54 protein-coding genes and 1 tRNA gene (1 of these 55 cut by a window edge) are annotated in these 57,505 nt (G+C 65.9%); 45 read left to right on the top strand and 10 right to left on the bottom strand.

Features of this window, described 5'->3' with window-relative positions:
- Positions 1–1,530, bottom strand: the 5' portion of a protein-coding gene (locus tag Q9R31_RS11410; RefSeq protein ID WP_311263028.1) for a PucR family transcriptional regulator. It extends 78 nt beyond the left edge of the window; the window shows 1,530 of its 1,608 coding nt (coding positions 1–1,530); it begins with the start codon at positions 1,528–1,530; the stop codon falls past the left edge of the window.
- 236 nt (positions 1,531–1,766) lie between these two features.
- Here Q9R31_RS11410 and Q9R31_RS11405 point away from each other — a divergent pair, with 236 nt between their 5' ends.
- Together Q9R31_RS11405 and Q9R31_RS11400 are read left to right on the top strand one after the other, a co-directional pair.
- Positions 1,767–3,197: an amino acid permease gene (locus Q9R31_RS11405; protein WP_311263027.1), complete on the top strand. Its 1,431-nt coding sequence runs from the start codon at positions 1,767–1,769 to the stop codon at positions 3,195–3,197.
- Positions 3,194–4,930, top strand: coding sequence for an NAD(P)/FAD-dependent oxidoreductase (locus tag Q9R31_RS11400; protein WP_311262842.1), 1,737 nt, complete (start codon positions 3,194–3,196; stop codon positions 4,928–4,930). The genes Q9R31_RS11405 and Q9R31_RS11400 overlap by 4 nt, the downstream gene beginning before the upstream one ends.
- A 43-nt stretch (positions 4,931–4,973) precedes the next feature.
- Here Q9R31_RS11400 and Q9R31_RS11395 read toward each other — a convergent pair whose 3' ends face one another.
- Entirely contained in the window at positions 4,974–5,501 is a 528-nt protein-coding gene (locus Q9R31_RS11395) for a gamma carbonic anhydrase family protein (protein WP_311262841.1), read from the bottom strand.
- 100 nt (positions 5,502–5,601) lie between these two features.
- On the opposite strand from Q9R31_RS11395, the gene Q9R31_RS11390 reads away from it, so the two are divergent.
- Entirely contained in the window at positions 5,602–6,180 is a 579-nt protein-coding gene (locus Q9R31_RS11390) for a DUF2231 domain-containing protein (RefSeq protein ID WP_311262840.1), read from the top strand.
- A gap of 96 nt (positions 6,181–6,276) precedes the next feature.
- Here Q9R31_RS11390 and purU read toward each other — a convergent pair whose 3' ends face one another.
- Positions 6,277–7,137, bottom strand: a complete 861-nt coding sequence (purU, locus tag Q9R31_RS11385; protein WP_311262839.1) for a formyltetrahydrofolate deformylase — start codon at positions 7,135–7,137, stop codon at positions 6,277–6,279.
- Between the two features lie 276 nt (positions 7,138–7,413).
- On the opposite strand from purU, the gene glyA reads away from it, so the two are divergent.
- From glyA to Q9R31_RS11335, 10 genes are all read left to right on the top strand, one after another.
- Positions 7,414–8,712 carry a serine hydroxymethyltransferase gene (glyA, locus tag Q9R31_RS11380; protein ID WP_311262838.1) on the top strand — a complete coding sequence of 433 codons (1,299 nt, stop codon included), beginning with the start codon at positions 7,414–7,416 and terminating at the stop codon, positions 8,710–8,712.
- Positions 8,713–8,715: 3 nt separating this feature from the next.
- Entirely contained in the window at positions 8,716–9,618 is a 903-nt protein-coding gene (locus Q9R31_RS11375) for a bifunctional methylenetetrahydrofolate dehydrogenase/methenyltetrahydrofolate cyclohydrolase (RefSeq protein WP_311262837.1), read from the top strand.
- Positions 9,619–9,747: 129 nt separating this feature from the next.
- The gene (locus tag Q9R31_RS11370) at positions 9,748–10,725 is read left to right on the top strand and encodes an ABC transporter ATP-binding protein (protein WP_311262836.1); all 978 of its coding nucleotides are present in this window, start codon (positions 9,748–9,750) and stop codon (positions 10,723–10,725) included.
- Positions 10,726–10,765: 40 nt separating this feature from the next.
- Positions 10,766–11,611, top strand: a complete 846-nt coding sequence (locus Q9R31_RS11365; RefSeq protein WP_311263026.1) for an ABC transporter permease — start codon at positions 10,766–10,768, stop codon at positions 11,609–11,611.
- A complete protein-coding gene (locus Q9R31_RS11360) occupies positions 11,608–12,477 on the top strand; it encodes an ABC transporter permease (protein ID WP_311262835.1) in 870 nt (289 codons plus the stop codon). Before Q9R31_RS11365 ends, Q9R31_RS11360 begins: the two co-directional genes overlap by 4 nt.
- Positions 12,478–12,538: 61 nt before the next feature.
- Positions 12,539–13,102: a hypothetical protein gene (locus Q9R31_RS11355; protein ID WP_311262834.1), complete on the top strand. Its 564-nt coding sequence runs from the start codon at positions 12,539–12,541 to the stop codon at positions 13,100–13,102.
- Positions 13,103–13,112: 10 nt separating this feature from the next.
- The gene (locus Q9R31_RS11350) at positions 13,113–13,946 is read left to right on the top strand and encodes an exodeoxyribonuclease III (protein WP_311262833.1); all 834 of its coding nucleotides are present in this window, start codon (positions 13,113–13,115) and stop codon (positions 13,944–13,946) included.
- 16 nt (positions 13,947–13,962) lie between these two features.
- Entirely contained in the window at positions 13,963–15,006 is a 1,044-nt protein-coding gene (gene trpS / locus Q9R31_RS11345; protein WP_311262832.1) for a tryptophan--tRNA ligase, read from the top strand.
- A 4-nt stretch (positions 15,007–15,010) separates the two neighbouring features.
- A complete protein-coding gene (locus Q9R31_RS11340; RefSeq protein WP_311262831.1) occupies positions 15,011–15,700 on the top strand; it encodes a 2'-5' RNA ligase family protein in 690 nt (229 codons plus the stop codon).
- Positions 15,701–15,809: 109 nt separating this feature from the next.
- Positions 15,810–16,733: a YihY/virulence factor BrkB family protein gene (locus Q9R31_RS11335; protein WP_311262830.1), complete on the top strand. Its 924-nt coding sequence runs from the start codon at positions 15,810–15,812 to the stop codon at positions 16,731–16,733.
- Positions 16,734–16,784: 51 nt separating this feature from the next.
- Here the strand turns inward: Q9R31_RS11335 and Q9R31_RS11330 are convergent, their stop codons facing one another.
- The 5 genes from Q9R31_RS11330 to sdhC form a co-directional block, all read right to left on the bottom strand.
- Entirely contained in the window at positions 16,785–17,558 is a 774-nt protein-coding gene (locus Q9R31_RS11330; RefSeq protein ID WP_311262829.1) for an alpha/beta hydrolase, read from the bottom strand.
- 90 nt (positions 17,559–17,648) lie between these two features.
- Positions 17,649–18,431, bottom strand: coding sequence for a succinate dehydrogenase iron-sulfur subunit (locus Q9R31_RS11325; protein ID WP_134164564.1), 783 nt, complete (start codon positions 18,429–18,431; stop codon positions 17,649–17,651).
- 1 nt (position 18,432) lies between these two features.
- On the bottom strand, positions 18,433–20,232 hold the full coding sequence (gene sdhA / locus Q9R31_RS11320; protein WP_311262828.1) for a succinate dehydrogenase flavoprotein subunit: 1,800 nt from the start codon (positions 20,230–20,232) through the stop codon (positions 18,433–18,435).
- Positions 20,233–20,340: 108 nt separating this feature from the next.
- Positions 20,341–20,802, bottom strand: coding sequence for a succinate dehydrogenase hydrophobic membrane anchor subunit (locus Q9R31_RS11315; protein WP_142030605.1), 462 nt, complete (start codon positions 20,800–20,802; stop codon positions 20,341–20,343).
- Between the two features lie 3 nt (positions 20,803–20,805).
- Complete coding sequence (sdhC, locus tag Q9R31_RS11310; protein ID WP_081620212.1) at positions 20,806–21,186, bottom strand: succinate dehydrogenase, cytochrome b556 subunit; 381 nt, start codon at positions 21,184–21,186, stop codon at positions 20,806–20,808.
- A gap of 279 nt (positions 21,187–21,465) precedes the next feature.
- On the opposite strand from sdhC, the gene Q9R31_RS11305 reads away from it, so the two are divergent.
- The 28 genes from Q9R31_RS11305 to Q9R31_RS11170 all read left to right on the top strand — a co-directional run bounded on the left by Q9R31_RS11305 (position 21,466) and on the right by Q9R31_RS11170 (position 50,712).
- Positions 21,466–22,599 (top strand): mannose-1-phosphate guanylyltransferase, encoded by a 1,134-nt coding sequence (locus Q9R31_RS11305; RefSeq protein ID WP_311262827.1) that lies wholly within the window; start codon positions 21,466–21,468, stop codon positions 22,597–22,599.
- Positions 22,600–22,697: 98 nt separating this feature from the next.
- On the top strand, positions 22,698–23,915 hold the full coding sequence (locus Q9R31_RS11300; protein ID WP_311262826.1) for an amidohydrolase: 1,218 nt from the start codon (positions 22,698–22,700) through the stop codon (positions 23,913–23,915).
- 145 nt (positions 23,916–24,060) lie between these two features.
- Entirely contained in the window at positions 24,061–24,495 is a 435-nt protein-coding gene (locus Q9R31_RS11295; RefSeq protein WP_311262825.1) for a MarR family transcriptional regulator, read from the top strand.
- 43 nt (positions 24,496–24,538) lie between these two features.
- Positions 24,539–24,970 carry an organic hydroperoxide resistance protein gene (locus Q9R31_RS11290; RefSeq protein WP_311262824.1) on the top strand — a complete coding sequence of 144 codons (432 nt, stop codon included), beginning with the start codon at positions 24,539–24,541 and terminating at the stop codon, positions 24,968–24,970.
- Complete coding sequence (locus Q9R31_RS11285) at positions 24,967–25,983, top strand: NADP-dependent oxidoreductase (protein WP_311262823.1); 1,017 nt, start codon at positions 24,967–24,969, stop codon at positions 25,981–25,983. The genes Q9R31_RS11290 and Q9R31_RS11285 overlap by 4 nt, the downstream gene beginning before the upstream one ends.
- A gap of 255 nt (positions 25,984–26,238) precedes the next feature.
- Positions 26,239–27,351 carry a BMP family ABC transporter substrate-binding protein gene (locus Q9R31_RS11280; protein WP_311262822.1) on the top strand — a complete coding sequence of 371 codons (1,113 nt, stop codon included), beginning with the start codon at positions 26,239–26,241 and terminating at the stop codon, positions 27,349–27,351.
- A gap of 224 nt (positions 27,352–27,575) precedes the next feature.
- Positions 27,576–29,171, top strand: coding sequence for an ABC transporter ATP-binding protein (locus Q9R31_RS11275; RefSeq protein WP_311262821.1), 1,596 nt, complete (start codon positions 27,576–27,578; stop codon positions 29,169–29,171).
- Positions 29,164–30,561, top strand: a complete 1,398-nt coding sequence (locus Q9R31_RS11270) for an ABC transporter permease (protein WP_311262820.1) — start codon at positions 29,164–29,166, stop codon at positions 30,559–30,561. The genes Q9R31_RS11275 and Q9R31_RS11270 overlap by 8 nt, the downstream gene beginning before the upstream one ends.
- Positions 30,558–32,078 (top strand): ABC transporter permease, encoded by a 1,521-nt coding sequence (locus tag Q9R31_RS11265; RefSeq protein WP_311262819.1) that lies wholly within the window; start codon positions 30,558–30,560, stop codon positions 32,076–32,078. Before Q9R31_RS11270 ends, Q9R31_RS11265 begins: the two co-directional genes overlap by 4 nt.
- A 5-nt stretch (positions 32,079–32,083) precedes the next feature.
- Entirely contained in the window at positions 32,084–32,509 is a 426-nt protein-coding gene (locus tag Q9R31_RS11260; RefSeq protein ID WP_311262818.1) for a cytidine deaminase, read from the top strand.
- On the top strand, positions 32,506–33,822 hold the full coding sequence (locus Q9R31_RS11255) for a thymidine phosphorylase (RefSeq protein ID WP_311262817.1): 1,317 nt from the start codon (positions 32,506–32,508) through the stop codon (positions 33,820–33,822). The genes Q9R31_RS11260 and Q9R31_RS11255 overlap by 4 nt, the downstream gene beginning before the upstream one ends.
- 6 nt (positions 33,823–33,828) lie before the next feature.
- Positions 33,829–34,458, top strand: a complete 630-nt coding sequence (locus Q9R31_RS11250; RefSeq protein ID WP_311262816.1) for a VTT domain-containing protein — start codon at positions 33,829–33,831, stop codon at positions 34,456–34,458.
- Positions 34,459–34,592: 134 nt separating this feature from the next.
- Complete coding sequence (locus tag Q9R31_RS11245; RefSeq protein WP_311262815.1) at positions 34,593–35,321, top strand: DedA family protein; 729 nt, start codon at positions 34,593–34,595, stop codon at positions 35,319–35,321.
- A gap of 53 nt (positions 35,322–35,374) precedes the next feature.
- Complete coding sequence (locus Q9R31_RS11240) at positions 35,375–36,511, top strand: adenosine deaminase (protein ID WP_311262814.1); 1,137 nt, start codon at positions 35,375–35,377, stop codon at positions 36,509–36,511.
- A 76-nt stretch (positions 36,512–36,587) separates the two neighbouring features.
- On the top strand, positions 36,588–37,178 hold the full coding sequence (locus Q9R31_RS11235; RefSeq protein ID WP_311263025.1) for a MazG nucleotide pyrophosphohydrolase domain-containing protein: 591 nt from the start codon (positions 36,588–36,590) through the stop codon (positions 37,176–37,178).
- 117 nt (positions 37,179–37,295) lie between these two features.
- Positions 37,296–38,576, top strand: a complete 1,281-nt coding sequence (gene eno, locus Q9R31_RS11230) for a phosphopyruvate hydratase (protein ID WP_311262813.1) — start codon at positions 37,296–37,298, stop codon at positions 38,574–38,576.
- A gap of 149 nt (positions 38,577–38,725) precedes the next feature.
- Positions 38,726–39,409, top strand: coding sequence for a septum formation initiator family protein (locus tag Q9R31_RS11225; RefSeq protein WP_311262812.1), 684 nt, complete (start codon positions 38,726–38,728; stop codon positions 39,407–39,409).
- Positions 39,410–39,435: 26 nt separating this feature from the next.
- A complete protein-coding gene (locus Q9R31_RS11220) occupies positions 39,436–40,107 on the top strand; it encodes a DUF501 domain-containing protein (RefSeq protein ID WP_311262811.1) in 672 nt (223 codons plus the stop codon).
- Positions 40,104–41,051: a Ppx/GppA phosphatase family protein gene (locus Q9R31_RS11215; protein WP_311262810.1), complete on the top strand. Its 948-nt coding sequence runs from the start codon at positions 40,104–40,106 to the stop codon at positions 41,049–41,051. Before Q9R31_RS11220 ends, Q9R31_RS11215 begins: the two co-directional genes overlap by 4 nt.
- A 3-nt stretch (positions 41,052–41,054) precedes the next feature.
- A complete protein-coding gene (locus tag Q9R31_RS11210; RefSeq protein ID WP_311262809.1) occupies positions 41,055–42,464 on the top strand; it encodes a S8 family serine peptidase in 1,410 nt (469 codons plus the stop codon).
- A 34-nt stretch (positions 42,465–42,498) separates the two neighbouring features.
- The gene (locus tag Q9R31_RS11205; protein ID WP_311262808.1) at positions 42,499–43,965 is read left to right on the top strand and encodes an FAD-dependent oxidoreductase; all 1,467 of its coding nucleotides are present in this window, start codon (positions 42,499–42,501) and stop codon (positions 43,963–43,965) included.
- Positions 43,966–44,077: 112 nt separating this feature from the next.
- Positions 44,078–44,151: transfer RNA gene (locus tag Q9R31_RS11200), tRNA-Leu, on the top strand.
- A gap of 240 nt (positions 44,152–44,391) precedes the next feature.
- Positions 44,392–45,624: a branched-chain amino acid ABC transporter substrate-binding protein gene (locus Q9R31_RS11195; protein ID WP_311262807.1), complete on the top strand. Its 1,233-nt coding sequence runs from the start codon at positions 44,392–44,394 to the stop codon at positions 45,622–45,624.
- 156 nt (positions 45,625–45,780) lie between these two features.
- Positions 45,781–46,788 carry a branched-chain amino acid ABC transporter permease gene (locus Q9R31_RS11190; RefSeq protein ID WP_311262806.1) on the top strand — a complete coding sequence of 336 codons (1,008 nt, stop codon included), beginning with the start codon at positions 45,781–45,783 and terminating at the stop codon, positions 46,786–46,788.
- Positions 46,785–48,032: a branched-chain amino acid ABC transporter permease gene (locus tag Q9R31_RS11185; protein ID WP_311262805.1), complete on the top strand. Its 1,248-nt coding sequence runs from the start codon at positions 46,785–46,787 to the stop codon at positions 48,030–48,032. Before Q9R31_RS11190 ends, Q9R31_RS11185 begins: the two co-directional genes overlap by 4 nt.
- Entirely contained in the window at positions 48,029–48,976 is a 948-nt protein-coding gene (locus Q9R31_RS11180; RefSeq protein WP_311262804.1) for an ABC transporter ATP-binding protein, read from the top strand. Before Q9R31_RS11185 ends, Q9R31_RS11180 begins: the two co-directional genes overlap by 4 nt.
- The gene (locus Q9R31_RS11175) at positions 48,969–49,676 is read left to right on the top strand and encodes an ABC transporter ATP-binding protein (protein WP_397428239.1); all 708 of its coding nucleotides are present in this window, start codon (positions 48,969–48,971) and stop codon (positions 49,674–49,676) included. The genes Q9R31_RS11180 and Q9R31_RS11175 overlap by 8 nt, the downstream gene beginning before the upstream one ends.
- 151 nt (positions 49,677–49,827) lie before the next feature.
- Positions 49,828–50,712, top strand: a complete 885-nt coding sequence (locus Q9R31_RS11170; RefSeq protein ID WP_311262802.1) for a Bax inhibitor-1/YccA family protein — start codon at positions 49,828–49,830, stop codon at positions 50,710–50,712.
- A gap of 108 nt (positions 50,713–50,820) precedes the next feature.
- Here the strand turns inward: Q9R31_RS11170 and galK are convergent, their stop codons facing one another.
- Positions 50,821–51,999, bottom strand: coding sequence for a galactokinase (gene galK, locus Q9R31_RS11165; protein WP_311262801.1), 1,179 nt, complete (start codon positions 51,997–51,999; stop codon positions 50,821–50,823).
- Positions 51,996–53,153: a galactose-1-phosphate uridylyltransferase gene (gene galT / locus Q9R31_RS11160; protein WP_311262800.1), complete on the bottom strand. Its 1,158-nt coding sequence runs from the start codon at positions 53,151–53,153 to the stop codon at positions 51,996–51,998. Before galT ends, galK begins: the two co-directional genes overlap by 4 nt.
- Positions 53,154–53,252: 99 nt before the next feature.
- Here galT and Q9R31_RS11155 point away from each other — a divergent pair, with 99 nt between their 5' ends.
- From Q9R31_RS11155 to Q9R31_RS11140, 4 genes are read left to right on the top strand one after another with little or no spacing between them, the layout of a single operon-like run.
- A complete protein-coding gene (locus Q9R31_RS11155) occupies positions 53,253–54,215 on the top strand; it encodes an aldose 1-epimerase family protein (RefSeq protein WP_311262799.1) in 963 nt (320 codons plus the stop codon).
- A gap of 36 nt (positions 54,216–54,251) precedes the next feature.
- Positions 54,252–55,583: an AI-2E family transporter gene (locus Q9R31_RS11150; protein WP_311262798.1), complete on the top strand. Its 1,332-nt coding sequence runs from the start codon at positions 54,252–54,254 to the stop codon at positions 55,581–55,583.
- A gap of 3 nt (positions 55,584–55,586) precedes the next feature.
- A complete protein-coding gene (gene ilvA / locus Q9R31_RS11145; protein ID WP_311262797.1) occupies positions 55,587–56,825 on the top strand; it encodes a threonine ammonia-lyase in 1,239 nt (412 codons plus the stop codon).
- Between the two features lie 8 nt (positions 56,826–56,833).
- Positions 56,834–57,451, top strand: a complete 618-nt coding sequence (locus Q9R31_RS11140; RefSeq protein WP_311262796.1) for a rhomboid family intramembrane serine protease — start codon at positions 56,834–56,836, stop codon at positions 57,449–57,451.
- Positions 57,452–57,505 lie beyond the last annotated feature (54 nt).

Genomic DNA, 57,505 nt, shown 5'->3' with positions numbered 1-57,505 from the left:
GTCCATCTGGAGCAGTTCACTGAGGACCCCGATTTGGCGCCGCACGCTGTTGCGGTGCAGCCCCAGCTGCTTGGCGGAACCGTCCCAGCTGCCGTTTTCGCCAAGCCAGCCGCGGAGGACGGCCAGCAGCGGATCGCGCCGGTCCGGTTCAAGCGACAGGACCGGATGCAGGAGCCGTTCGGCCAGCAGGGTCCCGGCCTCACGGCCAAGCAGGCCCGTGACCGACCAGGACACTTCGTCGGCCCGGATGCTTGAACCGCTTCTTTGGACCTGGCTCCGCAGGGAGCTGGCGCGCTGGTAGGCGGCGGGAAGGCTGGCCAGCTCGGTGGGTTCGCCAACCACCAGGCGCCACCCGAGCTTCTCGACCTCGGCAAGCAGCGCATCGTCCACCTTGAGCCGGGTCACCGCAGCGAACCCGTAGTCGGTGATCTCCACCAGCTTCGTATCGAACATCCGCCGCCACTGCAGCAGTTCCCTGACCGGGCTGTCTCCGGCCGGCCACTCCGGCGCTTCCACCTTGACGCCCTGAATTACGCGGACAGGTGCGGACCGGGTGGAGGACAGGCTTTGCGCCAGCAGGTCCTTGAGTCCGGTGAGGTGCTTGGTGCCGCCGGTGGTGAGGCTTTCGGGATGCAGCAGGACGGCGGTGGCCAGCTGGCTGGGGGCCAAGGACCCGCTGGTCCGCTGCCGGACCAGCAGCTCCAGCAGTCCCACGGCGGACTGGACCACGTTGTTCTGTGCGGGGGTCAGCGGGACGTCGGAGCCCAGGATCAGGGCGCCGAGGTTGGCGTCCCTGGCGCTCCGCAGCGGGTGGCCCACCACCAGTGCCGATCCGGGCTGGTCAAAGCCGTCCATTTCCACCCGGGGCCCACGGCCGGACAGCAGCCGTTCCAGCATGGGCTCCAACAGGGAATGTTCGACGGCGGGGCTGCCGCCGGCACTGGTGCCGCGGGCGCGGACCCGGCCGTCCGCTCCCACCATTACGGCCCACACGGGCACGCGCTGGACCAGGGCGGCCAGCAGTTCGTGCTCCGGCCTGGGGGAGAGGACGGCGCGCATGAGCTGCCGGTTGGTCTCTGCCAACTGCCGGAAGACCCGGGCGTTGTCGGTCTCCAGGAGTTGTGAAAACTGCAGGCCGATCGCCGCGAAGGGAAGCGACTCCGGCACCTCGAACAAGGTGAGGTTGTGCCGCCGGCACGCGTCGAGGAGCACGTCCGGGACGGCGTCGAAATAGGGCCTGATCCCGAAGCCCAGGGCCGCAACCTTGGCGTCCACCAGCCGCAGGACGTACGCGTCCACGCTGGCAGGTGATCCGCCGCCGCCAAGGAAGGGAAGGCCGGCCGTGAGCAGGAATTCGCCCTCCGGAAGGTAGGGCGTGGGGTCCTCCAGCTCGCTGGGCTCAACCCACCGCAGCAGCTGGCCGCCGTTGCCGCCGTCGTGAAGCATCTTCAGCAGCGGCGGCAGCTGGTCGAGGAACTGCTGGAGGGTGACGAAGCTCAGCCGTCCGGACGTGGCGGGCTCAGCCGGCATAGGTGTGCGCGACTGGCCGGTGATGTGCATTAAGACTCATGGTTTATCACTATAAGTCATTTTGCACCGGGCTGAGAGTTGGCTCACATGCCAACCTTGGGGAGGGGAAACCGACCAACTACTCTGAAGGGACGTCAACGGTGACTGTGCCTGTGACCACCGAAAAAACCTTTGCGCCAAGCGGCGGGCGGCCCGGCCTCGGGGCGCAGCTGCTGCGCCGTAAACCGATCGGCCAGATGGTCAGCGAGGCCGGAAGCAGCGAGGGCGGCACCGGGCTGGTGCGCAGCTTCGGCGTCCTCCAGCTGACCATGATCAGCGTCGGCGCCACCCTGGGGACCGGCATCCTGGTCATCCTTGGCGAGTCGGTTCCGCTGGCCGGCCCGGCGATCTGGATCTCCTTCGTCATCGCCGGCCTGGCCGCGCTGCTCTCCGCGGTGTCGTACGCCGAAATGGCAGGCCTTGTTCCCGTTGCGGGCTCAAGCTACTCCTACTCCTACGCCACCATGGGCGAAGGCATGGCATGGATCTGCGGGTGGTGCCTTGTCCTGGAGTACGCCGTCTCGGTCGCTGCCGTTGCCGTGGGCGCCGGCCAGTACGTCAACGAGGCGCTGGCAGCGTTCGGAGAGGTGCTGCCCGACGCCATGTCGCAGCCTCCGGGAGACGGCGGACTGGTAAACATTCCAGCGGTGGCCATCGTGGTCCTGGCCATGGTCCTGCTGGTCCGCGGCGCGCGTGAAAGCGCCTGGATCAACACCGCCATCGTCGTCATTAAGATAGGCATCCTGCTGTTTTTCTGCGTAGTTGCCTTTACCGCCTTCAACGCCGGCAACTTTGAACCGTTGATGCCCATGGGTGCCGCAGGCGTGTCCGCAGCAGCATCGCGGGTCTTCTTTTCCTACATCGGCTTCGACGCCGCATCCACTGCAGGTGAAGAGGCCAGGAACCCCAAGCGCGATCTTCCCCGCGCCATCCTGCTGTCCATGGTGATCGTCACCAGCATCTACGTCCTCGTGGCCGTCGCCGCCATCGGCGCCCGGCCCTGGGGCTGGTTCGACGGCACCGAGGCCGCCCTGGTCCAGATCCTGGAGGAGACCACCCACCAGCCATGGATCGCCCTGGTCTTTTCCGTCGGCGCTGTCCTTGCCATCGCGAGCATCGTGCTCACGGTCCTGTACGGCCAGACCCGCATCCTGCTCTCGATGTCCCGGGACGGCCTCGTGCCCAAGGTCTTCGGACGGGTCTCCGCCCGGACCGGCACCCCGGCCGCCGGAACCGTGATCGTTGGCACCGCCGTCGCCCTCACCGCAGGGCTGGTCCCGCTCGGCGCCCTCGCCGATGCCACCAGCATCGGAACGCTGTTCGCCTTCGCGCTGGTCAATGTCGCCGTCATCTACCTGCGGCGCAACCGCCCGGACCTGAAGCGAAGCTTCCGGGTACCGCTGTACCCCGCCAGCCCCGTGCTGGGCACACTGATGTGCGCCTACCTAATGGCGAACCTTGGTGCCGAGACCTGGGTCGTCTTTGGTGCCTGGATGCTCGTGGGGATTGCCATCTACTTCGGCTATGGACGCCGGAACTCGAAGGTAGCGGCTCTCAGCGAGCTCGACTACCGTGAACTGACCGCCAAGGCCCCAAGCCAGGAACCTGTGAAAGCAGAACTATCATGACCACCGCCACCGAACTGCCGGCCTTCGACCCCTCCAGCACCTCCGCGGCTCCCGTCGATGCCGCCGGACGGGTCCTCGACAGGCACGCAGCTCCCATCACCATGCTGAACCCCGACTTCCCGTTCAGCTACGACCAGTACCTGGCCCACCCTGACGGCCTGGGCTCCATCCCGCCGGAGCTCTACGGCACGGAGGTCGCCGTCATAGGCGCCGGCGTCTCCGGCCTGGTGACCGCCTATGAACTGATGAAACTGGGACTGCGGCCCGTGGTCTATGAAGCGGACCAAATCGGCGGGCGGCTCCGCACCGCCGCCTTCCCTGCAGCTCCCGGAGTAGTGGCGGACCTGGGCGGCATGCGCTTTCCAGTGTCGGGCAAGGCCTTCTACCACTACGTTGACCTGCTGGGGCTGGAGACCCAGGACTTCCCGAACCCCCTCGCCGAGGCCACCTCCAGTACCGTGATCGAGTTGGCCGGGAAGAAGCACTACGCGGAAAAGCCAAGCGACCTTCCGCCGTTCTTCCGCGAGGTGGCCGACGCCTGGAAGGCCGCGGTCAACGACGGCGCCAAGTTCGTGGAAATGCAGGACGCCATCCGTTCCCGGGACATGGCCCGCATCAAGGAACTGTGGAACGAACTGCTTCCGCTGATGGACGAGCAGACCTTCTACGGCTTCATCGCCGCCAGCGACTCCTTCAAAAAGGCAGGGTTCGCCCACCGGGAGGCCTTTGGCCAGGTGGGTTTCGGCACCGGCGGCTGGGACACCGACTTCCCCAACTCCATCCTTGAAATCCTGCGCGTGGTCTACACCGACGCGGACGACCAGCACCGCTTCATCCGGGGCGGAGCGCAGCGCCTGCCCGAGGCACTGTGGCAGCACGCGCCGTCGGACATGGTTCACTGGCCCGCCGGCACCTCCCTTGCCTCCCTGCACTCCGGCTCGCCCCGCGGAGCCGTGGGCAGGATCAGCCGCGACCCGGACGGAAACCTGCGGATCCGCGAACGCTGGGGCCGCGAGGCCACCTACCCGGCCGTGGTGACCACCTGCCAGTCCTGGCTGCTGTCCACCCGGATCCACACCGAGGAGGCACTGTTTCCCGCCGAACTGTGGACCGCCATGGAGAAATCGCACTACATGCAGTCCTCCAAGACGTTCGTCATGGTGGACCGGCCCTTCTGGAAGGACATCGACCCGGACACCGGCAACGAGGTCCTGTCCATGACGCTGACCGACCGGCTGAACCGGGCCACCTACCTGCTGGACAACGGCCCCGACCAGCCCGCCGTCATCCTGCTCTCCTACACCTGGAACGATGACGCCCTGAAGTGGCTGGCCCTGGACGCCGACGAACGCGTTGAACTGATGCTGCACTCGCTGGAGCAGATCTACCCCGGTGTGGACATCGCCGGCCACATCGTGGGGCAGCCCATCACCGTGTCCTGGGAAGCGGACCCCAACTTCATGGGCGCCTTCAAGGCCAACCTGCCCGGGCACTACCGCTACCAGCAGCGGCTGTTCACGCACTTCAAGCAGGACGAGCTGCCCGAGTCACAGCGCGGCATCTTCCTGGCCGGCGACGACGTCTCCTTCACCGCCGGGTGGGCGGAAGGGGCCGTTACCACGGGGCTGAACGCGGTGTGGGGCGTCGTGCAGCACCTGGGAGGGGCTTCCGCTCCGGGCAACCCCGGCCCGGGCGACCTGCTGGACGAGTTCGGCCCGATCAGCCTGGATTAGCGTGGGCCCTCGCCCGCCAGGTTCCCTGGCCGAGCTTGCGAGGTTAGGGGGTGGGTGGGGACAGCTCGCGGTGTTTCGCCGCGAGCTCCACGTAGCGTGCCGCGTTGGCGCGAACGCCGTCGAACTCTTCCTCTGTGAGTTCGCGGCGCACCTTGGCGGGCACGCCCGCCACCAGTGACCGGGGCGGAACCACCGTTCCTTCGAGGACTACGGCGCCGGCGGCCACCAGCGAGCCGGCGCCGATGACCGCGCCGTTGAGGACGGTGGCGCCCATCCCGATCAGGCAGTCGTCCTCCACCGTGCAGCCGTGCACGACGGCGGCGTGGCCCACGCTGACCCGTTCGCCCACCGTGCAGGGGAAGCCTGGATCGGCGTGCAGCACCACGTTGTCCTGCAGGTTGCTGCCGGCACCTACGGTGATGGCCGCGGTGTCGGCGCGGACGGAGACGCCGTAGAAGGCACTGGAGTCCGGGCCCAGGGTGGCGTTGCCAATGATCGAGGCCGACGGGGCGACGAATGCTGAGTCATGGACAGCCGGGGTGTTCCCGGCGAAAGGGTACAGAGGAGCCATGGGCCAAGCCTAGGGCACTGCGCGGGCCGGCCAAGTGACCCCGGCCCCGCAAGGGGCTTTCGGCCTGACAGCGGCTGGCACCCATCCCTACCCTGAGGCTATGGAGCTACGGCAATTGGAATTCCCGGTGCTGCAACTGCGGAGGGGCGACGGCGGCGCGACCAGCCCTTTCCGCCGGTTCATGGGAAGGCTTGAGCGGCTGGACGCCCTCGACACACCGGTGAATGCCGCCAGGCCCCTGGCCGGCCGCCTGGTCCAAAACGAGCGGCTCCGGAACGTCCTCCACGGAGAGGCAACCGGAATTCCCCTGCACGTCATCTTCACTGATGCGCCCTTCGGGGCGTGGTTCATGGCGATGTTCCTGGACCTGTACTCGGACACCGGAAGCCAGCGGGCCGCGACCCGGCTGGTAGGTTTTGGCGTTATCACCGCAGCTCCCACCGCCTTGACGGGATGGGCTGAGTGGGCCCTGGCAGGGCGGCAGACGCAGCGCATTGGCGTGGTGCACGCCGGATTGAACGCGACCGCTGTGCTGATCTTTGCCGGGTCCTGGGCTGCCCGGCTCCGCGGCCGGCGCAGGTTGGGTGTTCGGCTGGCCCGGTTCGGCGCGATCGTCCTGGTGGCCGGCGGATTTATGGGCGGATATCTGGCCAGGGCCCGCAGGGGAGGCAGCAGCTAGCCGTCCCGGCCCGGCACAGCCAGCCGCCGCCCGGCGTCCGGACCCGCGCCTCGAATCCCCTCCGTCGAAACCCGTGCAGCGAAATCCCGGGGCGCGTTAGTTGAAGACCACCGTCCGGTTGCCGTCCAGGAGCACCCGGTGCTCGGCGTGCCACTGCACGGCCTGGACCAGGGTCCGGCCCTCGACGTCGCGGCCCATCTGCACGAACTGCTCAGCGGTGCGGGCATGGTCCACCCGGATGACCTCCTGCTCGATGATGGGCCCCTCATCCAGTGCGGCCGTCACATAGTGGGCAGTGGCGCCGATCAGCTTCACGCCGCGGGAATGCGCCTGGTGGTACGGCTTGGCGCCCTTGAAGGAGGGCAGGAACGAGTGGTGGATGTTGATGGCCTTGCCGGTCAGCTCGGTGCAGAGTTCGTCGGAGAGGATCTGCATATAGCGGGCCAGGACGGTCAGCTCGACATCGTGCTCGGCGATGAGGGCGCGCAGCTTGTCCTCTGCCTGCACCTTGGTGTCCCTGGTCACCGGGATGTAGTGGAACGGGATGCCGTAAAACTCGGCCAGCCCAGCGAGGTCCTGGTGGTTGGACACAATCGCGGGGATCTCAATGGGAAGGGTGCCGGAGCGCTGCTGGAACAGCAGGTCATTGAGGCAGTGGGCCGAGGTGCTGGCCATCACCAGCGTGCGCACCTTGTCGCCGACAGTATTAAGGTTCCACTGCATGGAGAAGGCCTCCGCCACGGGCTCCAGCGCGGCACGCAGTTCGGACTTGGCCGCTGCCGTGGTCACCTCAACCCGCATGAAGAAGTTTCCCGTTGAAGGGCTGCCGTATTGCTGCGAATCCATGATGTTGCACCCTGCCACGAGCAGTGCTCCAGCCACCGCGTGGACGATTCCGGGACGGTCCGGGCAGGACAGGGTTACAACGTACGCTTGGTTCAGCTGCTCTTCATTCACGCGTAATAGCCTACCCGCGCTGCGGGCGCCGGTTTTGGTAGGCTGGGATGGTCGCAACTGGCGTTGGGTGGCTAACCACCAGGGAGCGGCAATCACGAAGACCACGGATCGTACGCCTGGGCCGAGGGTCATGTTTTGCCGGAAAATGGGGCTGCACCCGCGTCAGCGCAGCAGCGCCATGCCTGCGCTTTCAAGTCCTGTCATAAGGCGGGGTGGGAGTGCTCCAGCCGGTAGCCTGACCTAAGCAGTGCCCGTTTCCCTAGCCAGGAGTTCTTCGTGACTACTACAGCCACTTCAACCACAGCCGTGAGCAACCAGCCGCTGGCTGAGCTCGATCCTGAAATCGCCGCAGTCCTGGACCAGGAGCTCGGCCGCCAGCGCGGCACCCTGGAAATGATTGCCTCCGAAAACTTCGCGCCCCGTGCCGTCATGGAGGCCCAGGGCTCCGTCCTCACCAACAAGTACGCCGAGGGCTACCCGGGCCGCCGCTACTATGGCGGCTGCGAATACGTTGATGTTGCAGAGCAGCTGGCCATTGACAGGGTCAAGGCACTGTTCGGCGCCGAGTACGCCAACGTCCAGCCGCACTCCGGCGCGCAGGCCAACGCCGCCGCGCTCTCCGCCATGATCACCCCCGGGGACAAGATCCTGGGCCTGTCCCTGGCGCACGGCGGCCACCTGACCCACGGCATGAAGCTGAACTTCTCGGGCAAGCTCTACCAGGTTGCCGCGTACCAGGTCGAGGAAGACAACTTCCGCATCGACATGGACAAGCTCCGCGAGCAGGCCATCGCCGAAAAGCCGCAGGTCATCATTGCCGGCTGGTCCGCCTACCCCCGCCACCTGGACTTCGCCGCCTTCCGCTCCATTGCTGATGAAGTGGGCGCGCTGCTCTGGACTGACATGGCACACTTCGCCGGCCTGGTTGCCGCCGGACTGCACCCGAGCCCGGTGCCGCATTCCGACGTCGTCACCTCTACAGTGCACAAGACGCTGGCCGGTCCGCGCTCGGGTGTAATCCTGGCCAAGGAACAGTGGGCCAAGAAGCTGAACTCCAACGTGTTCCCGGGCCAGCAGGGCGGCCCGCTGATGCACGTCATCGCCGCCAAGGCCGTGGCCTTCAAGATCGCCGGTACGCAGGAATTCAAGGAGCGCCAGGAGCGCGTCCTGGAAGGCGCCAAGATTATCGCTGACCGCCTCAACCAGGCCGACGTCGCCGAAGCCGGCGTCTCCGTCCTCACCGGCGGCACGGACGTCCACCTGGTGCTCGTCGACCTGCGCAACTCGCAGCTGGACGGCCAGCAGGCGGAAGACCTGCTGCACTCCGTGGGCATCACCGTCAACCGCAACGCCGTTCCGTTCGACCCCCGCCCGCCGATGGTCACCTCCGGCCTGCGCATCGGCACTCCGGCCCTGGCCACCCGCGGCTTCGGTGCCGAGGAGTTCACTGAGGTCGCCGACATCATCGCCACCGCACTCAAGGCCGGCAACAGCGCCGACGTTGAATCCCTGCAGGCCCGCGTCGACAAGCTCGCCGCCGACTTCCCGCTGTACCCGCAGCACGAGCAGTGGTGACCCATGACTGAAGCAACCAAGACTGCCCGGATCCTTGACGGACGGGCAGCAGCGGCGGCCATCAAGGCCGAACTGACCGAGCGTGTGGCGGCCCTGAAGGCCCGCGGCATCACCCCCGGCATCGCGACGGTGCTGGTGGGCGCAGATCCCGCCTCCCAGCTGTATGTGTCCATGAAGCACAAGCAGTCGGTGGAGATCGGGATGAACTCCATCCAGCGCGAGCTTCCGGGCGACGCCACCCAGGAGCAGGTTGAGGCCCTCATTGACGAACTCAATGCTGACCCCTCCTGCCACGGCTACATCGTCCAGCTGCCGCTGCCCAAGCACCTGGACACCGACCGCATCCTTGAACGGATCGACCCCGACAAGGACGCCGACGGCCTGCACCCCACCAACCTCGGCCGGCTGGTGCTCAATGTCAACGGCAAGATCACCTCGCCGCTGCCGTGCACACCCCGCGGTGTCATCGAGTTGCTCCTGCGCAACGGCTACGACCTCAAGGGCAAGCACGTGGTGGTTGTTGGCCGCGGTGTGACCATCGGCCGGTCCATCGGGCTGTTGCTGACCCGGCGCGAAATCAACGCCACGGTAACGCTGACCCACACCGGCACCACCAACATGTCCGAGCTGCTGCGCCAGGCGGACGTGATCGTGGGGGCCGCCGGTGCCAAGCACATCGTCAAGGCCTCGGACGTGAAGCCCGGCGCCGCCGTGCTGGACGTTGGCGTCACCCGGGAAACCGACCCCGAGACGGGCAAGAGCAAGGTCCACGGCGACATCGAGCCTGCAGCTGCCGAGGTAGCCGGCTGGATTTCGCCGAACCCCGGCGGCGTTGGCCCCATGACTGTGGCGCTGCTGATGACCAACGTAGTCGAGGCCGCGGAGCGCAAGGCGGGCATCGCCTAAGCGTCTAAAGCAAGCAGCCCGACGGCGGCCCCCACCTTTTCGAAAAGGTGCGGGCCGCCGTCGTACTTAACCCACCTGTGTTAACGAGGACACTTCCACGCAGCTAAAAGGCCGACTAGTCTGCGGAGGGTGCACAACGAAGCCATCCTGCCCTCCGCTGCCCGGGCGGGCGGACGGAAAGCGCCCCCCACTGTCATCTCCGCCGAGAACCTGACCAAGACCTATGGCGACGTGGCCGCCGTGGACGGCATCTCCTTCACCGTGCCCGCGGGGGAGTCCTTCGGGCTGCTGGGGCCGAACGGGGCGGGCAAATCCACCACCATGAAGATGATCGGCGGCGTGACGCGCCGGTCCGCTGGCCGGCTCAGCATCATGGGCCTGGACCCGGACACGCACGGACCCGAGGTGCGCGCCCACCTGGGCGTGGTGCCGCAGCAGGACAACCTGGACCAGGAACTGCGCGTCCGCGACAACCTCCTGGTCTACGGCCGCTACTTCGGCCTGCCCATGAGCTACCTGAAGCCGAAGGCCGACGAACTGCTGGAGTTCGCCCAGCTGACGGACAAGGCCACGTCGAAGGTGGACGCGCTCTCCGGCGGCATGAAGCGCCGGCTTACCATCGCCCGTTCCCTGATCAACGAACCACGGATCCTGTTGCTGGACGAGCCCACCACGGGCCTGGATCCACAGGCCCGGCACATCCTGTGGGACCGCCTGTTCCGGCTCAAGGAGCAGGGCGTCACCCTGATCCTGACCACCCACTACATGGATGAGGCCGAGCAGCTCTGCGACCGGCTGATCGTGGTGGATAAGGGCCGGATCATGGCGGAGGGCTCACCTGCGCAGCTGATCCGCGAGCATTCGACCCGGGAGGTGGTGGAGCTGCGCTTCGGTTCCGAGCGGAACGCCACTATCGGGTCGCAGCTGGAAGGGATCGGGGAGCGCCTTGAGGTGCTGCCGGACCGGGTGCTGATGTATGCCCACGACGGCGAGTCAGCCCTTGAGCAGGTATCGGCCCGCGGCCTGAGGCCGCTGACATCGCTGGTCCGCAGGTCGTCGCTGGAGGACGTGTTCCTGCGGCTCACCGGCAGGAGCCTCGTTGACTGAGAACCCCAGTGCGCCTGAACAGCAGGCGACTGAACGGCAGCTGACTACACCGGCTGCGACGCCGTCCGGTGTCCGGGCGCACCCGGCGGCGGTTTCGGCGGCCAAGGCGCGGCGCTGGGGCGCCTTTTATTATGCCGAGCAGGTGCTCCGGGTGATGAAGGGCTACACCTGGTCCATCTTGATGTACAGCGTGGGCCAGCCTGTGGCCTACCTCTTCGCCATGGGGGTTGGCCTGGCCACCCTGGTGGATACCGGGAACGCCGTTTTCGGAGGCGTGTCCTACCTGGCCTTCATCGCCCCGGCGCTGCTGGTGTCCGCCGCCGTGATGACCGCGGCCAATGAGTTCACGTTTCCCATCATGGATGGCTTCAAGTGGCGCCGGATCTACTACGGGCCGCACGCGTCACCGCTGACGCCGCAGCAGATTGCCGCGGGGCAGATCGTGGCCGTGACGCTGCGCCTGGTGCTGCAGTCGGCCATCTACTTCGCCGCCGTGGTGCTTTTTGGTGCCTCGCCGTCGGGCTGGGGCTGGGCCGGAATCCTGGTGGCGACCCTGACAGGGTTGGCTTTCGGGCTGCCGCTGATGGCGTACTCCGCCTCGATCACGGAGGACAAGGGCCAGTTCGCGCTGGTGATGCGGTTCATCGTGATGCCGCTCTTCCTGTTTTCCGGGACGTTCTTCCCGCTGGACAACCTGCCGCTGGCCGTCCGCTGGGTGGGATGGATTTCGCCCATCTGGCACGGCACCGAACTGGGCCGGGTGCTCAGCTTCGGCTACCGGGAACCACCGCTGCTCACTGTCCTTCACGTAGCCGTCCTGGCGGCGCTTGCAGCTACTGGCTGGGTGCTGACACGGCGCCGTTTTGCCCTGAGGATGGGTGAATGAGCGCGCTGGCGGGCCCAGGCAGCGCCGGCGGCCGGGTTCCCGGCGGCGCCTCCCGGAGCGTGACGGAAGAGGCCCGCAACCGCGCTTTCGGGAAGTTGTATTCGGGTAATGCCAGGGCCGTCATTGCCCGCGGGCTGATGGCCACGCGCAGCACCAACTGGCTGGTGATGGTATCCGGGTTCTTCGAACCGGTGCTGTTCCTCCTTTCCATGGGCGTGGGACTGGGCGCCATCGTGGGCGACGTCCAGGGGCCCGATGGAACCACGATCAGCTATTCGGCCTACATCGCACCTGCACTGCTGGCTGTCTCGGCGATGAACGGCGCCGTCTACGACTCCACCTGGAACGTCTTCTTCAAGATGAACTTCGCCAAGCTCTACCAGGGCATGCTGTATACGTCGCTGGGTCCGCTGGATGTGGCGCTGGGCGAGATCTTCCTGGCCCTGTTGCGGGGGATGCTCTATGCCACCGGCTTCACGGCGGTCATGGGCGTCATGGGACTGATCACCACGCCCTGGGCGCTGCTGATGATCCCGGCCTCGGTGTTGATCGCCTTTGGATTTGCCAGCCTGGGCATGGGCATCACCAGTTTCCTCAAGACCTTTCAGCAGATGGACTGGATCAATTTCATCCTGCTGCCCATGTTCCTGTTCAGCGCCACGTTCTACCCGCTCAGCGTCTACCCGCAGCCCATCCAGTGGTTCATCCAGGCCATGCCGCTTTGGCACGGTGTGGAACTGCTGCGGCAGATCAGTGTCGGCAGCTTCACCGCTGCCACGCCGCTGCATGTGGGCTACTACCTGGTGATGACCGCTGTCGGCATGCTGCTGACCACCCTGCGGCTGCGGAGCCTGTTCCTCAAGTAGCCCTGTTCGCCGGGGGTGGAAGACGGCGGGAGCATCGTCCGCCGTTTGAGACAATAGCTGCATGCGAACTTTGGGCAGCTCCTCGTCATCCTCCAAACCCGCCCGGGGCGGGTTTTCGATGTTCCGGATCAGCGGGCCGGGCCTGATGGTCCTGGTGACGGCGTTCATCGTGGCCGTGATCTTCGCCGCCAACCAGAACGACGTCGTGGGCTGGGTTGTCGCCATCATCGCCGCCTTTTGGCTGGCGCTGGCTGCGTTCGTGGTCTTCAGCATCCAGCGGGCCGCCAGGAAAGCCGGCGCAAAGCTGTCCGAGGCGCAGAGTGCCTTTAACACAGCAACTGGCCGGGCACCGGCCCGCGCCTCTGCCGATCACGGCGGCACCCGCGTGATTTACGAGCGTTCCGAGGCTGACGAGGTGCGGGACCTGAAGCTGGACCACTCCTTCAAGATCGTCCAGGTGCAGATCCGTGTGGTGGAGGAGGAGCGGGCCAAGGGCGCCGCCGCCAACCAGGACACCATCAACCGCGCCCTTGAAACCATCGAGATCACAGCCACCAACGCCAGGGACATGATCAAGTCTTCCGGCGGCAGCGGGGAGCCGGTGACCGGAACCATCATCGACTAGAGTGGAGCGGGTGAGCTCGGCATTGAAGAAGGACCACCTTCGCATCGCATCCGTTAACGTAAACGGCCTCCGGGCTGCCTACAAGAACGGTATGGCGGCCTGGCTGGAGCCACGCGAAGTGGACATCCTCTGCCTGCAGGAAGTCCGTGCCCCCGACGCCGTCGTCCGGCAGCTGCTGGGGGAGGGCTGGCATATCCTGCACGCCGAGGCTGAAGCGAAGGGCCGCTCCGGCGTCGCGATTGCCTCCCGCGAGGAGCCGCTGGCCACCAGGAACGGCATCGGGGACGACTACTTCGCCACCGCCGGCCGCTGGGTCGAAGCCGATTTCCGGGTCCGCGACACCGCAGGGAACCCCGTGCAGCTCACGGTTGCCAGTGCCTACGTGCACTCCGGTGAAGTAGGCACTCCCAAGCAGGACGACAAGTTCCGGTTCCTGGACGTCATGAGCACCCGCCTGCCGGAGCTGACCAAGCACAGCGACCACGCCCTGGTAGTGGGGGACCTGAACGTGGCCCACACGCCCCGGGACATCCGGAACTCCAAGGGCAACCTCAAGAAGGCCGGGCACCTGCCCGAGGAACGTGCTTACTTCGACCGGTTCTTCGGTGAGGAGATCGGCTGGCATGACGTCCACCGGAACCTTGCCGGCGACATCGACGGGCCGTACACGTGGTGGTCCTGGCGCGGCAAGGCATTCGACAACGACACCGGCTGGCGCATCGACTACCACCTGGCCACCCCCGAACTGGCGGCCTCCGCCATTTCCGCCGTCGTGGACCGTGCAGCCACCTGGGACACCCGCTTCTCCGATCACGCCCCGCTGGTAGTGGACTACCAGCTCTAAGCCCGAAAGTTTTTCCATGACGAGCCAGACTTCCCCCACTGCCAAGAAGCGCATTCTTTCCGGCGCCAAGCCCACCGCCGACTCCCTGCACCTGGGCAACTACATCGGTGCCGTGCGCAACTGGGTGGACATGCAGGCGGAGTACGACGCCGTCTTCTTCATCCCGGACCTGCACGCCATCACGGTTGACTTCGACCCCGCAGAGCTGGCCAAGCGGACCCGCATTGTGGCGGCCCAGTACATCGCGGCCGGCATCGACCCGGACAAGAGCATCTTCTTCGTCCAGTCCCATGTCCCCGAGCACGCGCAGCTCGCCTGGGCGCTGAACTGCATCACCGGGTTTGGCGAGGCCTCCCGGATGACCCAGTTCAAGGACAAAACCCAGAAGTCCGGCGCGGACTCCGCCACCCTGGGGCTTTTCGCCTACCCCACCCTGATGGCCGCGGACATCCTCCTGTACCAAAGCGACCTCGTGCCCGTCGGCGAGGACCAGCGGCAACACCTGGAACTCACGCGGAACCTGGCGCAGCGTTTCAATACCCGGTTCGGCCACACGTTCACAGTTCCCGAGGCCACGATCGTGAAGGAAAGCGCCAAGATCTACGACCTCCAAAATCCCAGCGCCAAGATGTCCAAGACGGGGGAGTCCCCGAACGGTGCCATCCAGCTGCTGGAGGATCCCAAGATCGCTGCCAAGCGGATCAAGTCGGCGGTGACCGACGCCGGCACGGACATCCGCTTCGATCCTGAGGAAAAGCCGGGAGTGTCCAACCTGCTGACCATCTACTCCTCCCTCACGGGCAAGCCGGTGGCCGAGCTTGAGTCGGAGTACCAGGGCAAGATGTACGGCCACCTCAAGGTTGACCTCGCCGACGTGGTGGTGGATCTCATCACCCCGCTCCGCAACCGGACCAATGAGCTGATGGCCGATCCCGCCGAGCTTGACCGGCTGCTGGCCCTGGGCGCGGAACGGGCCCGCGAGATCGCCTCCGTAACGCTTGGCCAGGTGTACCAGCGGATGGGCTTCCTGCCGTCCCTCAGCCTCGCAGGGGTCCGCTAGCGCCATGCCATCCAGCAAAGTCACCGCAAGGGCAGGTTCCCGCTCCCGTCAGGCAGCGGCAACCCACGCTAACCCCCAAGGCGACCCAGCGGACGACACCGGGCAGGCCGGCCATGCGCCGTCACGTACGGAAGACATCAGCGTTGGTGTCATCCTGGGCTTCCCGCCCGAGGTGGCTGAGGAACTGCAGCGCTGGCGGGCTTCTTTTGGGGACCCGCTGGCGGATGTGGTGCCGGCACACATCACGCTGGTCACCACCACCCCCACCCAGGATTGGGAAGCAACCCGCCGCCATGTGCGCGAAGTTGCGCGCTGCCAGAGCCCGTTCATGGTGACTATCGCCGGGACCGGAACGTTCCGGCCCGTCTCACCGGTGGTCTTCATCAAGGTGGAGGACGGGTTCGATGACTGTGTGGGCCTGCACCGTAAGCTCCAGCACGGCCCGCTCCACCGCGAACTGCCCTTTGCCTACCATCCGCACGTTACGATCGCCCATGACGTCGCGCCGGAAAGCCTGGATGAGGCCGAAACGGCGCTGAAGAATTACAGGGCCACCTTCCCCGTGGTTAGCATGGGACTCTATGAGCATGATGCGGACGGCATCTGGCAGCTACGGGAAGAGCTGGACTTTGGGACCGAAACTGACAACGACGCCGGCACCCGCTTCACGGACACCTCAACCGACGCAGGTTAACGGCCAGCCCCTGCCCACCGATCATGCCGGGCTGAAGCTGGCGGTCATCCAGAAGCGGATGGAATGGGGCAAAGCCAGGAGATCCAGGACCGGACTGTTGCCGGGCCTGATGGCCACGATCCAATGGCTGCAGGCCAAGCTCAACACCCTGCGTCCGATGCGGGCGTTTCAGCACTACAACCTCCAGCACGGCCCCTTGCTGAGCGCGGGCATCGGGTTCCGGATGTTTTTCTCCATCACAGGCCTCCTGACTACCGGCTTCTCAGTTGCCGGGCTTGTCCTCAGGAGCCAGCCCGCCCTGCTTGACACCATTATTGCCACCGTGGCGCAAAGTGCCCCGGGCCTCCTTAAGGTCGGTAACGGGGAAGGTCTGGTGGACCCGAAGGACCTCCTGAACCCGGACGGCCTCGGCTGGACCGCTGTGATTGCCGCCGGGGTCACCGTCATCACGTCGCTGGGCTGGATCAACGGCATAAGGGACGGACTGCGCGGCGTCCTGCAGTTGCCTCCGCTGGTGGTCAATCCCGTCGTGATGAAGCTGCGCGACGCGGGCACCCTGCTGCTGCTGGGCGTCGCCCTGGTGATCAGCGCCGGTGCTTCGCTGGTGTTCGGAACGCTGGCCGGGTGGGTGGCGGATTTCCTGCATCTCAGCCCTGCCGTTGCCGGTCCGCTGACCACTTCCGTCAAGATCGTTGTTCCGCTTGTCCTGAACTGGGTCACGGCACTGATCATGTTCCGGCTGGCCGCGGGGCTGAAGCTGTCCCGCCGGGCACTGGTCGAAGGGACTGTCCTGGCTGCTGTGGGCACCACCATCCTGCAGATCTTCAGCACCGAGCTCCTTGGCGGTGCCAGCCGCAACCCCATCCTGGCGCCGTTTGCCATCATCATCGGCCTGCTCATCTGGTTCAACCTGGTCAGCCAGGTCTACCTTGTCGCGGCGGGCTGGGCGGCCGTCCGTGAGGCGGACCTGGACTCCGGCACCGCCCCGCGCAAGACGATCCTCGGGGCCCGGCGGACGACGCCACAAACCTGACGTGCAAGCAGGCCCGGCCGCGCCGCCCTGGCCCGGCGCGGGCTGCGGGTGTCAGGCAGGTGCCGCGTCGAGGTACTGGTCTGCCCACGCCGCGATGATCCGCGCCGCCCGGGCGGCCTGGCCCTTGCCGGTCAGGAGGTGGTCGCTTCCTTCAAGGGACACGAAGTTCCGGGGATGCCGGGCAGTCTGAAAGATGGTGCTGGCATTCTCGATCCCCACGGTGTTGTCCGTGGGGGAGTGCAGCACCATCAGGGGCTTGTGGAGCTGTTTGATGCAGTCCGTCAGGTCCGCGTTCTCCAGGTCCTCCACGAAGTGCCGGCGAATCTCCACCCGCTTGCCGCCCAGGTCCACCTCCGCGCTGCCCTCGCTCAGGATCCTGTCCAGGGCGGCATCGAACACATGGGCCACGTGCTTGGGGGAGAACGGCGCGCCCACGGTCGCAACGGCGTCGAGCTCCGGAATCTCCCGCGCTGCCGCCAGCACCGCGGCCCCGCCGAAGGAGTGGCCCACCAGCAGGGAGATCTCCTTCCCCTCGCTGCGCATGAACTCCGCGGCCTTCACCGTGTCCGCCACCTTGTGGCTGAATGAGCCGGCGGACCATTCCCCGGCCGATCCGCCCAGGCCCAGGTTATCGAAGCGCAGCATGCCGATGCCGCTGTCCGCCAGCGCCTTGCACATCCTGGCTGCGGAGGGACTGTCCTTGCCCAGCGTGAAACCGTGCGAGAAGACGCCCCAGCCCTTCACGGGGCCCTCCGGGACGTCAATGATGCCGGACAGCATCTCGCCGGTGGAACCGGCGAAGGACACTTTTTCGGAACGGGACAAGGAGGAACCCTTTCTGCCGAAACGACGACGGCGCCCCCACCACGTGTGGTGAGTGACGCCGTCGGCCGCTGTATCTGTTGGTGAATGCGCCTAGATCTTGCGGGCCAGGATGGCCTGCTTGACCTCCGCGATGGCCTGCGTGACCTGGATGCCGCGGGGGCATGCCTCGGAGCAGTTGAAGGTGGTGCGGCAGCGCCACACACCTTCCTTGTCGTTGAGGATCTCCAGGCGCATGTCACCGGCATCGTCACGGGAATCGAAGATGAAGCGGTGCGCGTTGACGATTGCGGCGGGGCCGAAGTACTGCCCGTCCGTCCAGAACACCGGGCAGGAGGACGTGCACGCGGCGCACAGGATGCACTTGGTGGTGTCGTCAAAGCGCTCACGGTCCTCGGCGGACTGGAGGCGCTCCCGGGTGGGCTCGTGGCCCTTGTTGATCAGGAAGGGCATGACCTCGCGGTACGACTGGAAGAAAGGCTCCATGTCCACGATCAGGTCCTTCTCCACCGGCAGGCCCTTAATGGGCTCCACCGTGATGGGCTTGGACGTGTCCAGGTCCTTCAGCAGCGTCTTGCAGGCAAGGCGGTTGCGGCCGTTAATGCGCATGGCATCCGAACCGCAGACGCCATGGGCGCAGGAGCGGCGGAAGGACAGGGTACCGTCCATCTCCCACTTGACCTTGTGCAGGGCGTCCAGGACACGGTCCGTGCCGTACATGGTCAGGTGGAAATCATCCCAGGTGGCTTCCTCGGAAACTTCCGGGTTGTACCGGCGGACCCGCATGTGGACGTCAAACGTGGGGATTTCCCCACCCCCGCCGACGCCGGCAGGAAGTTCAACCTTTGAGGCTGGCTCAGCGATTTCAGCGGTCATCTTAGTACTTCCTCACCATCGGCTCGTAGCGGGTAAAGACAACCGGCTTGGTGGCGAGGCGGATGCCGGCGATTGATTCCGCCGACCCGTCAGCCGGCGCATGGTCATCCTTGTACGCCATGGAGTGCTTCATGAATTTTTCGTCGTCACGCTCGGGGAAGTCCTCGCGGAAGTGTCCGCCGCGGGATTCCTCACGGTGCAGGGCGGCCACGGTCATGACCTTGGCCAGTTCCAGCAGGAAGCCGAGTTCAACGGCCTCGAGCAGGTCCAGGTTGAAGCGCTTGCCCTTGTCCTGGACGTTGATGCGCTTGTACCGCTCCTCGAAGGATGCGATGTCGCGGAGCACCTGGTTCAGGGTGTCCGCCGTGCGGAACACCTGCATGTTGGCGTCCATCGTGTCCTGCAGTTCCTTGCGGATCTGCGCCACCTTTTCGTCGCCGGTGCCGTTGCGGGCAATGTCCAGCAGCTCGGTGGTGTAGCCCAGCGGGTTTTCCGGCAGCTCCACGAACTGGGCAGTCTTGGCGTATTCCGCGGCGGCGATACCGGCGCGCTTGCCGAACACGTTGATGTCCAGCAGGGAGTTGGTGCCCAGGCGGTTGGAACCGTGAACAGACACGCAGGCGACTTCACCGGCGGCGTAGAGGCCGGGGACCACGGTGTCGTTGTCCTGCAGGACCTCGGTGGTGATGTTGGTGGGGATGCCGCCCATGGCGTAGTGCGCGGTGGGGAACACGGGAACGGGTTCCGTGTAGGGCTCCACACCCAGGTACGTGCGTGCGAATTCGGTGATGTCCGGAAGCTTCGCGTCGATGTGCGCCGGCTCCAGGTGCGTGAGGTCCAGGAGGACGTAGTCCTTGTTCGGGCCGCAGCCGCGGCCTTCACGGACCTCGTTGGCCATGGAACGGGCCACGATGTCACGCGGAGCCAGGTCCTTGATGGTGGGGGCGTAGCGCTCCATGAAGCGCTCACCTTCCGAGTTGCGGAGGATGGCGCCTTCACCGCGGGCGGCCTCGGAGAGGAGGATGCCCAGGCCGGCGAGGCCGGTGGGGTGGAACTGGAAGAACTCCATGTCCTCCAGCGGGATGCCGCGGCGGAAGGCGATGCCCATGCCGTCACCGGTCAGTGTGTGGGCGTTGGAGGTGGTCTTGAAGACCTTGCCGGCACCGCCGGAGGCGAACACCACGGACTTGGCCTGGAAGACGTGCAGCTCACCCGAGGCGAGGTCGTAGGAGACCACGCCGGCAACCCGCTTCTGCTTGTAGGGCGTGCCGTCTGCGCGGACAGCGTCCTCTTCGACCGTCAGCAGGTCCAGGACGTAGTACTCGTTGTAGAACTCAACGTTGTGCTTAACGCAGTTTTGGTACAGGGTCTGCAGGATCATGTGGCCGGTGCGGTCCGCGGCGTAGCATGCACGGCGGACCGGAGCCTTGCCGTGGTCGCGGGTGTGGCCGCCGAACCGGCGCTGGTCAATCCGGCCTTCGGGCGTGCGGTTGAACGGCAGGCCCATCTTTTCCAGGTCGAGCACGGCGTCGATGGCTTCCTTGGCCATGACCTCGGCGGCGTCCTGGTCAACCAGGTAGTCGCCGCCCTTGACGGTGTCGAACGTGTGCCATTCCCAGTTGTCTTCCTCGACATTGGCAAGGGCTGCGCACATGCCACCCTGTGCGGCACCTGTGTGCGAGCGGGTGGGGTAAAGCTTGGTCAGTACTGCTGTGCGCGCACGCTGACCGGATTCGATCGCGGCGCGCATGCCGGCGCCACCGGCACCGACGATGACGACGTCGTACTTATGGACCTGCATACCAGACGCTCTTTCTCTCAAAATTCGCTATAAAACAACGGGGCGGCTTTGCCTGCTCCGCAAAACAGGGCCCGCGGAAAAGCCCGCGGGCCCGGGGTTGTGCCAGTGCTAGGCAGGGCAGAATCCACCCGGAAGGGCAACGCCGTTCACCACGGGGCACGGGTTGAAGGTGAAGATGACCAGCGTGCCCAGGAGGATGATGACGACGGCGGCGGCGTAGAGGACCGTCTTCAGCCAACGGCGGGTGGACGTCTTCTCGGCGTAGTCGTTGATGATGGTGCGGACGCCGTTGGTGCCATGGAGCATGGCCAGCCAGAGCATGGCCAGGTCCCAGAACTGCCAGAACGGATCTGCCCACTTTCCGGCCACGAAACCGAAGTCAATGGCGTGGATGCCTTCGCCCACCATGAGGTTCACGAACAGGTGGCCGAAAATGAGGACCACCAGAACAACGCCGGAGAGGCGCATGAACAGCCAGGCGATCATTTCGAAGTTGCCCCGGGAGCCGCCGCTGCGGCGGTACTGGGGGGCGATCCGCCCGCTGCGGGGGCTCTCGATCGTTGCAGTCATGGCTTAGTGACCTCCGAGGGCGAGGGACAGGTGGCGGATGGAGAAGGCGACCATGGTAACGACCCACAGGGCCAGGACAGCCCACAGCATCTGCCGCTGGTACTTGGCGCCCTTCTTCCAGAAGTCGACCGCAATGATCCGCAGGCCGTTGAAGGCGTGGAACACGATGGCGGCAACAAGGCCGGTCTCGCCCAGCGCCATCAGGGGGTTCTTGTAGGCGCCGATGACAGCGGTGTAGGCCTCCGGTGACACACGCACCAAGGAGGTGTCCAGGACGTGGACCAACAAGAAGAAAAAGATCACTACACCGGTAATGCGGTGTCCTACCCAGGACCACATGCCTTCACGGCCGCGGTACAAGGTGCCAGCTGGTTTTGTCGGCACTGATAAACCTCCCTGCAACACAGCGGCGCTGGCATGAGATCCATGCGGGGGGAACGCCTGCTGCGAGAGCACTCGTAGCTCAGGCCTAAATCTAGGCTCCGCTAACAGCTTATTCAATTTAGGAGTTTCTTGGTGCCCTGTACTGGTGCGGATTTTCCGTAAATATGAGACGAACACCACACGCCCGGGCCGCTGGTGCGCTGCTGTGTGTCAAGGAGTGCGGTTGTCCCGGCGGAGACCGCGGGAGCTTTGGCAGCCCTTCCGCTAAAGTTGGCTCTGATGAGTACAGACAAAGTGACAAGCCCGGCATCACCCCTTGACCGCTTCATTGCGGTGATTCCGGCAGGCGGAGTGGGGACCCGCCTCTGGCCCCTGTCACGTGCAGCAGCTCCCAAGTTCCTTCACGACCTCACCGGCTCGGGCAGCACCCTGCTGCGCGCCACCTATGATCGCCTGCATCCGCTGGCCGACAGCCGGATGCTGGTAGTCACGGGCAAGGCGCACCGCGAGGCTGTGTGCCGGCAGCTGCCGGAGCTCCAGGATTCGGACCTGGTCCTTGAATCCGAGCCCAAGGATTCCGGTGCCGCCATCGGCCTGGCCGCCGCCATCCTGCACGAGCGCGATCCGGACACCATCATGGGTTCGTTCGCCGCGGACCAGGTGATCAGCCCTGACAGCCTCTTCCAGCAGGCCGTTCGTGAGGCCATCTACACTGCCGCTGCCGGCAAGATCGTGACCATCGGCATCAAGCCGACACACCCCTCCACCGGTTTCGGCTACATCCGCTCCGGACAGGTCCTGCACATCGAGGGCGCGCCCAGTGCCCAGGACGTGGTGGAGTTCGTCGAGAAGCCCGACGAGGAAGTGGCCCAGCAGTACGTCGACAGCGGGAACTATGTGTGGAACGCCGGCATGTTCGTGGCCCCGGTGTCCCTGATGCTCAAACACCTTGAGGCGAACCAACCCGAACTGTTCCAGGGCCTGCAGGAAATCGCCCGCGCCTGGGACACGCCCGACCGTGACGACGTCACAGCCCGCGTCTGGCCAACCCTGCCCAAAATCGCCATCGACTACGCGGTGGCCGAGCCCGCCGCTGAAGCCGGTGACGTCGCCGTCGTGCCCGGTACCTTCCGCTGGGATGACGTCGGGGACTTCGCATCGGTTGGCCGCCTCAACAGCGCCAAGGAAGTGGACGACGTCACTGTTCTCGGTGAAGGCGCCCGCGTGTTCACCGAGAACTCAAGCGGCGTTGTGGTGACCGACACCAAGCGCGTGATCGCCCTGATCGGCATCCAGGACGTTGTCATCGTGGACACGCCCGACGCTTTGCTGGTGACTACCATGGCCAATTCCCAGCGGGTCAAGGCTGCCGTCGACGCGCTGAAGGCAAGCGGCGATACGGACGTCCTCTGATCGGTATCCTGCCGGCACAGCCCGGGCAGGCAGGACCGGGATGTAACGAGGCGTCAGTGAATGGGCACTCAGGCCAACACCCTCGCTAGAGTGAAACAGTGCGCAATTACACTACTGAAGCCGAGCCCACCGCCCTGGTGGCTCCCTGGCTCGAACCGCTGTTGCCGGAACTGATCGAATTCCGGCGGGACCTGCATGCGCATCCGGAACTGTCCTTCAAGGAATTCCGCACCACGGACAAGCTTGCCGAGCGGCTTGAAGCCGCAGGCCTGAGCCCGCGCCGACTGGAAGGCACCGGGCTGACGGTGGACGTTGGCGAGGGCCCCATCGCCACCGCGCTTCGCGGCGACATCGATGCCCTGCCCATCATCGAGGAGACCGGCCTGCCGTTCGCCTCGAAGAACCATGGCGTCACCCACGCCTGCGGCCACGACGTGCACACCACCACCATGCTGGGCATCGCCCTGGTCCTGCACCGGATGCACCAGGAAGCACCCCTTGGCGCCACCGTCCGGATCATCTTCCAGCCCGCCGAGGAGACCATGCCCGGCGGCGCGCATTCCTGCATTGAGCAGGGTGCCCTGGATGGCGTCCCGCGGATCCTCGCGCTGCACTGCGATCCCCGGATCGAAGTGGGCAAGGTGGGGACCCGGATCGGTGCCATCACCTCCGCATCGGACACCATCCGGATCGAACTGTCAGGCCGCGGCGGCCATACGTCGCGCCCGCACCTCACCGAAGACCTGGTGTTCGCGCTGGCCCAGATCGCCGTCAACGTACCGGCCGTGCTGTCCCGCCGGGTGGACGTCCGCAGCGGCGTGTCCGTGGTCTGGGGTCAGATCACCGCAGGCTCGGCACCCAACGCCATTCCCGGCAGCGGCTACATGGCCGGGACCATGCGCTGCCTGGACCGGGACGCCTGGCACGCTGCGGGTGAACTCCTTGACGAAGTGGTCCACCAGGTGGCCGCACCCTACGGCGTGGACGTCCACCTGGAGCACACCAGGGGAGTGCCGCCGGTGGTGAACTCCGAACACGAAACAGCCATCATCGAGGCTGCCGCCCGGGCTGAAATCGGCGAAAGCGCCGTAGTGCTGACGCCGCAGTCCATGGGCGGCGAGGATTTCGCCTGGTTCCTCGCGGAACTCCCCGGCGCCATGATGCGGCTGGGCACCAAAACACCGGGCGGCGAAGACTACGACCTCCACCGCGGCGATTACATCCTGGACGAGCGCTCCCTTGGCCTGGGCATCCGGGTCCTTACTGCAGCGGCGCTGCGGACCATCCGGGACCTCGAGCAGGTTCCGCTTCCGTAACTCTGTCCGGCCCCTGGATGCAACCGCCGGGCCCAGGCCGGAAAAGGCGCTGGCCGCCGTCGTGATAGGACGACGGCGGCACGCAAGGGGGGTTTCCCGCCTGACTTAAGTTGTGCACAACTTAGTTGTGCGTTATTGTTTCTACATGACCGAAGCACCCCGCCTGGACCGGCAAGTCTGTTTTGCGCTGTACTCAGCTTCCCGTGCCGCTACCGCCGTCTACCGGCCGGTCCTGGACGAACTGGGACTCACCTACCCGCAGTACCTGGTGATGCTGGTCCTCTGGGAAAGCGAACCCCGGGGCGTGAAGGAACTTGGCGGGGAACTGGGGCTGGACTCCGGCACCCTGTCGCCGCTCCTGAAACGCCTGGAAGCCCTGGGGCTCGTGGAACGGCGGCGCTCCGGCGAGGATGAACGCCGCGTCGCCATCCACCTGACGGCTGCCGGCCGGAACCTCAGCGGCCCGGCCAGCGCCATTCCGCAACGGTTGGCGGACGCCGCAGGCCTCTCCCTGGACGAACTCGAACAACTGCGGTCCACCCTGGGCAAGCTCACGGCTGCCCTGCACGAATCGCTGTGACCGGCGAATACTGCACCATCCCACCTATAGGACGGATTTTTTCGTGAAGACTCTCTACACCGCCGAGGCCCTGGCCTCGGGCGAAGGGCGCGACGGCGCTGCACGCAGCAACGACGGCAGGCTGGCAGTGGACCTCGCCAGCCCGGTCGAGCTGGGCGGCAGCGGCCAGGGCACCAACCCGGAACAGCTTTTCGCCGCCGGCTATGCCGCCTGCTTCCACTCCGCACTGCGCCTGGTTGGCCGCAAGGCAGGCGCCGACCTGTCGGATTCAGCGGTGGCAGCGAAAATCCACCTGGGGCAGCTGGACGGCGGAGCCGGCTTCGGGCTGGCCGCCGAACTGGAAATCGCCCTGCCGGCACTGGACCTCGCCACGGCCGAAGAGCTCGTGGCCAAGGCGCACCAGGTCTGCCCTTACTCAAATGCCACCCGCGGCAACATCGACGTCGACATCAAGATTCTGGAGTACGCAGCATGAGCACAGCCCTTGCAACCACCACCCGTGAAATCCGGCTGGCCTCGCGTCCCGTCGGGCGCCCCTCCAGCGCGAACTTCGAACTTGCCGAGTCGCCGCTGCCTGCGCTCGAAGACGGCCAGATCCTGGTGCGCAACCTCTTCATGTCCGTGGACCCCTACATGCGCGGCAGGATGAACGACGTCAAGTCCTACTCCGCACCGTTCGCCCTGGGCAAGGCGCTCGACGGCGGCGCGGTGGGTGAGGTGATTGCGTCCCGTTCGTCGGCACACCAGGAGGGCGACGTCGTCGTGCATTCCCTTGGCTGGCGGGAGTATGCGGTGGTGGACGGCACCGCTGCCACCCCGGCCCGTACTGATCTGGCGCCGGCGTCGGCTTTCCTTGGGGCACTTGGCATGACCGGCCTGACGGCGTACGCCGGCCTGCTGAAGGTTGCGGAGTTCAAGCCGGGGGACGCCGTGTTCGTTTCGGGGGCGGCCGGTGCGGTGGGCTCCCTGGTCGGGCAGATCGCCAAAGCCATGGGCGCCTCAAAGGTCATCGGCTCCGCCGGCTCGCCGGCCAAGGTGGCCCGGCTGCTGGAGCTGGGCTTCGACGCCGCGTTCGACTACCACGACGGCCGCGTGGTGGAGCAGTTGGAGAAGACGGCCGGTCCGGCGGGCATCGACGTCTACTTCGACAACGTGGGCGGCGAGCACCTCGAGGCGGCCCTGGCAGTCCTGAATGTGGGCGGCCGGGTGGCCATGTGCGGTGCCATCGCCCAGTACAACTCAACCGAACCCACTCCCGCACCCCACAACCTGATGCAGGCAATCGGCAAGCAACTCACCCTCCGCGGCTTTCTGGTGGGCGGGCAGCGGCAGCACGCGGCAGAGTTCGCGGAGAAGATGGCCGGCTGGCTGGCGGACGGCACCGTCCGCTACGACGAAACCATCGTGGACGGACTGGAGAACGCGCCGCAGGCGTTCATGGACCTCCTGGACGGCGCAAACACCGGCAAAATGCTGGTCCGGCTGTAGCTGCCACAATGACGCACAAGCAGTAGGGGCACCGCATTCCGCGGTGCCCCTACTGCTTGGTAACAACTTGTAAACAATCTCCGGGATGGGCTGCTGCCGTGCTATGGGGACGTGGCGCAGGCCACTAAAGTAAGTGGCATCAGTGCGCTCCGGCGCAGTGCTGCGTGCCTTCAGTGAAAACAGAATTTCAGCGCCGAAACGGACACTCATTGAATTCCAGCCCGTAGCGCCACTCGCATCATCCCTGGAGGAAAATTGAAGAATTCACTGCGTGCCAGCTTCAAGCGCGGTTCAATGGCCGGCGTGGCCACCCTCGGTGCGTCCGCTCTGCTGCTCACCGGCTGCGGGGCCGCACCATCTTCGTCCGGTCCCTCAGGGTCAGCGGCCAAGTCGGACTACACCGCATGCATGGTGTCCGACTCCGGCGGATTCGACGACAAGTCGTTCAACCAGTCCGGCTACGAAGGTCTTCAGAACGCTGTCAAGAACCTGGGTATCCAGGAGAAGCACGTCCAGTCCAAGGCTGACACCGACTACGATCCCAACCTGCGCTCCATGGTACAGCAGAACTGCAAGCTCACCGTCACAGTCGGCTTCCTGCTTGACAACGCCACGAAGACCATCGCCATGGCCAACCCGAACAGCCACTTCGCGATCATCGACGTCAACGACCCCACCTTCCCCAAGAACGTCAAGCCGATCGTCTACGACACGGCCCAGGCCGCGTTCCTGGCGGGCTATCTTGCGGCCGGAATGTCGAAGACCGGGAAGGTCGCGACCTTCGGCGGTATCAACCTCCCCACCGTCACCATCTTCATGGACGGCTTCGCCGACGGCGTCAAGTACTACAACCAGAAGAAGGGCAAGAACGTCCAGCTCATCGGCTGGGACAAGGACAAGCAGGACGGCACCTTCGTCGGTGACTTCAAGCAGGTGGACAAGGGCAAGGTCCTGACCCAGGGCTTCCTGGACCAGGGCGCCGACATCGTCCTCCCCGTTGCCGGACCCGTTGGCGGCGGCGCGGGCAGCGCGATCCTTGACGCCAAGTCCAAGGGCAAGGACGCCAAGCTCATCTGGGTTGACTCGGATGGCTACCTGACTGCTCCGGATTACAAGTCCGTGATCCTCTCCTCCGTGCAGAAGACCATGTCCACCGCTGTGGAGACGGTTATCAAGGACGACAAGGACGGCAAGTTCGACGCATCGCCCTACATCGGAACCCTCGCAAACGGCGGCGTGGCCCTGGCTCCGTTCCACGACCTCGATTCCGCCGTACCGGCTGACCTGAAGGGCGAACTGGACCAGCTCAAGAAGGACATCGTCTCCGGCACCGTCAAGGTCGAGTCGAAGTCCAGCCCCACCAAGTAAGCACAGAACCGCGGGGCGCGCTGCCCTTCCGCCGTTACCCCGGCCGAAGGGCAGCGCGTTCTGTTGTGCTGGCAACGTCCCGCCGGCAGCCATATGCCGGCGGTCTTTTGCCGGCCGCCTGCCCTGCCCAGGAACCACCCGTGACACTAGGCTGGGACTACCCGCTGCCTTGCCGCCGACAGCGCGCCGAAGCAGATCCATACACACACAGATTGGTTGGGGTTTTGAAACTCGAACTGAAAGGGATCACGAAGCGATTCGGGTCCCTGGTAGCCAATGACCACATCGATTTGGTCGTCGAACCGGGCCAGGTGCACTGCCTTCTGGGAGAAAACGGCGCAGGGAAATCCACCCTGATGAACGTGCTCTACGGTCTGTACGATCCGACAGAGGGTGAAATCCTGGTCGATGGCAAGCCTGTCGTCTTCAAAGACCCGGGCGAGGCGATGGCGGCCGGTATCGGGATGGTCCACCAGCACTTCATGCTCATCCCGGTCTTCACCGTGGCCGAGAACGTGGCGCTGGGCAATGAGACCACCAACGCGGCCGGACTGCTCAACCTGGAGGCCACGCGCGGGAAGATCCGCCGGATCTCGGACCAGTATGGGTTCGACGTCGACCCCGACGCCATGGTGGAAGACCTGCCGGTGGGCGTCCAGCAGCGGGTCGAGATCATCAAGGCCCTGGTTCGTGATGCCGAGGTGCTTATCCTTGACGAACCCACCGCCGTGTTGACGCCGCAGGAGACCGATGAACTCCTCGACATCATCCGGCAGCTGAAGCGCGACGGTAAGTCCATCGTTTTCATCTCGCACAAACTGCGTGAAGTCAAAGCCATCTCGGACACCATCACGGTCATCCGCCGCGGCAAGGTGGTAGGGCAGGCGGATCCCACAGCCTCTCCCACCGAGCTGGCCGCCGCCATGGTGGGCCGCACCGTGAGCCTGACGCTGGACAAGGCGCCGGCCAAGACCGGAGAGGTGACCTTCAAGGTCCGCAACCTCACCGTGACGGACCACAACGGCCAGCACGTGGTCGATGACCTGTCGTTCGACATCGCCAAGGGCGAAGTGCTCGCAGTCGCCGGAGTGCAAGGCAACGGGCAGACGGAACTAACCGAGGCGATCCTGGGTGTGCAGCCGCACGTGGCAGGGTCCATCATCCTCGACGGCGAGGAACTGCTGGGCAGGAGCGTCAAGCACGTCCTCGGTGCAGGCGTGGGCTTCGTCCCCGAGGACCGCACCCTTGACGGCCTCGTCGGCACGTTCACCATCTCCGAAAACATGATCCTGGACCTCTACGATAAAGCGCCCTTCGCGCGCGGCGTGGGGATGAAGCCTGGAGTGATTGCGGAGAACGCCGCCAGGAAGGTCGAAGAATTCGACGTCCGCACACCGTCCGTGTCCGCCCCTGTGGGCACGCTCTCCGGCGGCAACCAGCAGAAGGTCGTCCTGGCCCGTGAACTTTCGCGTCCGCTGCGCCTGTTTATCGCCTCGCAGCCAACGCGCGGGCTCGACGTCGGCTCGATTGAGTTTGTGCACCAGCGGGTCATCGCCGAACGCGACCACGGAACGCCGGTCATGATCGTCTCCACCGAACTGGACGAAGTGATGCAGCTGGCCGACCGGATCGCCGTGCTTTACCGCGGACGGCTGGTGGGGATCGTACCCGCCACCACGTCCCGCGACGTGCTGGGCCTCATGATGGCAGGCGTCCCGGCCGCAGAAGCCGAAGCCAGCGCCTCCGCCCACGCCCACAGCGGCACCACGACAGCCGCGGTATCGGAGCCTGCCGGCCACGAAGGAGAATCCCATGTCTGAGAAGACAACCCCGGAGCCACAGGCCAAAGGGCACAACCAGGCCACAGAGCCCGCGGACCTCCAGGTGCCCGGCGGCACCACCTCCGAGGCTGTGGCCTCCGATGTCGTCCTCGACACCGCCGGTGGCCAGATGCCCCCGTCCGCCGTTCCGGCAGCCTCGCAGCGGCACGGACGCGACCAGGACCGGGACGGCAGCGGATCCTTGCTGCACCGGATCTTCACGGGCAACGCTTTGGTGTCTGTGCTCTCAGTGCTGCTCGCGATCGTGCTCGGCGGCATCCTGATGGCTGTGACCAACCCCAAGGTCGCCGTCACGGCCGGCTACTTCTTCGCGCAGCCCGGGGACCTCCTGACGGAGGTTGTTCGTCCCTATGCTGCACTGGTGCAGGGTTCCATCTTCAACTGGGCCGGCGCCGACCTGGCAGCACAGCTGTACCCGATCACCGAGACCCTCACCGTCGCCACCCCGCTGATCTGCGCCGGGCTCGGCGTCGCGCTCGCGTTCCGCGCCGGCCTGTTCAACATCGGTGCGCAGGGGCAGATCATCTTCGGCGCGCTCTTCGGCGCCTACGTTGGCTTTGCCTGGCACCTGCCGATCGCCCTGCACCTGCTGGTCGTCATCCTGGCCGGCCTGGTCGGCGGCGCGGTCTGGGGCGGCGTCGTCGGCCTGCTGAAGGCCCGGACCGGCGCGCACGAGGTGATCGTGACCATCATGCTCAACTACATCGCCAACTTCCTGCTGCTGTTCCTGCTTACCACCCCGGCTTTCCAGCGCAAAGGTTCCACCAACCCGATCTCCCCGTTCCTCGACTCCACTGCGTTGTTCCCTGAACTGCTCGGCCCGCAATTCCGCCTGCACGCAGGCTTCCTGGTCGCGATAGCAGCCACCGCCTTCGTCTGGTGGCTGCTGAACCGCTCCACGATAGGTTTTGAGTTCCGGGCCGTCGGCGCGAACCCCAGCGCGGCCCGCACGGCCGGTATCAACGTCGCCCGCAGCACCATCCTGGTGATGGCGATCGCCGGTGCGCTCGCCGGCCTGGCCGGTGTGGCCCAGGTGTCCGGAACTGAAAAGTACCTGTCCGGCGGCGTCGCCGCCTCCATCGGTTTTGATGCCATCACGGTCGCGCTGCTGGGACGTTCGACGCCGTGGGGAACCTTCTTCGCGGGCCTGCTGTTCGGCGCCTTCCGCGCCGGCGGCGTGGCCATGCAGGCCCAGACGCAGACGCCGATCGACATCGTGCTCGTCATCCAGTCCCTGATCGTGCTGTTCATCGCAGCACCGCCGCTGGTCCGTGCGATATTCGGACTCAACCCCCGTAAGAAGAAGACCACCACGAGTGGGACAGCCGGTTCGCGTACCGGCGGCGTTAAGAGCGGAGCGGCAGCATGAGCGCCACGACACAATCTCCCGCCGGCAAGCAGCCCGGCACCGGCAAGGGGGCCGGCAGTACGTCCGGAGCCGGACGGAGCGGAGGCCCGGCAGGCGCAACGGAACTGGTGAGCTGGAAAGCCGGCATTGGCCTGGGCCTCCTCGCCGTCCTGGGCACCGTGCTGTTCGGGTTCCTGGCCAACACCAAATCCGCCGGGTTCCGGATCGCCGAGGCCCGCGACCCCAACGCCTCTTCCGCCGCAGCGTGGATCACCCTGGCCGTGGCGCTGGCTGCCGCCGCCTACGTCGGCTACCGCTGGATCAGCCAGCGGCGCGGGGGCGGGGGAGTGGACCGCTGGATTCCTGCCACCACCATCGCCGCCGTCGTCGTTCTGGGCCTGGCCGCCCTGGGCGTCGCCCGGGTAGAGAAGATTTCCGTGCCTTCGATGGCGCTGGGCTGGATCTGCTCCGTCCTCCTGCTTGCCCTGGCCGGCTACGCCTGCTTCCTGACGGTGCAGCGGCGGCGCACCCCCGGCTGGCTGGGCGGTATCTTCGCGGTGGTCTTCCTGGTTGGGTTCATGACCTGGATCGTCGCGGGCGGCCGTGACCCCGAGCCGGCCATTTCCCTCGCTGGGCTCATGGCCGGTGCCGTGACCCTGGCCGTACCCCTGGTGTTCGGTTCACTGTCCGGTGTGCTGTGCGAACGGGCCGGTGTGGTCAACATCGCCATCGAGGGCCAGCTTCTCCTCGGCGCGTTCTCCGCCGCCGTCGTGGCCACCGTGACCGGAAACGTCTACCTGGGGCTCATCTCTGCCGCCGTCGCCGGCGCACTCGTGTCCCTGGTCCTGGCCGTGGTGAGCATCAAATACCTCGTCAACCAGATCATCGTCGGCGTCGTGCTCAACGTCCTGATCAGCGGACTCACCAGCTTCCTGTTCTCCACCCTGCTCACAGCGAACCCGGAGCAGCTGAACAAGCCCGGCCGGCTCCAGGCAGTGGATATCCCGTTTCTGGCCGACATCCCGGTCATCGGCCCCATCCTGTTCCGCCAGTCCCTGGTCGGCTACCTCATGTACGTGGCAGTGATCGTGGTCTACGTCGGGCTGTTCCACACCAAGTGGGGCCTGCGCGTACGCGCCGTGGGTGAACACCCGCAGGCGGCAGACACGGTGGGCATCAACGTCAACCGGACCCGCTTCATCAACGTCCTCATGGGCGGCGCGATCGCCGGAATCGGCGGTTCCTTCTTCACCCTGGTGTCGGTGGACGCGTTCAGCAAGGACATGTCCGGCGGCCGCGGCTACATCGCCCTTGCCGCCATGATCTTCGGCCGCTGGAATCCCATCGGGGCGTTCCTGGCCGCGTTGCTGTTCGGATTCGCCGACAACCTGCAGAGCATCATCACCATTATCGGCTCGCCGGTGCCCAGCCAGTTCATGGCGATGCTGCCCTACGCCCTGACCGTCATCGCGGTGGCAGGCCTCGTGGGACGGTCCAGGCCGCCCGCGGCCGACGGCATACCGTACGTCAAGGGCTGACGGCCGTGGACAACGCGCAACGGGTGGACAACACGCACTTGGTGGACTGGGCAGCCCTCGAGGCCGCCGCGGTCGCGGCCATGAAGAATGCCTACGCCCCGTACTCAAAGTTTCCGGTGGGGGCAGCCGCCCTCACCGCGGACGGCCGGATCGTCAGCGGCTGCAACGTCGAAAACGCCAGCTATGGGCTGACGCTCTGCGCGGAATGCGCCCTGGTGGGGAACCTGCACATGACCGGCGGCGGCCTGCTGCGCGCCTTCTACTGCGTTGACGGGGAAGGGAATGTCCTCATGCCCTGCGGCCGGTGCCGCCAACTGCTGTATGAATTCCGGGCCCCGGACATGCAGCTCATGACCACCCAGGGCATCAAAACCATGGACCAGGTGCTGCCCGACGCCTTTGGTCCCGAACACCTGGAGGAGACCCGGTGACCGAGAGCAAAACCGAGGCGTTCGACGCCGTCGACATCATCCGCACCAAGCGGGACAAGGGAACGCTGAGTCCGGAACAGATCGACTGGACCATCGACGCCTACACCCGCGGAGCAATCGCGGATGAGCAGATGGCGGCCCTGAACATGGCCATCCTGCTCAACGGCATGGACCGCGCCGAGATTGCCCGGTGGACCGCCGCCATGATCGCGTCCGGCGATCGGATGGACTTCTCCAGCCTCCGGCGTCCCGACGGGGGCCTGAAGTACACCACGGACAAGCATTCGACCGGCGGTGTGGGGGACAAGATCACCCTGCCGCTTGCCCCGCTGGTGGCAGTGTTCGGCGTGGCCGTTCCGCAGTTGTCAGGCCGGGGGCTGGGACACACCGGCGGAACCCTGGACAAGCTGGAATCCATTCCGGGGTGGCGGGCCAACCTTTCCAATGAGGAGATCCTGGCCCAGCTCCAGGATGTGGGGGCGGTGATCTGCGCCGCCGGTGCAGGCTTGGCGCCCGCAGACAAAAAGCTCTACGCCCTGCGCGACGTTACCGGCACGGTGGAAGCCATTCCGCTGATCGCGTCGTCCATCATGAGCAAGAAGATCGCCGAGGGCACCGGATCGCTGGTCCTGGACGTCAAGGTGGGCAGCGGTGCGTTCATGAAGGACGAGGCCAAAGCCCGGGAACTCGCCGAGACCATGGTGGCCCTCGGCAAGGACGCGGGCGTTAACACGGTGGCCCTGCTGACCAACATGAACACTCCGCTGGGCCTCACGGCGGGCAACGCCATCGAGGTGGAGGAATCCCTGGAGGTGCTGGCGGGCGGCGGCCCGGATGACGTTGTGGAGCTGACCGTCCGGCTCGCCGGGGAAATGCTCGCCTGCGCAGGAGTGCACGACGTCGACCCCGCCGCTGCCCTCAAGGACGGCCGGGCCATGGACGTCTGGAACCGGATGATCGCGGCCCAAGGGGGCGACCCCCGCGCCGCGCTGCCCGTGGCCAGGGAATCCGACGTCGTCTACGCCCCCGCAGACGGTGTGCTGGTGGAACTGGACGCGCTCGCCGTGGGCGTGGCCGCGTGGCGGTTGGGCGCTGGACGTGCCCGCAAGGAGGACGCAGTCCAGGCGGGAGCGGGAGTGCGGATGCATGCAAAGCCCGGCGCCACCGTGCGGGCCGGGGAGCCCCTGATGACCCTGCTCACGGACACTCCGGAGCGGTTTGCCCGTGCCAGGGAAGCCCTCGAACACGCCGTGGTCATTGCCCCGGAAGGTTCCCGGCCAGCCCACCAGCTCATTATTGACCGCATAGCATAGGCACCAATGCAGGCCATCAATGACTTCATCCTCGCCGCAGCCGGTCAGCCCTGGGTCCTTGTCCTGGTGCTGGCCTGCTGCGTCATTGACGGCTTCTTCCCGCCCGTCCCCAGCGAATCCGTGGTGGTGGGCCTCGCCGCCGTAGCCGCCACCGCCGATATTCCCAACCCGCTGCTCCTTGCCCTGGTGGCGGCTGCGGGTGCCTTCTCCGGTGACAACATCGCCTACCTGCTGGGCCGGCGGGTGGGCACAACGCGCTGGGCCTGGATGCGCGGGCCGCGCATGCAAAGCGCGTTCCGCTGGGCGGGCCGCGAGCTGCGGAGGCGGCCGGCCTCGCTGATCCTGGTGGCCCGCTTTGTCCCGATCGGCCGGGTGGCGGTCAACCTGACGGCCGGGGCCACCCACTATCCACATCTGCGGTTCGTGGGCCTGACCATCCTTTCAGCCAGCCTCTGGGCCGGCTACTCGGTGGCAATCGGGCTCTTCTTCGGCCAGTGGTTCGAGGACAACCACGTCCTCGGAGCGGCAATCGCCATCGTCTGCGCAGTGGCACTGGGCATCGTGGTGGACCTCGTGATCAACAAATTCCGGGGCAAACCTAACGTCGTGGAACGGATCAGGGAACCCGGCGCCTGACCCGCGCGTTTGAAGGTGTAATTCCGGGCATTGGGGCGTAGCGGACTGCGCCCCCCGCGTGGGACACTTAGGAACGATTTCCGCTTTGGCTGCGGCACTTTGGCTGTGTCATTTTTATACAGGAGCAACACCGCGTGGAGTTTATTAATGAGGCCGTGCTCCATGCAGCGGGCCAGTGGTGGATTTACCCCGTCCTGCTGGTGTTCTTCTTCGTGGACGGCTTCGCCATGGTGGTCCCCAGCGAGACGCTTATTGTGGCGCTGGCGGCGTTCTCCCGGCACAGCGGTGAACCCAATCTCTGGATCCTGGGCCTTACGGCCCTGATCGGCGCCATCTGCGGCGACAACATGGCCTACATGCTCGGCCGCAAGATCGGACTGGACCGGTGGGGGTGGATGCGCCGGCCCAAGGTCCGGAAGGTCTTCGCCTGGGCACGGTATGAGCTGGAAAAGCGGGGCGCCGTCCTGATCTTCACCGCGCGGTACATCCCCTGGGGCCGGGTTGCCGTCAACTACGTCGCCGGCAGCACCGGCTTCTCGCACCGCAGGTTCTTCGTCTTCGACGCCTTCGCCTGCGTCACCTGGGTGGGCTACTCACTTGGCATCGGCGTGCTGGCCAGCTCCTTCCCCTGGCTGCACCACAACCCCCTGCTGAGCGCGGGCATTGCGGTAGTGTTCGCGATTGTCCTGGGCATCGTCATCGACCACCTTCTGCGCTGGTGGCACAAACGGCTGGGCCGGCATGACGCACCTGATGCTGACGACGGGTGGAGCGATGAAACCTCAGGGTCCGCCCAAGAGGGACGCCCCGGCACACAGGCCCTCGTGATGCCGTCGGCGGAGGCCGGTCCCGCGGTCAAGTAGCGGCTGGTTTTGAACGGCTGGCTTTGAATCCCGCCCCACCCTAAGGTGGGAACGTGACTGAGCCCATTGTTGACGCTGCCCCTGCCATCGATTTTGACCTGAAGAGCCTGCCCAAGGTTTCCCTTCATGACCACCTGGACGGGGGACTCCGTCCGGCCACCATCATCGAACTCGCGGAGGCCGTTGGCCACACGCTCCCTTCGACTGACCCGGTAGCCCTGGGGCAGTGGTTCCGGGAATCAGCGGATTCCGGATCCCTGGTCCGCTACCTGGAAACGTTCGACCACACCGTTGCCGTGATGCAGACCTATGACGGCCTGTTCCGGGTGGCCAAAGAATTCGTCGAGGACCTCGCCAACGACGGTGTGGTGTATGGCGAAGTCCGCTGGGCCCCCGAGCAGCACCTCCAGAAAGGCCTCAGCCTTGATGAAGCCGTGGAAGCAGTCCAGGACGGCCTGGAGGCAGGCGTCGAAGCTGTGTCCGAAAGCGGCCGCGAAATCCAGGTGGGCCAGCTGATCACCGCCATGCGGCACGCCGACCGCGGCCAGGAGATCGCCGAACTGGCTGTCCGCCACCGCAACAAAGGCGCGGTGGGCTTTGACATCGCCGGGGCCGAGGACGGCTTCCTGCCCAGCCGCTTCAAGGACTCCTTCACCTACCTCGCCCAGCACAATTTCCCCGCCACGGTGCACGCAGGCGAGGCCGCCGGGCTGGACAGCATCCAGTCAGCGCTGGTGGATGGCCGCGCCCTGCGGTTGGGACACGGCGTCCGCATCGCCGAGGACATCATGGTCGAATTCGACGACGACGACGACGCCGGCGACACCGTGGGCCTGGTCACGCTCGGGGACCTCTCCAGCTGGATCCGCGACCGCGGCATCGCCCTGGAAATTTGCCCCTCCTCAAACCTCCAGACGGGTGCAATCGCGGCATTCGGTGACGGCATCGAAAGTCACCCGCTGGACATGCTCTACCAGCTGGGCTTCAACGTCACCATCAACACTGACAACCGCCTGATGAGCGGCGTCACCCTGACCGACGAGTTCAACCTGCTGGTGGAAACCTTCGACTACGACCTCGACGACCTGCTGGAGCTGACCCTCAACGCGGCCGAGGCATCCTTCCTGCCCCTGGAGGAAAAGGAAGCGCTGGTGGAATACATCAACGACGCCTACGCCAACCTTGGCTAACGAGCAGGACGCTGCCAGCTCCCCGGTAGGGGAGCTGCAGTGGGTCCTTGCATCCCTGCGCGAGCACTGTCCCTGGATGGGCGCCCTGACCCACGCTTCGCTCGTGGAGTACCTCCTGGAGGAGGCATACGAGGTGGCCGAGGCCATTGAGGACGGCCACCCGGACGAGGAGCTCCGCAGCGAGCTGGGCGATGTCCTGCTCCAGGTGGTGCTGCATGCCCGGCTGGCCGAGGAGCGCGGCGCGTTCACGTTCGACGACGTGGCGCGCGGCCTGGGTGCCAAGATGATCCGCCGGAACCCGCACGTCTTCAAACCCGACGGCTCTTTGCAGGACAGCTTTCCCGCAACAGTCGAGGAGATAGAGCAGAAGTGGGATGCGGTCAAGCGGGCCGAACGCCCGGAGCGGCTTAATGCCTTCGAAGGCATTCCGGACGCCCTGCCTGCGCTTGCCAAGGCCCACAAGTCGCTGGACAGGGCCGCCCGCGCGGGCCTGGCGCTCCCCGAGGGGGCTCCCGTTCCCCAAGGCGAGGATGAACTCGGAACCCTGCTGCTCGCCGTCGTACGTTCCGCCCGTGACAGCGGCATGGATGCCGAGCGCGCCCTGCGTGCGGCGGTCCGCCGCTACCAAAGCGACCCCGGTGATCAAAATGGTCCCGCAGCATCATGACGTCCCGGCCCCGGCCGGTTTGAGTAACCCGGAGCACTCTCGACTACGCTAGTCCCTGACGAGTACGTCGAGTTTTCTGCCTGATTCCCCCGTTAATCGCCCATAAGGAGCAAATTCATGGCGCTTATCGATGCCATCCACGCCCGCGAGATCCTCGATTCCCGCGGCAACCCAACCGTAGAAGTTGAAGTCCTGCTTTCGGACGGCCAGATCGGCCGGGCGGCGGTTCCCTCCGGCGCTTCCACCGGTGAGCACGAGGCCGTCGAACTGCGCGACGGCGACAAGGGCCGCTACCTCGGCAAGGGCGTGCAGAAGGCCGTCGACGCCGTGATCGACCAGATCGCCCCCGCCCTGACCGGCTTCGACGCCACCGACCAGCGCAGCATCGACCAGGCCATGCTGGACCTGGACGGCACCCCCAACAAGGGCAAGCTCGGCGCCAACGCGATCCTGGGCGTCTCCCTGGCTGTCGCCAACGCCGCCGCAGCCTCCGCTGACCTGCCGCTGTACAAGTACCTGGGCGGCCCGAACGCACACGTCCTGCCCGTGCCGCTGATGAACATCCTCAACGGTGGCTCCCACGCCGACTCTGACGTCGACATCCAGGAATTCATGATCGCCCCGATCGGCGCCGAAACCTTCTCTGAAGGCCTGCGCTGGGGCGTTGAGGTGTACCACAACCTCAAGTCCGTCCTGAAGGAGCAGGGCCTGTCCACCGGCCTGGGCGACGAGGGCGGCTTCGCGCCGAACCTGCCGTCCAACCGCGCGGCACTGGACCTGATCCAGGAAGCCATCAAGAACGCCGGCTACACCCCGGGCAAGGACATCGCGCTCGCCCTGGACGTGGCATCCTCCGAGTTCTTCAAGGACGGCGCCTACCAGTTCGAAGGCAAGTCCCTGTCCGCCAGCGAGATGAGCGCCTACTACGCCGAGCTCGTGGCCGACTACCCGCTGGTTTCCATCGAGGACCCGCTGGACGAGAATGACTGGGAAGGCTGGAAGACCCTCACCGACGCCATCGGCGACAAGGTCCAGCTGGTTGGTGACGACCTCTTCGTCACCAACCCCTCCATCCTGCAGCGCGGCATCGACACCAGGACCGCCAACTCCCTGCTGGTCAAGGTCAACCAGATCGGTTCGCTGACCGAGACCCTGGACGCCGTCAGCCTGGCCCAGCGCGCCGGCTACACCACCATCACCTCGCACCGCTCCGGCGAAACCGAGGACACCACCATCGCCGACATCGCGGTGGCCACCAATGCCGGCCAGATCAAGACCGGCGCCCCTGCCCGCTCCGAGCGCGTTGCCAAGTACAACCAGCTGCTGCGCATCGAAGAGGAACTGGACGACGCCGCCCGCTACGCCGGCCGCAGCGCGTTCCCGCGTTTCAAGGGCTAGTAACCGCCTAAACCCATCCGCGGTGGCTATGGTTGAAAGACCATAGCCACCGCTGTTGTTTCAGCAGCATTGTTGCAGCAGTGTTTGTCCAGCGTTGTTTGTCCAGCACAGATAGTGGCGGCCCAGGCAGGCTGCGTTTCAGGAGTGTCATGGCTACCCGCCGCCCCAAAGTTCCCAAGGTTGCCCCCGCCCGTCCACCCAGGGAAACGGCCGACGACGGACCCTCCGGCGGTGCCGAGGTCATCCGGGCGGATTTCCGTCCGGGCAAGGGTGGGGCGGCCACGACGGACACCCCACCTGCCGGCGATACCCGAAGGCGTGGAACTGCGGGCCAGGCCCCCGGTAAGGCGGGGGAGGCGGCGAGGGCCAGGCCCTCGGCCGGACGCAAAGGCAGCAGCTCCCATGACGGCAAGGACGCCCGGGCCGCCGACGAGGAACAGCACCCCGTCCCCGCCAAGGCGTTCTCCGGCCGCATGCTGGCCCTGGCCGTGGTGATGATCGCCATCACCATCATGCTGGCTCCCACGGTGAAGATCTTCTTCGACAAGAAAGCCGAAATCGACGCGCTGAACGCCGATATCGCCGCACGCCAGGCCGAAGGCGACGCCCTCCGGCAGCAGGTTTCGCGGTGGCAGGACCCCAACTACGTCAAACAGCAGGCCCGCGACCGCATTAACATGGTTATGCCGGGCGAAACTGGCTACTGGGTTTTTGGCAGCGATGAGCCGGCCGGAGAAAGCAGTAGCCCCGCCGGCGCAGCAGCACAAGACCCCGCCGATCTGCCGTGGGTGGATTCCCTGTGGGAGTCCATCAGGCGCGCGGCCACAGACTGAACCGCACAGGAAGGACGGCCCGCGACATGGAACACAACACGGCAGCCGCCCGGGACGAATCCCGCCAACCGACAGCACACGACCTTGAAGTACTGAGCAGGCAGCTGGGACGTCCCGTCCGCGACGTCGTGGAGATTCCGGCGCGCTGCGTCTGCGGAAACCCGCTTGTGGCCGCCACCGCACCCCGCCTCAGCAACGGCACCCCTTTCCCCACCACCTTCTACCTGACGCACCCGGTGATCACGTCCGCGGTTTCCAGGCTCGAAGCGGCAGGCGTCATGAACAGCATGAATGACCAGCTGGCAGGCGACGCCGGCCTGGCAACCGCCTACCGGTCAGCACACGAGGAGTACCTGGCGGCCCGTGCGGCGATCGGCGAACGTTCAGGCATCGGCCCTGTGCCTGAAATCGACGGCGTATCCGCCGGCGGGATGCCCACGCGCGTCAAATGCCTGCACGTCCTGGTGGGTCATTCCCTCGCGGCGGGCAGCGGCGTGAATCCCCTGGGTGACCAGGCGCTCGAAATGATCAGTGAATGGTGGACCGCGGACAGGTGCTACTGCGACGGTGCCTGGGACACCACCGGCGAGGCGCCGTCCAGGGACCTCAGCCGGCACGGACCACAGGGCCTGCCCGGTATCGTCGGACGCCCTGCCCCTGCGCGGAAGTCCGCGGACGCCACGGAGGCCGCCGAATGACCCGCGTGGCCGCCATCGACTGCGGCACCAACTCCATCCGCCTCCTGATCGCGGACATCCACCGCCGCAACGGCAGCGCAGCCCTTACCGACGTCGTCAGGGAGATGCGTGTCGTCCGCCTGGGCCAGGGCGTGGACGCCACGGGCGAGCTGGCCCCGGAGGCGCTGGAACGGACCTTCGCCGCGACGGCCGACTACGCCCGCCTCATCAAGGAGCACGGCGCAGAGCGCATCCGTTTTGTGGCCACCTCCGCGAGCCGCGATGCGCGCAACCGGAACGTCTTCGTGGACGGCATCAGGGACCTGCTGGGAGTGGAACCGGAGGTTATCACCGGGGATGAGGAAGCGGCATTGTCCTTTGCCGGAGCCAGCAGTGTCCTGCCCATCCTGGACGGCCACCAGGTGCTGGTGGTGGACCTCGGCGGCGGAAGCACCGAGTTCGTCCTGGGCACCGCCGCCGGGGTCACCGCAGCGAAGTCCGTGGACATCGGCTGTGTCCGCCTGACCGAACGGCACCTGCGCGAGGATCCTCCCACCGCTGAACAGATCGCTGCCGCGGAAGCCGACGTGGACGCTGCCATCACCCGCGCCGGACGCGACGTGCCGCTGGAACGCGCCACCGCCGTCGTCGGCGTTGCCGGGTCCGTCACCACCATCACCGCCCATGCGCTCCGCCTGCCGGAATATTCACCGGACGCAATCCACGGAGCTGTGCTGCCCATCGGGGAAGTGCGCGCCGCCGCCACTGACCTGCTGTCCATGACGCGGGCGCGCCGCGCCGCGCTGCCGTACATGCACCCCGGACGTGTGGACGTCATCGGTTCCGGGGGACTGGTGTGGCGGCGCATCCTGGAACGGATGGGGGAGCTGAGCGGCGGAAGGATCACCGAGGCCACCGCAAGCGAGCACGACATCCTTGACGGCATCGCGCTGAGCATCGGTTAGGCCATGCACCCCACCCCAGCTTCCACCCCGTTCGTGTCCCGGACGGTGGCCGCCGCGTTGGCCGTCCTCCTGGCAGCGTGCTGCCTCTGCGCCGGTCTTTTCACCGCACCCGCCGCAAGCGCTGACGAATGGCGCGACAAGGAATACTGGCTGGCAGACTCCGGCATCACCAAGGCCTGGGAAGTGTCAAAGGGCGCCGGCGTCAAGGTGGCCGTCATCGACAGCGGCATCGATGCCCAGCACCCGGACCTCAAAGGCGCGGTCGTAGGCGGTCACGATGCCTCCGGCTCAGGCCAACCGGACGGCCAGAAAAGCGTCGGCTCCAAGCCCGAACACGGCACTTTGGTGGCCACCATGCTGGCCGGCCGCGGACACCAGCCGGCGAGCGCGAGCCCCAGCCCCAGTGCCGGGCCGCAGGGCACACCGCCGGACGGCATCATGGGCGTGGCGCCGGAAGCGCAGCTCCTTTCCGTCTCCACCTGGCTCGGCTCGGCCAACCCTTCGGGCAAAAGCGACCAGGATCAGATCCCCGAAGCGGTCCGTTGGGCCGTGGACAACGGCGCCAAGGTGATCAACATTTCGCTTGGCAGCACAACACCGCAGTGGCCGCAAAGCTGGGACGCGGCGTTCCTGTACGCGGAACAAAAGGACGTGGTCATCGTGGCCGCAGCGGGCAACCGCGTGGGCGGCAACACCCAGGTGGGCGCACCCGCGACCATTCCCGGCGTGCTCACCGTCGCCGGCCTGGACCGCAAGAATGTAGCCAGCGTGGACGCCTCATCACAAGGGATCAGCATCGGGGTCGCTGCCCCCGCCGAAAACCTGCTGGGCGGGCTGCCCGGCGGGAGCTACGCCGAATGGGCCGGGACCTCCGGTTCCACGCCCATCGTGGCCGGCGTGGCCGCGCTGATCCGGTCAAAGTGGCCGGACATGAGCGCTGAACAGGTGATCAACAGGATCGTCTCCACGGCAAAGGATGCCGGTGCTCCGGGCAAGGACCCGCTGTACGGCTACGGCATCCTCAATGCCGAGGCCGCGCTCAAGGCCGACGTCCCCCAGGTAGCGGTCAACCCGCTGGGCACCGTCGCCGAATGGATCCGGGTGCACCGGCGGGGCAACGCCGCTCCGCCCACCCCGCTGCCCACCGCCACCCCGGCCCCCAGCGCGGCACCCACGCTGCCGGAAGCCACCGTTCCCGCCGCCAAGGCGCCTTCCCAGCGGGACAGTGCCATCGGCGCCGCCGTCGTCATCGGTTTCGCCGTCCTGTTTGTGGCGATCATCGCTGCTGCTGCCATCCAGCTCCGGAGGGCTGCCCGCAACCCCGCCCTTGCCCGGGAAGAACCGGAAACCGGGGTGGTGGAACGGGTGCATTCGCGCAGTAATCCGCAGGTTACGGACCAAGGTCCAAGTTAGTGAAGATTTTCACAAACTGCGCTATTCTTAAACTATGGCAACCACCCCACAGCTCCAGGACCGTCCCAGGGTACTCGTCGTCGGCGGCGGGTACGTCGGCCTGTACGTAGCACTGAAACTGCAGAAGAAGATCGCGAATGCCGGTGGCATCGTCACCGTCGTTGATCCTCTGCCCTACATGACCTACCAGCCCTTCCTCCCCGAGGTGGCCGGCGGCAACATCGAAGCCCGCCACGCGGTGGTGTCCCACCGCCAGCACCTCAAGCAGACGGAACTGATCCAGGGCCGTGTCACCTCGATCGACCACGTCAACCGGACGGCTGTGGTGGCCCCTGCCGACGGCGGCGAAAACTTCGAGGTGCCCTACTTCGACGTCGTGCTCGCAGCCGGCGCCATCACCCGCACGTTCCCCATCAAGGGCCTGGCGGACAAGGGCATTGGCCTGAAGACCATCGAGGAAGCGGTTGCGCTGCGCAACAAGCTGCTGGAACGCATCGAGGTCGCCTCCACCATGACGGACCCTGCCGCCCGCGCCCGGGCCCTCACCTTCGTGGTGGTCGGCGGCGGCTTTGCCGGCATCGAGTGCATCACCGAGATGGAAGACCTCGCCCGCGCTGCCGTGCGCAACAACCCGCGCATCAAGCAGGAGGAAGTCCGCTTCGTCCTGGTCGAAGCCATGGGCCGCATCATGCCCGAGGTTACTGCCAAGCAGGCTGACTGGGTGGTGGAGCACCTGCGCAGCCGCGGCATCGAGGTCCTCCTGAACACCTCGCTGGACAGCGCGGAAGGCACCCTGAAGCTCATCAACCTGCCGGACAAGACCCCTGCCCAGGAATTCGAAGCCGACACCCTGGTGTGGACGGCCGGCGTGCAGGCCAACCCCATGGTCCGCTCCACCGACTTCCCGCTCGAGCCCCGCGGCCGCGTCCGCGTCCTTCCGGACCTGCGCATCGCCGGCGACGAAGGAATCGTGGAAAACGCCTGGGCAGCCGGTGACATCGCCGCTGTTCCGGACCTGACGGGCAAGGGCCTTCCGGACGGCACCTGCGTCCCCAATGCCCAGCACGCCCTGCGCCAGGCCAAGCGCCTTGCCAAGAACCTGTGGGCTTCCCGCTGGGACAAGCCGCTGGCGGACTACAAGCACAAGAACCTTGGTGCCGTGGCCGGCTTCGGCGAATGGAAGGGCGTTGCCAACATCAACCTCCTGGGCCGGATCGGCCTCAAGGGCGGACTGGCCTGGCTGGCCCACCGCGGCTACCACGGCATGGCCATGCCGACGTTCGAGCGCAAGTTCCGCGTCATCCTGAACTGGATCATCGGTTTCTTCGCCGGCCGCGACACCACCCAGCTCGTGGATCTGGACAACCCCCGCGGCGCCTTCGTCTCGGCAGCAACCCCCGCTCCGAAGCCCTCGGCTGCACCCGCAGCCGTTCCGGCCGCCGGCTCCGGTTCAACCGCCACAGCCGCTCCAAAGGAAACGGTGGCGGCCAACGCCAAGTAACGGGTCTGTTCCACCGCTTTACAACGCCCGACGGCGGCCGTCCCCTCTGCGGGGCCGGCCGCCGTCGGCGTTTCCAGCCAATGCGCCATTCACAGGTACCATTGACCCCGGCGCCCCAGTAGCCCAATTGGCAGAGGCAGCGGACTTAAAATCCGCGTGTTGTGGGTTCGAGTCCCACCTGGGGTACACAGTTTCCCCCCCATACGCGCCCTCGCGGACTCCCGAAAGCCGCCTGCCCAGCAGGCGGCTTTCGGCGTTTAATGCCCCACAGGAAACGACTGTTATAAGGCTGTGACCTCAGTCACTTAGTTTCCTGCCGTCTATGCACTAGCTTGAACCTAAATCAGGAATACCTGGTCCCGCTCCGGGCGCCACCGCGCCCGTTCCGCACCCGCATCGCACGGTCCTGTTTCGGAAGGCAGATTAATGTACCGAAAGAAAGTCCTCACTTCGTTGGCAGCGGCAGCCACGTTCAGCATGCTGCTGTCGGCCTGCGCCAACCAAGCAGGCCCCAGCAACTCTGAGAGCTCCGGCTCGTCCAGCAAAGTGAACATCCCCGCCATTTCGAAAGTGGACGTCCCCTCCGGCGCTGTCATGCCTGCCGGCGACGGCAAGGCAACCTGCCCGGCCACCACCACGCTGGCCTTCGCCGGTGCACAGACCGGCCCCAATGCCCAGCTCGGCGTCAATATTTTCAACGGCATCCAGCTGGCCATCGACCAGCACAACAAGGCCAACCCCGGCTGCCAGGTCCAGTTCAAGAAGTTCGATACGGAAGGCGACCCGAACAAGGCCACCGGCCCCGTCACCCAGCTGGTGAGCGAGCCGGACATCCTTGGTGTGGTCGGCCTCCCGTTCTCCGGTGAATCCAAGGCCACAGGCAATATCTTCGAGCAAAGGGGTCTGGTCCACATCACGCCGTCGGCCACCAACCCGGGCCTGACGGGCAACGGCTGGACCACCTTCTTCCGGGGCCTCGGCAATGACGCCGTCCAGGGCCCGGCGGCTGCCAAGTTCCTCACCGGGAAGCTCGGCGCCAAGAAGATCTACCTGGTCCAGGATGACTCCGACTACGGCATCGGCCTGGGAACCTCCACCTCTGCCGGCCTGGGCAGCGCCCTGGCCGGGACGGAAAAGGTGACCACCGGGCAGAAGGACTTCTCCGCCGTCATTTCCAAGATCATGAACGCCAAAGCCGACGCCGTCTTCTACGCCGGCTACTACGCCGAGGGCGCCCCGTTCGACCAGCAGCTGGTTGGAAAGGGCTTCACGGGAACGTTCGTGGCACCTGACGGCGTCAAGGACGACCAGTTCATCAAGCAGGCAGGCGATGCTTCGAACAACTCCTACTTCACCTGCCCCTGCATTCCGGGTGAACTGATTCCCGACTTTGCGTCTGCCTACAAGGACATCGCCAAGGGTGCCGCACCCGGCACGTACTCCATCGAGGGCTACGACGCCGCAACCGTCCTCCTGTCCGGGATCGACGCCGGCAAGCAAAGCCGCGCCGATCTACTCGCCTGGGTCAAGGCCTACGACAAGGACGGCCTGAGCAAGCACTACAAGTGGGACGCCAAGGGTGAACTCCAGGCTCCGGCCGTATACGGCTACAAGGTGGAGAACGGGAAGATCGTTCCCATCGGGCCCATCGGGGAGTAGCAGCCCGGCGACAGGCAAAGGCTGTGGGGGCCAGCATCAGCAGGCCCCCACAGCCTTTTCTTCGCTTGGCAGCAGCCCAGGACCAAGTTAAGTCAATAGACACAAGTCCCACGGCCGGGCCCACAAGGCCGCGTGCAACTGGATCAGGATGTTCCCATGCTTCCCTCTCTTGTCCCATTACTCCCGACTGAAAACGACTGGATCACCTTCGACATACCGTCCCTGGCCCAGAACTTCTGGAGCGCCACCTTTGACGGGCTCACCTTCGGGGCCATCTACGCGCTCGTTGCTCTGGGTTACACCCTGGTTTACGGCGTGCTTAACCTGATCAACTTCGCCCACTCGGAAGTGTTCATCGTCGGCTGCTATGCAGTCTTCTTCACCCTCAGCACCCTGGGGTTTGGCCCCTCGGTTCCCCGGCTCGACATTTGGGCCATCATCCTGAACCTGCTGCTGGCGCTGGTCCTGGCCATGGTTGCCTCGGCCGTCACTGCCTTCCTGCTGGAACGCATCGCGTACAAACCCCTTCGGAAACGGAACGCCCCCCGCCTGGTCTTCCTGATCACCGCCATCGGTGCTTCCTTCACCATCCAGTACCTGATCTACCTGTGGCGTGGTCCCAGCCCCGAGCTCGCACTGACCATGTTCCGGCCCACTCCCATTTTTGACGTCTTCGGCACCATCATCGATTCCCAGCAGCTGGTGATCATCATCGCCGCGGTGATCATGATGGTGGGCATCGACAGGTTCATCAGCAAGTCCCGCACGGGCCGCGGCATCCGGGCCGTTGCCCAGGATCCTGACACCGCAACATTGATGGGCGTCAACAAAGAGCGCATCATTATTACCACCTTCGTCATCGGAGGCCTGCTTGCAGGAGCTGCCGCCTTGTTCTACGTCATGAAAATCCCATCCGGTGTCCAGTACAGCGGCGGATTCGTCCTGGGCATCAAGGCGTTCGCGGCCGCCGTGCTTGGCGGCATCGGCAACGTCCGCGGCGCGCTGCTGGGCGGCCTGCTGCTCGGCCTGATCGGCAACTACGGCCAGATCCTGCTGGGCAACTCGCAGTGGACCGACGTCGTGGCCTTCGTGGTGCTGGTGCTCGTGCTGCTCCTGCGGCCCGAAGGCATCCTGGGAACCTCCCTTGGAAGGAGCAAAGCATGAGCATGACGGACGGCCCCACGCCGCTGGAGACGGCGGCCGCACAACAGGCAGCAGAAGAACGCGAAGCGTCCTCGAAAGCCGCAGGAAAAAGCGATCTCGCACAGCGGGGCAGACGCAAGCCCGGGTACTTCTCCGACCGGTGGCACGCACTGTCCCGGCAACAGCAGTGGGCGTTCCTGGTCATCGTCGTCGTACTGGCCTACCTGCTCCCTTTGATGAACCCGCCCATCATCACCACCGAGCCCGGCAACAACTTCGCCCTGGCGTGCTTCGACATGGCCCGCTTCGCACTCATCGCCGTCGGCCTCAACGTGGTGGTGGGTTACGCCGGCCTGCTTGACCTGGGATATGTCGCCTTCTTCGCGGTGGGCTCCTACTGCGCAGCGATGCTGACCAGCCCGGACTCGCCCTTCCTGCACATCCCGTACCTGTGGACCATCCCGGTGGCCATGGCGGTCACCATGTTCTTCGGTGTGGTCCTGGGCGTGCCCACCCTCCGCCTCAGGGGCGACTACCTCGCCATCGTGACGCTCGGGTTCGGCGAAATCGTCCGAATCCTGGCCACCATCATCCCGGCCATGAAAGGCCAGGTGGGTTTCCAGAACGTCGGCCACCCACCGGGTACCGCGGCCGACGGAGCGCCCATCTTCTCCAACTCCAACGGCGTGCCCTGGTACTGGCTGACACTGACCATCATCATCATCGTCACCCTCCTGGTGGGCAACCTGGAACGCAGCCGGGTGGGCCGCGCCTGGATCGCCATCCGTGAGGACGAGGACGCAGCCGAGATCATGGGCGTTCCCACCTTCAAATACAAAGTGTGGGCCTTCGCCATCGGCGCCGCGATCGGCGGCCTTTCCGGTGCCCTCTTCGCCGGCCAGGTGGGGTTCGTCAACAACCAGAAGTTCGACGTCACCACGTCCATCCTGTTCCTCGCCGCCGTCGTGCTGGGCGGAGCCGGCAACAAGGTGGGTGCCATCCTGGGCGGCGCCCTGGTCAGCTACATCCCGCTGAGGTTCACGGCCATCGCAGAATACAAGTACCTGATCTTCGGCATCGCCCTGGTGCTGATCATGATCTTCCGTTCCCAGGGGCTGCTCCCGGCACGGCAGCGGTTGCTCGCCTACGGGCGGACGGCGTTGAACAAAATCACCAGCCGCGAGGGCATCGAAACCAAGGACACGGACAATCCATCAGCCGGTCCCGACACCCGTACGGCCGCACAGAGAGGAGCGGAGGCATGAGCTCTGAGGAAAGGCATGGCGGCTCCAGCAGCGTTGAGGATCAGCCCGCAGATGACGGTTCCGCCGCGGTTGCGCCCGAGATCGACATTGAAGCCCTGGCTGAGGCCGGGGTCGACCCGGAGCTTGCCGAAAAGGTGGCCCCGGACCGCGACATCGCGGTCAAGGTAGGCGACAACATTGTTGAGGTGCAGAACCTGACCATCAAGTTCGGTGGCCTCGTGGCGCTGGACAACATCAGCTTCAACATCAAGCGCGGCGAGATCCTGGGCCTCATCGGGCCCAACGGGGCCGGCAAGACCACCTGCTTCAACGCGATGACCGGTGTCTACAAGCCCACCAGCGGAAAGGTGATGCTGGAGGGTCAGGTCCTGAACGGTATCAAGCAGCACAAGATCACCCGCCTGGGCCTGTCACGCACCTTCCAGAACATCCGCTTGTTCGGCGAAATGACCGCCCTCGAGAACGTAGTGGTGGGCCTGGACGCGCGGCACCGGACCAGCGTCGGCGGGGCGCTGCTTCGCCTGCCCACCCACATCAGGGAGGAGAAGTCGGCCATCGAGCGGGGCATGGCCCTGCTGGACTTCGTAGGCATCGGCAGCCACGCTCACGTCCTGTCCCGGCAACTGCCTTACGGCTACCAGCGCCGCCTTGAGATCGCCCGGGCCCTGGCCACCGATCCCAAGGTGCTGTGCCTCGACGAGCCTGCTGCAGGCTTCAATCCCGCCGAGAAGGAGGAACTGATGGCGCTCATCCGCACCATCAGGGATGAGGGCTACACTGTGCTGCTGATTGAGCACGACATGAAGCTCGTGATGGGCGTGACGGACCGGATCGTCGTGCTGGAATTCGGGAAGAAGATCGCAGATGGACTCCCGCGCGAGATCCGTGAAGACCCGCGCGTTGTTGCCGCATACCTAGGAGAGCCCGAAGATGACGTTGCTTGAACTTCAGGACGTTTCCGTTCACTATGGCCGCATCCAGGCCCTGCGGAACATCTCCTTCACGGTGGACGAAGGCGAAGTGGTGGCTCTGATCGGCGCCAACGGTGCCGGTAAGACCACCACCATGCGGACCATTTCCGGGCTGCTGAACTGCTCGGAAGGCAAGATCACTTTCGGCGGCCAGGACATCACCAAGATGAAGGCCCATATCCGGGTGGTCCACGGAATCTCGCAGGCCCCCGAAGGGCGCGGTATCTTCCCCGGCATGACCGTGATGGAAAACCTCGACATGGGAACCTTCGGGCGCAAGGACAGAAGTGGCGTGGGGAAGGACCTGGATCGCGTCTTCGACCTGTTTCCGCGGCTGAAGGAGCGGGAAAAGCAGTACGGGGGCACGATGTCCGGCGGTGAGCAGCAGATGCTGGCCATTGGGCGGGCCCTGATGTCCAACCCGAAACTGCTGCTGCTCGATGAGCCGTCCATGGGCCTGGCGCCGCAGTTCATCCGCCAGATTTTCAAGATCATCAAGGAAATCAACACCCAGGGCACCACGGTCCTGGTGGTGGAGCAGAACGCCAACCAGGCCCTGGCGGGGGCGCACCGCGCCTTCGTGCTGGAAACCGGGGAGATCACGCACAGCGGCACCGGGAAGCAACTGCTGGAAGACCCGTCCATCAAGGAGGCCTACCTGGGGGTGGGGTAGTTCGCGTGACGGGGTCCGGTGCCTGACGGCGCGCAACGGTCACGGTTCGGTTGCAACCGGGCCCCGTGGGAACTTTCCCTGCTGCCTCCGCGTGGGAATTGGTAGCGTAACAAAGAGCTCATCACCCACATCCACATGGAGGAATCCCGCAATGGCACTTGGCGGCAACCCGATCTTCAACGGAAAGAGTTTCCGTGGAGCCACCCAGGCACCGCCTGTCCCGCAGGCTCCTTACGGTGCTCCCTACGGACAGCAGCCCTACGGCCAGCAGGGCTGGGGCACGCAGCCACAGGGCATGACGGACGAACAGCTGCGGCAGATGTACAGCCAGCCGTCGGCCGGCCCCGCGGACACCGGACGGATGACGTTCGACGACGTCATCATGAAGACCGCTGCCTGCCTCGGCGCCGTGCTGGTGGGCGCAGCCATCACCCTGACCGTGGGGCTGGGGCTGGCTTCCATGCTGATGATTGTCGGTGCCCTGGGCGGGTTCGTACTCGCCCTGGTCAACACCTTCAAGAAGCAGCCGTCGCCGGCGCTGATTCTGGCGTACGCGGCACTGGAGGGCCTCTTTCTCGGCGGGCTCACCAGGATCCTTGACACCCAGTTCCCCGGCGTGGGCCTGCAGGCTGTCATCGGTACCCTGTCTGTGTTCGCCGTGACCCTGCTGCTGTTCAAGAGCGGCAAGGTCCGCGCCACGCCGAAGGCCATGCGGTTCTTTATGATCGCCATCATTGGGTACGCGGTGTTTGCCCTGGTCAACATGGTGCTGATGTGGACCGGCGTCCTGCAGCAGCCCTTCGGCCTGCGCAGTGTCGAGATTTTCGGCATCCCGCTGGGCGTCTTCATCGGCCTGCTGGCCATCGGCCTCGCTGCTTTCTCGCTGATCATGGACTTCACCAGCATCGAAGCAGGCGTCCGCAGCGGAGCCCCGCAGCGCTTCTCGTGGACTGCGGCCTTCGGCCTGACCGTCACGCTCGTCTGGCTGTACGTGGAGATTATCCGCCTGCTGGCCATCCTTCGCGGCGACGACTAGGCACCCCGGCAGCTTCCGCCGTCGTAGATCAAACAACCGTGGGCCCCACCAAACTGGTGGGGCCCACGGGCGTTAACTCGCTGCCGGCCTCAGGCCGTCCGGGCGCGCCTAGGCAACGCGCAGGGCTCCAGCGGCAGGGGAGACGGTAAAGATATCCGGCGCCGTATAGCCGGCGTCGGCAAAAGCGTTTACGACGGCGTCACGCACCTTCTGCTCGGCGTCCACGGGCGTGAGCGCAATCGCCGCTCCGCCAAACCCGCCCCCGGTCATGCGGGCACCAATGGCCCCATGGGCCCGGGAGGTTTCCACGGCCAGGTCCAGCTCCGGGCACGAGATCTCGAAATCGTCACGCATGGAGGCGTGGCTGGCGTCCAGCAGGGGGCCGATGGCGCCGGGGCCGGGGCCGGCCAGGAGTTCCACAGTCTGGAGCACGCGGTCATTCTCGGTGACCACATGCCGCACCCGCCGGAACGTCACCTCATCGAGCAAGCCGCTGGCCTCCTCCAAGTCAGCCACGTCGACGTCCCGCAGTGCCTTCACCCCCAGCACCTCCGCCCCGAGCTCGCAGGATGCCCGGCGCGATGCGTAGCCGCCGTCGGCGTGGGAGTGCGACACCTTGGTGTCGATCACCAGGAGCACCAGGCCTGCGGGCCCGGTGTCGAAAGGTACCAGCCTTGCGGTCTGGTCCCGGCAGTCCAGGAAGACGGCGTGGCCCTTGGCGCCGCGAAGGGACGCGGACTGGTCCATGATTCCGGTGGGCGCACCGACGAAGTCGTTTTCCGCCCGCTGGGTTGCGAGCACCATGTCCTGAGCCGCCAGCCCGGCGCCCGTGAGGTCGTTCAAGGCCGTGACGACGGCGCATTCGATGGCGTGCGACGACGACAGGCCGGCACCGAGGGGCACGTTCGAGTCCAGGAGTAGGTCCAGTCCGGGAACCGTGATGCCCCGCTCCCGGAGGGCCCACATGACGCCGAGGGGGTATTTGGGCCATCCCTTCGCTTTGCCGGGCTGCAGGGAGTCGAGCGCGGTGCTGACCACGCCCTGGTCGCCGTAGGTGGACAGGAGCCGCACGGTTGAATCCCGGCGTGCGGCGACGGCCACCCTGGCGGTGCGGTCGATGGCGAACGGAAGGACGAAGCCCTCGTTGTAGTCGGTATGTTCGCCGATGAGGTTCACCCGCCCCGGAGCCTGCCACACGCCGTCGGGAGCGCTTCCGAACTCGTGCTCAAAGCGGGCGCTGAGGTCCTGGGCGGCAGGTGCGGCCTTTGCCTGGTCCTGGGTACTCACGCGGAGGCTCCTTCCGGGGTGGCCGCCAGGGCGGCTGCAGGCGTGGACGACGGCGGGACGGCAACATTGCGCAGGCGTTCCGCCACAACTTCGGGGGTGGTGTCATTGATGAAGGCGCCCATGGCTGCCTCCGATCCCGCCAGGTACTTCAGCTTATCTGCCGCCCTTCGGGGGGAGGTCAGCTGGAGATGGAGGTAGCCTGCCGGCCGGAGGAGGTCATCCAGCGGCGCCTGGTGCCAGGCGGAGATGTAGGGAGTGGGCGTGGGGTACAGCGCATCCACCCGCTTGAGCAGGTCGAGGTAGACATGTGCCAGCTCATCCTTTTCCTCTCCGCTCAATGCCGCCAGGTCCGGGACGTGGCGGTGCGGGACCAGATGGATTTCCAGCGGCCACCGGGCGGCGAACGGCACGTAGGCACTGAAATGCGTGCCGTCCAGGACCATCCTGCTGCCGTCTTCCCGTTCCGCGCGGAGCAGCGAACCGGTCAGGGTGTCCCTGCCGTCCCGGGCGTCGTAGTACTTCCGGGCGGCCGCACCCAGGGTGCCGGCGCGTGGCGTGACGTAGGGGTAGGCGTAGATCTGCCCGTGGGGGTGGTGCAGGGTCACGCCGATGTCGGCGCCGCGGTTTTCGAACGGGAACACCTGCTTGATGCCGGTCATGGCGCTGAGGGCAGCGGTGCGCTGTGACCAGGCCTCAATCACCGTGCGGGACCGCTCCTGGCTGAGGCCGCTGAATGATCCGGTGTGTTCGGGGGTGAATGACACCACTTCGCAGCGGCCGTACGCCGGGCCTTTTGTTCCCCATACGGCGTTCTCCGGCACAGGTCCCAGGGCCGGTCCCAGTGAGGGGAACCGGTTTTCGAACACCACAACGTCGTAATCGGCGGCAGGAATCTCGGACGCGTTGGCGGGGGTGGTGGGACAGATGGGGCACTGGTCCGCGGGCGGCAGGTGGGTGCGCGCCTGGCGGTGCGCGGCGACGGCCACCCATTCGTCCGTCAATGCATCGAAGCGCACCTCGCCAGGCTCCCCGCGCGGGGGCAGGCCCCGGTGGTCGGTGGTTAGATGTTCGGCGCGCGAGGTGCTGGTGCTGTCGTCGTCGAAGTAGATCAGCTCCCGCCCGTCGGAGAGTCTGGTGCTGGTTATCCCTGTCATACAAAAAGTCTGGCATAAACGATCAAGAATGAATAGTTAACAACAAAAAGTAACAGGGTGGGATGGAAGCGTTGTGCTGCCCGATGTACGGTAATGCCCATGACAGCCTCTTCCGAACCCGGAACTTCCACCCGCTCATCCACACGGTCCTGCGCCACCGGACGGCAGTACGAGCTTCGCCGGGGCGACGCCGTCGCCGTGGTCACCGAGCTCGCTGCCGGGCTCCGCTCGTTCAGCCGCGGCGGGGTCCAGCTGACCGAAACGTACGGTGATGACCAGATCGCGCCCGGCGGGGCGGGAATCACCCTCGCCCCCTGGGCCAACAGGGTGGAGGACGGGGTCTGGTTCCTGGATGGCAGGAAGCAGCAGCTGGACATCACCGAAGTGCCCCGCAGCAACGCCAGCCACGGCCTGCTTCGAAACACCGGCTATGTGGAAGTGGGGGAGTCACAGCACGAGGTGGCACTGGAGGCCACCGTTTTTCCGCAACACGGCTACCCGTTCCTGGTGCGGCACAGGGTGGAGTACCGGCTTTCGGAAGACCTGGGGCTGCAGGTCAGGCAGACCCTCACCAATGACTCCGCGGCAGCGGCGCCTTTTGTCCTCGGCGCCCACCCCTACCTGCGGCTTGGCGACACGCCGGATGAGCAACTGCGGCTCACCGTTGCCGCCGGCACCCGGTTGGTGACGGATGAGCGGCTGATACCGCGCAGCTCGGCCCCGGTTGACGGCGACGTTGACTTCCGTTCCGGACGGCACATCGCGGACCTGGCAGTGGACGTGGCCCTGACGGACCTCCGCTTCGAGGACGGCAAGGCCCGGCACACCCTGGCAGCCGACGACGGCAGCGAGGTCTCGCTCTGGCAGGATGAGGCCTGCCGCTACGTCCACGTCTACGTGAGCACGGTATACCCGGGCCGGAGCCGGGCAGTGGCGGTGGAACCAATGACGGGGCCGGCCAACGCGTTCAACTCCGGCGACGGCCTCCGGTGGCTGCAGCCGGGAGAGTCGTTCAGCATGGAGTGGGGCATCGACTACAGGCCCGGCGCGGCGGGCCGGTAGTTTCCCATTGGGCGATTGCTGGGGAAGTATTGGGATATGACGCCAAACGAGGACGAGGTCACCATGGCCCACCCAGCTCCGTCGCCGCCGCCCGCCGCGGCAGTGCCCCTGCGGGTCCTGACGGACCGTGAACTGGACAAGGACATTCCGTATGGCATCCGCATCGCCGCCTCCTGGTCCTGGCGCCTGGGCCTGATCCTCCTGATGGCGGGGACGCTGGTCTGGCTGCTCAGCCACATCACCCTCCTGGTCATCCCCATCATGGTGGCCGCACTCCTCGCCGGACTCCTGAGCCCGGTCACGGCATGGCTGAAGCGCCGCGGACTGCCTGCAGGCCTGTCAGTCGCCGTGACAATCCTTGGGTTCATCGGCGTCATCGGTGGAGCGCTGGCCCTGGTGGGCAGGCAGCTCGCGGTCGGATTCGGTGAGCTCTATTCCCAAGCGCTCGAAGGCGTACGGCAGGTCCAGGACTGGTTGTCGGCTGGACCCCTGCACCTCACCGCCGCGCAGATCGACCAGTACGTCAAGGAAGCCACCGACGCCCTGCAGAACAACAGCAGCAGCATCCTCAGTGGCGCCCTGTCCTTTGGCAGCACCGCCGGCCACTTCGCCGCCGGAATGCTTCTCTCGCTGTTTATCCTCATCTTCTTCCTCCTGGAGGGAGACCGGATCTGGGCTTTCCTGGTCAGGATGCTTCCGAGGAAAGCCCGGGCCGCCACCTTCGGCGCCGGCCGCAAGGGCTGGGCCTCCATGGTCAGCTATGCGCGTATCCAGATGTTCGTCGCGGCTGTCGACGCCCTCGGCATCGGCGTGGGGGCGGCCATCCTCGGCGTCCCGCTTGCGCTTCCCCTGGGTGTGCTGGTTTTCCTGGGCTCGTTCATCCCGGTAGTGGGTGCCCTGGTGACCGGCGTCGTTGCCGTCCTGTTGGCCCTGGTGGCCAACGGCCCCATCAACGCCTTGATCATGCTGGCCATCGTCCTGCTGGTCCAGCAGCTTGAAGGCCATATCCTGCAGCCCCTGGTCATGGGCAAGGCAGTGTCGCTCCACCCGGTGGCTGTGATCCTCAGCGTTGCGGCCGGCTCCTACCTCGCCGGGATCCCCGGAGCGCTGTTCTCCGTACCCATCCTGGCCGTAGCAAACTCGGCTGTTCGCTACATCGCCGCAAGAACGTGGGAACATGAACAGGTGCCGGTAATTGCCGGAAAGCCCATCACGGCTGGAGCAGGCGGGGACAACACCATCAAGGACGTTGAACCGCCGTCTGCACCCGGTGCGGGGAGGGGCGCGGCGTCCGGCACCCCAGCCGAACACCGTGATGCCCGCACTTCCTCCCCGGAAGGCACCGGGGCAGAACCCAGAGGAGAGTAGTCCGTGAAGATCCTTGAAACCCTTCCCGTCACACTGGACGATGTCCTTGAGGCGCAGAAGCTGCTTGACGGGATTATTGCGCGCACTCCCGTGGAGTCTTCGCGGGCGCTGGGGAGCATGGTAGGCGGGGACGTCTACTTCAAATGCGAAAACCTGCAGCGTGCAGGCTCGTTCAAGGTCCGCGGCGCTTACGTCCGGATGGCGCGTCTTTCCCCTGACGAGAAAAAGCGGGGAGTAGTGGCAGCCTCCGCAGGCAACCACGCACAGGGTGTTGCCGTCGCCGCCAAAAGCCTGGGCATCAAAGCCCGGATTTACATGCCGCTGGGCGTGGCGCTGCCGAAGCTCGCCGCCACCCGCAGCCATGGTGCGGAAGTGATCCTGCACGGGCACAACGTGGACGAGGCGCTCGCGGAAGCCCAGCGCTACAGCAACGAAACCGGCATGGTCTTCGTCCATCCGTTCGACAACGTGGACGTGGTGGCGGGCCAGGGCACCGTGGGCCTGGAAATCCTGGAGCAGGTTCCAAACGTTGACACGATCCTCATGGGCGTCGGTGGCGGAGGACTCCTGGCGGGGGTCGCCGTCGCCATCAAGGCACGTGCCAGGGAACTTGGCCGGGACATCCGGATCATCGGGGTGCAGGCGGAAAACGCTGCCGCCTACCCGCCTTCGCTTGCCGCCGATGCACTGGTGCCGCTGAAAAAGGTCTCCACGATGGCGGACGGCATTGCCGTGGGGCGCCCGGGGCAACTGCCCTTCAGTATCATCCGTGAACTGGTGGACGATGTTGTCACCGTCAGCGAAGACTCCCTGGCCCGCGCCCTGATCTTCCTGCTGGAACGGGCCAAGATGGTGGTTGAACCTGCAGGGGCGGTGGGCGTTGCAGCCCTCATGGACGGCAAGATCGAGAACCCGGGAACCACGGTGGCCGTGCTCTCCGGCGGAAACATCGACCCCATGCTGATGCTGAAGGTGATCCAGCGCGGCCTCTCCGCGGCCGGCCGCTACATGACGGTGCGGATGATGCTTGATGACCGCCCCGGCTCACTGGCTACTATTGCCCGGATCATCGCCGAAAACGACGCCAACGTCACCGGTCTGGACCACACCAGGGTGGGCGGCTCCATCAGCATGGGCGACGTCTCCATCACTGTGAACCTGGAGACCAAAGGCCATCAGCACGGTGAGCAGGTCCTCAGCGCACTCCGTGCCGAGGGTTTCCAGCCGATCGTTGTGCATTAGGAGCGGCCATGGCCGGACTGATGGGTAACGGACGCCTCCCGGAGCGGCAGACCATCGCGTCCCGCGCGAAAGGCGGGCTGGTAGTGCTGGGCGGCTTCGTGGCCCTGCTGTTCGCCATCGAAGTAATCAACACGCTGATGATGGGGGCCCTCACCCGGACCTTCGGGCTGCGGCCCAGGAGCGCCGATGGGCTGCTGGACATCTTCACCTTCCCGCTCCTGCACGCAAACCTGGGCCATCTGCTCTCCAACAGCCTGCCCCTGGTCATCTTTGGCTTCCTGGTGTTCCTCTCCGGGTTGCGCGTGTTCCTCACCGCACTGGCCTTCAGCTGGCTCGGCAGCGGGCTGACGGTATGGCTCATCGGGAGCGGCGTCACCGTGGGCGCCTCAGGGCTGGTCTTCGGGCTTTTCGCGTTCCTTTTGGTCAGGGGGTTCTTCAACCGCAGCTGGCGGCAGATCCTGCTCGCAGTGGTCCTGTTCATGGGCTACGGGAGCATCCTCCTGGGCGCCCTGCCGTTCGTGGCCGGCTACGTGAGCTGGCAGGCCCACCTGGGCGGGGCCGCCGGCGGCGTCGTGGCCGCGCTCCTGCTTCGTCCGCGCGGGCACGCGGCTTCGCGGCAGTACTAGCGCCCCGGCCGCGTAGTCCCAGGCACGCGGCCATTAAAAGCAGGAAGCGGCGGC

It is taken from the genome of Pseudarthrobacter sp. BRE9 (assembly GCF_031844305.1).
Lineage (GTDB): Bacteria > Actinomycetota > Actinomycetes > Actinomycetales > Micrococcaceae > Arthrobacter.
Note: the sequence above shows the minus strand (reverse complement) of the source record. Positions and strands in the feature narration are given on the sequence as shown.

Bases quoted from the DNA above. Each gene is read 5' to 3' on its own strand.
- Q9R31_RS11315 (WP_142030605.1), bottom strand. From the start codon at position 20,802: ATGACTGCAACGATCGAGAGCCCCCGCAGCGGGCGGATCGCCCCCCAG.
- eno (WP_311262813.1), top strand. From the start codon at position 37,296: ATGGCGCTTATCGATGCCATCCACGCCCGCGAGATCCTCGATTCCCGC.
- galT (WP_311262800.1), bottom strand. From the start codon at position 53,153: ATGACAGGGATAACCAGCACCAGACTCTCCGACGGGCGGGAGCTGATC.
- sdhA (WP_311262828.1), bottom strand. From the start codon at position 20,232: ATGCAGGTCCATAAGTACGACGTCGTCATCGTCGGTGCCGGTGGCGCC.
- Q9R31_RS11185 (WP_311262805.1), top strand. From the start codon at position 46,785: ATGAGCATGACGGACGGCCCCACGCCGCTGGAGACGGCGGCCGCACAA.
- Q9R31_RS11155 (WP_311262799.1), top strand. From the start codon at position 53,253: ATGACAGCCTCTTCCGAACCCGGAACTTCCACCCGCTCATCCACACGG.
- Q9R31_RS11225 (WP_311262812.1), top strand. From the start codon at position 38,726: ATGGCTACCCGCCGCCCCAAAGTTCCCAAGGTTGCCCCCGCCCGTCCA.
- Q9R31_RS11400 (WP_311262842.1), top strand. From the start codon at position 3,194: ATGACCACCGCCACCGAACTGCCGGCCTTCGACCCCTCCAGCACCTCC.
- Q9R31_RS11395 (WP_311262841.1), bottom strand. From the start codon at position 5,501: ATGGCTCCTCTGTACCCTTTCGCCGGGAACACCCCGGCTGTCCATGAC.
- Q9R31_RS11340 (WP_311262831.1), top strand. From the start codon at position 15,011: ATGCCATCCAGCAAAGTCACCGCAAGGGCAGGTTCCCGCTCCCGTCAG.
- Q9R31_RS11360 (WP_311262835.1), top strand. From the start codon at position 11,608: ATGAGCGCGCTGGCGGGCCCAGGCAGCGCCGGCGGCCGGGTTCCCGGC.
- Q9R31_RS11210 (WP_311262809.1), top strand. From the start codon at position 41,055: ATGCACCCCACCCCAGCTTCCACCCCGTTCGTGTCCCGGACGGTGGCC.
- Q9R31_RS11305 (WP_311262827.1), top strand. From the start codon at position 21,466: ATGAGTACAGACAAAGTGACAAGCCCGGCATCACCCCTTGACCGCTTC.
- Q9R31_RS11170 (WP_311262802.1), top strand. From the start codon at position 49,828: ATGGCACTTGGCGGCAACCCGATCTTCAACGGAAAGAGTTTCCGTGGA.
- Q9R31_RS11375 (WP_311262837.1), top strand. From the start codon at position 8,716: ATGACTGAAGCAACCAAGACTGCCCGGATCCTTGACGGACGGGCAGCA.
- Q9R31_RS11140 (WP_311262796.1), top strand. From the start codon at position 56,834: ATGGCCGGACTGATGGGTAACGGACGCCTCCCGGAGCGGCAGACCATC.
- Q9R31_RS11285 (WP_311262823.1), top strand. From the start codon at position 24,967: ATGAGCACAGCCCTTGCAACCACCACCCGTGAAATCCGGCTGGCCTCG.
- Q9R31_RS11250 (WP_311262816.1), top strand. From the start codon at position 33,829: ATGCAGGCCATCAATGACTTCATCCTCGCCGCAGCCGGTCAGCCCTGG.
- Q9R31_RS11235 (WP_311263025.1), top strand. From the start codon at position 36,588: ATGGGCGCCCTGACCCACGCTTCGCTCGTGGAGTACCTCCTGGAGGAG.
- Q9R31_RS11265 (WP_311262819.1), top strand. From the start codon at position 30,558: ATGAGCGCCACGACACAATCTCCCGCCGGCAAGCAGCCCGGCACCGGC.
- Q9R31_RS11195 (WP_311262807.1), top strand. From the start codon at position 44,392: ATGTACCGAAAGAAAGTCCTCACTTCGTTGGCAGCGGCAGCCACGTTC.
- Q9R31_RS11355 (WP_311262834.1), top strand. From the start codon at position 12,539: ATGCGAACTTTGGGCAGCTCCTCGTCATCCTCCAAACCCGCCCGGGGC.
- Q9R31_RS11220 (WP_311262811.1), top strand. From the start codon at position 39,436: ATGGAACACAACACGGCAGCCGCCCGGGACGAATCCCGCCAACCGACA.
- Q9R31_RS11190 (WP_311262806.1), top strand. From the start codon at position 45,781: ATGCTTCCCTCTCTTGTCCCATTACTCCCGACTGAAAACGACTGGATC.
- Q9R31_RS11335 (WP_311262830.1), top strand. From the start codon at position 15,810: ATGGCCACGATCCAATGGCTGCAGGCCAAGCTCAACACCCTGCGTCCG.
- Q9R31_RS11390 (WP_311262840.1), top strand. From the start codon at position 5,602: ATGGAGCTACGGCAATTGGAATTCCCGGTGCTGCAACTGCGGAGGGGC.
- Q9R31_RS11205 (WP_311262808.1), top strand. From the start codon at position 42,499: ATGGCAACCACCCCACAGCTCCAGGACCGTCCCAGGGTACTCGTCGTC.
- Q9R31_RS11270 (WP_311262820.1), top strand. From the start codon at position 29,164: ATGTCTGAGAAGACAACCCCGGAGCCACAGGCCAAAGGGCACAACCAG.
- Q9R31_RS11405 (WP_311263027.1), top strand. From the start codon at position 1,767: ATGGTCAGCGAGGCCGGAAGCAGCGAGGGCGGCACCGGGCTGGTGCGC.
- Q9R31_RS11295 (WP_311262825.1), top strand. From the start codon at position 24,061: ATGACCGAAGCACCCCGCCTGGACCGGCAAGTCTGTTTTGCGCTGTAC.
- Q9R31_RS11180 (WP_311262804.1), top strand. From the start codon at position 48,029: ATGAGCTCTGAGGAAAGGCATGGCGGCTCCAGCAGCGTTGAGGATCAG.
- Q9R31_RS11325 (WP_134164564.1), bottom strand. From the start codon at position 18,431: ATGACCGCTGAAATCGCTGAGCCAGCCTCAAAGGTTGAACTTCCTGCC.
- trpS (WP_311262832.1), top strand. From the start codon at position 13,963: ATGACGAGCCAGACTTCCCCCACTGCCAAGAAGCGCATTCTTTCCGGC.
- Q9R31_RS11150 (WP_311262798.1), top strand. From the start codon at position 54,252: ATGACGCCAAACGAGGACGAGGTCACCATGGCCCACCCAGCTCCGTCG.
- Q9R31_RS11215 (WP_311262810.1), top strand. From the start codon at position 40,104: ATGACCCGCGTGGCCGCCATCGACTGCGGCACCAACTCCATCCGCCTC.